Origin of the sequence: Caulobacter sp. DWR1-3-2b1 (assembly GCF_049895765.1) — a bacterium.
Taxonomy (GTDB): domain Bacteria; phylum Pseudomonadota; class Alphaproteobacteria; order Caulobacterales; family Caulobacteraceae; genus Caulobacter.
The window spans coordinates 55,218-107,778 of the sequence record NZ_JAFCSZ010000012.1 but is presented as its reverse complement, the minus strand read 5'-3'; the positions used below and the strand labels follow the sequence as shown (position 1 = coordinate 107,778).

At 65.9% G+C, this 52,561-nt stretch carries 45 protein-coding genes, 1 other RNA gene and 1 pseudogene (1 of these 47 running past the window's edge); 14 read left to right on the top strand and 33 right to left on the bottom strand.

Features of this window, described 5'->3' with window-relative positions; genetic code table 11:
* Nucleotides 1-255, top strand: a pseudogene (locus tag ACP69S_RS12865) (hypothetical protein); the annotation flags it as partial.
* Between the two features lie 127 nt (nt 256-382).
* On the opposite strand, the gene ettA reads toward ACP69S_RS12865, so the two are convergent.
* Nucleotides 383-2,050, bottom strand: coding sequence for an energy-dependent translational throttle protein EttA (gene ettA / locus ACP69S_RS12860; protein WP_425997783.1), 1,668 nt, complete (start codon nt 2,048-2,050; stop codon nt 383-385).
* Between the two features lie 261 nt (nt 2,051-2,311).
* Here ettA and ACP69S_RS12855 point away from each other — a divergent pair, with 261 nt between their 5' ends.
* From ACP69S_RS12855 to ACP69S_RS12835, 5 genes are all read left to right on the top strand, one after another.
* The gene (locus ACP69S_RS12855) at nt 2,312-4,642 is read left to right on the top strand and encodes a TonB-dependent receptor family protein (RefSeq protein ID WP_425997781.1); all 2,331 of its coding nucleotides are present in this window, start codon (nt 2,312-2,314) and stop codon (nt 4,640-4,642) included.
* Nucleotides 4,643-4,730: 88 nt separating this feature from the next.
* Nucleotides 4,731-5,843: an alkaline phosphatase D family protein gene (locus ACP69S_RS12850; RefSeq protein ID WP_425997779.1), complete on the top strand. Its 1,113-nt coding sequence runs from the start codon at nt 4,731-4,733 to the stop codon at nt 5,841-5,843.
* 182 nt (nt 5,844-6,025) lie between these two features.
* Nucleotides 6,026-8,254, top strand: a complete 2,229-nt coding sequence (locus ACP69S_RS12845) for a S9 family peptidase (protein ID WP_425997777.1) — start codon at nt 6,026-6,028, stop codon at nt 8,252-8,254.
* 134 nt (nt 8,255-8,388) lie between these two features.
* Nucleotides 8,389-8,595, top strand: coding sequence for a hypothetical protein (locus ACP69S_RS12840; RefSeq protein WP_425997776.1), 207 nt, complete (start codon nt 8,389-8,391; stop codon nt 8,593-8,595).
* A 656-nt stretch (nt 8,596-9,251) separates the two neighbouring features.
* Nucleotides 9,252-10,760 carry a spinster family MFS transporter gene (locus ACP69S_RS12835; RefSeq protein ID WP_425997774.1) on the top strand — a complete coding sequence of 503 codons (1,509 nt, stop codon included), beginning with the start codon at nt 9,252-9,254 and terminating at the stop codon, nt 10,758-10,760.
* A 168-nt stretch (nt 10,761-10,928) separates the two neighbouring features.
* On the opposite strand, the gene ACP69S_RS12830 is transcribed toward ACP69S_RS12835, so the two are convergent.
* The 13 genes from ACP69S_RS12830 to murC form a co-directional block, all read right to left on the bottom strand.
* The gene (locus tag ACP69S_RS12830; protein ID WP_425997772.1) at nt 10,929-11,303 is read right to left on the bottom strand and encodes a Rieske (2Fe-2S) protein; all 375 of its coding nucleotides are present in this window, start codon (nt 11,301-11,303) and stop codon (nt 10,929-10,931) included.
* Entirely contained in the window at nt 11,300-12,307 is a 1,008-nt protein-coding gene (locus ACP69S_RS12825) for a fumarylacetoacetate hydrolase family protein (RefSeq protein WP_425997771.1), read from the bottom strand. The genes ACP69S_RS12830 and ACP69S_RS12825 overlap by 4 nt, the downstream gene beginning before the upstream one ends.
* 31 nt (nt 12,308-12,338) lie before the next feature.
* Nucleotides 12,339-13,619 carry a homogentisate 1,2-dioxygenase gene (hmgA, locus tag ACP69S_RS12820; protein ID WP_425997770.1) on the bottom strand — a complete coding sequence of 427 codons (1,281 nt, stop codon included), beginning with the start codon at nt 13,617-13,619 and terminating at the stop codon, nt 12,339-12,341.
* A gap of 173 nt (nt 13,620-13,792) precedes the next feature.
* Nucleotides 13,793-14,863, bottom strand: a complete 1,071-nt coding sequence (hppD, locus tag ACP69S_RS12815) for a 4-hydroxyphenylpyruvate dioxygenase (protein WP_425997768.1) — start codon at nt 14,861-14,863, stop codon at nt 13,793-13,795.
* Between the two features lie 18 nt (nt 14,864-14,881).
* Complete coding sequence (gene hisC, locus ACP69S_RS12810; protein ID WP_425997766.1) at nt 14,882-16,003, bottom strand: histidinol-phosphate transaminase; 1,122 nt, start codon at nt 16,001-16,003, stop codon at nt 14,882-14,884.
* Between the two features lie 141 nt (nt 16,004-16,144).
* Nucleotides 16,145-16,615, bottom strand: a complete 471-nt coding sequence (locus ACP69S_RS12805) for an Lrp/AsnC family transcriptional regulator (protein WP_425997764.1) — start codon at nt 16,613-16,615, stop codon at nt 16,145-16,147.
* Between the two features lie 213 nt (nt 16,616-16,828).
* On the bottom strand, nt 16,829-18,367 hold the full coding sequence (gene ftsZ / locus ACP69S_RS12800; RefSeq protein ID WP_425997762.1) for a cell division protein FtsZ: 1,539 nt from the start codon (nt 18,365-18,367) through the stop codon (nt 16,829-16,831).
* A 307-nt stretch (nt 18,368-18,674) separates the two neighbouring features.
* Nucleotides 18,675-20,000 (bottom strand): cell division protein FtsA, encoded by a 1,326-nt coding sequence (gene ftsA / locus ACP69S_RS12795; protein ID WP_419252011.1) that lies wholly within the window; start codon nt 19,998-20,000, stop codon nt 18,675-18,677.
* A 27-nt stretch (nt 20,001-20,027) separates the two neighbouring features.
* The gene (gene ftsQ, locus ACP69S_RS12790; RefSeq protein WP_425997760.1) at nt 20,028-20,939 is read right to left on the bottom strand and encodes a cell division protein FtsQ; all 912 of its coding nucleotides are present in this window, start codon (nt 20,937-20,939) and stop codon (nt 20,028-20,030) included.
* Nucleotides 20,908-21,864, bottom strand: a complete 957-nt coding sequence (locus ACP69S_RS12785) for a D-alanine--D-alanine ligase (RefSeq protein WP_425997758.1) — start codon at nt 21,862-21,864, stop codon at nt 20,908-20,910. The genes ftsQ and ACP69S_RS12785 overlap by 32 nt, the downstream gene beginning before the upstream one ends.
* 224 nt (nt 21,865-22,088) lie before the next feature.
* Nucleotides 22,089-23,486, bottom strand: a complete 1,398-nt coding sequence (locus ACP69S_RS12780) for a M20/M25/M40 family metallo-hydrolase (RefSeq protein WP_425997756.1) — start codon at nt 23,484-23,486, stop codon at nt 22,089-22,091.
* A gap of 151 nt (nt 23,487-23,637) precedes the next feature.
* A complete protein-coding gene (gene murB / locus ACP69S_RS12775) occupies nt 23,638-24,546 on the bottom strand; it encodes a UDP-N-acetylmuramate dehydrogenase (protein WP_425997754.1) in 909 nt (302 codons plus the stop codon).
* An 11-nt stretch (nt 24,547-24,557) separates the two neighbouring features.
* Nucleotides 24,558-25,979, bottom strand: coding sequence for a UDP-N-acetylmuramate--L-alanine ligase (gene murC, locus ACP69S_RS12770; protein WP_425997753.1), 1,422 nt, complete (start codon nt 25,977-25,979; stop codon nt 24,558-24,560).
* Here murC and ACP69S_RS12765 point away from each other — a divergent pair.
* Complete coding sequence (locus tag ACP69S_RS12765; protein WP_425997751.1) at nt 25,978-26,487, top strand: hypothetical protein; 510 nt, start codon at nt 25,978-25,980, stop codon at nt 26,485-26,487. The genes murC and ACP69S_RS12765 overlap by 2 nt on opposite strands.
* A gap of 12 nt (nt 26,488-26,499) precedes the next feature.
* Here the strand turns inward: ACP69S_RS12765 and ACP69S_RS12760 are convergent, their stop codons facing one another.
* Nucleotides 26,500-26,835 carry a hypothetical protein gene (locus ACP69S_RS12760; protein ID WP_425997749.1) on the bottom strand — a complete coding sequence of 112 codons (336 nt, stop codon included), beginning with the start codon at nt 26,833-26,835 and terminating at the stop codon, nt 26,500-26,502.
* Nucleotides 26,836-27,534 carry a hypothetical protein gene (locus ACP69S_RS12755; protein ID WP_425997747.1) on the bottom strand — a complete coding sequence of 233 codons (699 nt, stop codon included), beginning with the start codon at nt 27,532-27,534 and terminating at the stop codon, nt 26,836-26,838.
* Between the two features lie 794 nt (nt 27,535-28,328).
* Here ACP69S_RS12755 and ACP69S_RS12750 point away from each other — a divergent pair.
* The 3 genes from ACP69S_RS12750 to ACP69S_RS12740 all read left to right on the top strand — a co-directional run bounded on the left by ACP69S_RS12750 (nt 28,329) and on the right by ACP69S_RS12740 (nt 30,949).
* Nucleotides 28,329-28,952, top strand: coding sequence for a LuxR C-terminal-related transcriptional regulator (locus tag ACP69S_RS12750; RefSeq protein ID WP_425997745.1), 624 nt, complete (start codon nt 28,329-28,331; stop codon nt 28,950-28,952).
* A gap of 289 nt (nt 28,953-29,241) precedes the next feature.
* Nucleotides 29,242-30,009, top strand: a complete 768-nt coding sequence (locus ACP69S_RS12745) for a bacteriorhodopsin-like (protein WP_425997744.1) — start codon at nt 29,242-29,244, stop codon at nt 30,007-30,009.
* Between the two features lie 70 nt (nt 30,010-30,079).
* A complete protein-coding gene (locus ACP69S_RS12740; RefSeq protein WP_425997742.1) occupies nt 30,080-30,949 on the top strand; it encodes a Brp/Blh family beta-carotene 15,15'-dioxygenase in 870 nt (289 codons plus the stop codon).
* Here the strand turns inward: ACP69S_RS12740 and ACP69S_RS12735 are convergent.
* The 3 genes from ACP69S_RS12735 to ftsW form a co-directional block, all read right to left on the bottom strand.
* Nucleotides 30,946-31,461 carry a CBS domain-containing protein gene (locus tag ACP69S_RS12735; protein ID WP_425997740.1) on the bottom strand — a complete coding sequence of 172 codons (516 nt, stop codon included), beginning with the start codon at nt 31,459-31,461 and terminating at the stop codon, nt 30,946-30,948. The genes ACP69S_RS12740 and ACP69S_RS12735 overlap by 4 nt on opposite strands.
* A 354-nt stretch (nt 31,462-31,815) precedes the next feature.
* Complete coding sequence (murG, locus tag ACP69S_RS12730; protein WP_425997738.1) at nt 31,816-32,901, bottom strand: undecaprenyldiphospho-muramoylpentapeptide beta-N-acetylglucosaminyltransferase; 1,086 nt, start codon at nt 32,899-32,901, stop codon at nt 31,816-31,818.
* Nucleotide 32,902: 1 nt separating this feature from the next.
* On the bottom strand, nt 32,903-34,075 hold the full coding sequence (gene ftsW / locus ACP69S_RS12725) for a putative lipid II flippase FtsW (protein WP_425997736.1): 1,173 nt from the start codon (nt 34,073-34,075) through the stop codon (nt 32,903-32,905).
* Between the two features lie 153 nt (nt 34,076-34,228).
* Between ftsW and ACP69S_RS12720 the strand changes: the two genes are divergently transcribed.
* The 3 genes from ACP69S_RS12720 (at nt 34,229) to ACP69S_RS12710 (ending at nt 37,298) form a co-directional block, all read left to right on the top strand.
* On the top strand, nt 34,229-34,858 hold the full coding sequence (locus ACP69S_RS12720) for a peptidylprolyl isomerase (RefSeq protein WP_425997734.1): 630 nt from the start codon (nt 34,229-34,231) through the stop codon (nt 34,856-34,858).
* 92 nt (nt 34,859-34,950) lie between these two features.
* Nucleotides 34,951-35,961 carry a hypothetical protein gene (locus ACP69S_RS12715; protein WP_425997732.1) on the top strand — a complete coding sequence of 337 codons (1,011 nt, stop codon included), beginning with the start codon at nt 34,951-34,953 and terminating at the stop codon, nt 35,959-35,961.
* Nucleotides 35,958-37,298, top strand: coding sequence for a surface lipoprotein assembly modifier (locus ACP69S_RS12710; protein ID WP_425997730.1), 1,341 nt, complete (start codon nt 35,958-35,960; stop codon nt 37,296-37,298). The genes ACP69S_RS12715 and ACP69S_RS12710 overlap by 4 nt, the downstream gene beginning before the upstream one ends.
* A 49-nt stretch (nt 37,299-37,347) precedes the next feature.
* Here ACP69S_RS12710 and murD read toward each other — a convergent pair whose 3' ends face one another.
* From murD to ACP69S_RS12645, 13 genes are all read right to left on the bottom strand, one after another.
* Nucleotides 37,348-38,763: a UDP-N-acetylmuramoyl-L-alanine--D-glutamate ligase gene (murD, locus tag ACP69S_RS12705; RefSeq protein ID WP_425997728.1), complete on the bottom strand. Its 1,416-nt coding sequence runs from the start codon at nt 38,761-38,763 to the stop codon at nt 37,348-37,350.
* 11 nt (nt 38,764-38,774) lie between these two features.
* Nucleotides 38,775-39,887 carry a phospho-N-acetylmuramoyl-pentapeptide-transferase gene (gene mraY / locus ACP69S_RS12700; RefSeq protein ID WP_425997726.1) on the bottom strand — a complete coding sequence of 371 codons (1,113 nt, stop codon included), beginning with the start codon at nt 39,885-39,887 and terminating at the stop codon, nt 38,775-38,777.
* Complete coding sequence (locus ACP69S_RS12695; protein WP_425997724.1) at nt 39,887-41,275, bottom strand: UDP-N-acetylmuramoyl-tripeptide--D-alanyl-D-alanine ligase; 1,389 nt, start codon at nt 41,273-41,275, stop codon at nt 39,887-39,889. The genes mraY and ACP69S_RS12695 overlap by 1 nt, the downstream gene beginning before the upstream one ends.
* A complete protein-coding gene (locus ACP69S_RS12690) occupies nt 41,268-42,725 on the bottom strand; it encodes a UDP-N-acetylmuramoyl-L-alanyl-D-glutamate--2,6-diaminopimelate ligase (protein WP_425997722.1) in 1,458 nt (485 codons plus the stop codon). Before ACP69S_RS12690 ends, ACP69S_RS12695 begins: the two co-directional genes overlap by 8 nt.
* A complete protein-coding gene (locus ACP69S_RS12685; RefSeq protein ID WP_425997720.1) occupies nt 42,722-44,485 on the bottom strand; it encodes a peptidoglycan D,D-transpeptidase FtsI family protein in 1,764 nt (587 codons plus the stop codon). The genes ACP69S_RS12690 and ACP69S_RS12685 overlap by 4 nt, the downstream gene beginning before the upstream one ends.
* Nucleotides 44,482-44,925, bottom strand: coding sequence for a cell division protein FtsL (ftsL, locus tag ACP69S_RS12680; RefSeq protein ID WP_425997718.1), 444 nt, complete (start codon nt 44,923-44,925; stop codon nt 44,482-44,484). The genes ACP69S_RS12685 and ftsL overlap by 4 nt, the downstream gene beginning before the upstream one ends.
* Complete coding sequence (gene rsmH, locus ACP69S_RS12675; protein ID WP_425997716.1) at nt 44,922-45,860, bottom strand: 16S rRNA (cytosine(1402)-N(4))-methyltransferase RsmH; 939 nt, start codon at nt 45,858-45,860, stop codon at nt 44,922-44,924. Before rsmH ends, ftsL begins: the two co-directional genes overlap by 4 nt.
* On the bottom strand, nt 45,857-46,321 hold the full coding sequence (locus tag ACP69S_RS12670) for a division/cell wall cluster transcriptional repressor MraZ (RefSeq protein WP_425997714.1): 465 nt from the start codon (nt 46,319-46,321) through the stop codon (nt 45,857-45,859). The genes rsmH and ACP69S_RS12670 overlap by 4 nt, the downstream gene beginning before the upstream one ends.
* A 291-nt stretch (nt 46,322-46,612) precedes the next feature.
* An RNA gene (rnpB, locus tag ACP69S_RS12665) (RNase P RNA component class A) lies at nt 46,613-46,997 on the bottom strand.
* A 406-nt stretch (nt 46,998-47,403) separates the two neighbouring features.
* Nucleotides 47,404-47,601: a hypothetical protein gene (locus ACP69S_RS12660; protein ID WP_425997712.1), complete on the bottom strand. Its 198-nt coding sequence runs from the start codon at nt 47,599-47,601 to the stop codon at nt 47,404-47,406.
* Nucleotides 47,602-48,481: 880 nt separating this feature from the next.
* Nucleotides 48,482-49,093 (bottom strand): FMN-binding negative transcriptional regulator, encoded by a 612-nt coding sequence (locus ACP69S_RS12655; RefSeq protein ID WP_425997710.1) that lies wholly within the window; start codon nt 49,091-49,093, stop codon nt 48,482-48,484.
* Nucleotides 49,093-49,818 (bottom strand): N-acetylmuramoyl-L-alanine amidase, encoded by a 726-nt coding sequence (locus ACP69S_RS12650; protein WP_425997709.1) that lies wholly within the window; start codon nt 49,816-49,818, stop codon nt 49,093-49,095. The genes ACP69S_RS12655 and ACP69S_RS12650 overlap by 1 nt, the downstream gene beginning before the upstream one ends.
* Entirely contained in the window at nt 49,815-50,708 is an 894-nt protein-coding gene (locus ACP69S_RS12645; RefSeq protein WP_425997707.1) for a DMT family transporter, read from the bottom strand. The genes ACP69S_RS12650 and ACP69S_RS12645 overlap by 4 nt, the downstream gene beginning before the upstream one ends.
* A gap of 163 nt (nt 50,709-50,871) precedes the next feature.
* On the opposite strand from ACP69S_RS12645, the gene ACP69S_RS12640 reads away from it, so the two are divergent.
* Nucleotides 50,872-52,341: a flavin-containing monooxygenase gene (locus ACP69S_RS12640; RefSeq protein WP_425997705.1), complete on the top strand. Its 1,470-nt coding sequence runs from the start codon at nt 50,872-50,874 to the stop codon at nt 52,339-52,341.
* Between the two features lie 61 nt (nt 52,342-52,402).
* On the opposite strand, the gene ACP69S_RS12635 is transcribed toward ACP69S_RS12640, so the two are convergent.
* Nucleotides 52,403-52,561: the final stretch of a DMT family transporter gene (locus ACP69S_RS12635; RefSeq protein ID WP_425997703.1), read on the bottom strand. Its footprint extends 720 nt past the window's final position; only the last 159 of its 879 coding nucleotides appear in the window; its start codon lies beyond the right edge, outside the window; its stop codon occupies nt 52,403-52,405.

Here is a 52,561-nt window from a genome sequence, read left to right as displayed (position 1 = left end):
GATCATCTCCGCCGCCACCTCGGCGACTTCATCGACGCCTACAATTTCGCGCGCCGTCTGAAGACCCTCAACGGCCTGACCCCATACGAATACATCTGCAAAATCTGGACAAAAGAGCCCGACAGATTCAACGTCGATCCAACCCATCAAAGTCCGGGACCAAACAGTTACCGGACGTGCCCACCAGCAACTCTGCCGCGCTGGTCCCAAAGAAATCAGCCACTCGACGTCTCCATACACGTGGAGCGACCATGAAACATGGCCATGACAAACTCAACCGGAATATAGCGCGACTACATCAAATCGCCCCTTGCGCGCACATGATAGCGGCCTCCGCGATTTCTCGCGGAGGCCGCTCCAGTGTCCAACGGCTCCCGGCGACCTACCGCGCGAACTTCTGGAACTTGATCCGCTTCGGGATCAGGCTGTCCGCGCCCAGGCGGCGCTTCTTGTCTTCCTCGTACATCTCGAAGTTGCCTTCGAACCATTCGACGTGGCTGTCGCCTTCAAAGGCCAGGATGTGGGTAGCGAGGCGGTCCAGGAACCAGCGATCGTGGGAGATGACCACGGCGCAGCCCGCGAATTCTTCCAGGGCCTCTTCCAGGGCCTGCAAGGTTTCGATGTCCAAGTCGTTGGTCGGCTCATCGAGCAGCAGCAGGTTGCCGCCGGTGGCCAGGGTCTTGGCCAGGTGGACGCGGTTGCGCTCACCGCCCGATAGCAGGCCGACCTTCTTCTGCTGGTCGGCGCCCTTGAAGTTGAAGCTGCCGACATAGGCCCGCGAGTTGATCTCGCGCTTGCCGACGATCATCACGTCGGTGCCGCCTGAGACTTCTTCCCAGATGGTCTTGTTGGGATCCAGGGCGTCGCGGCTCTGGTCGACGAACGACAGCTTGACGGTGTCGCCGACCTTGACCGTGCCCTGGTCGGGCTGCTCGCGGCCGGTGATCAGCTTGAACAGCGTCGACTTGCCGGCGCCGTTGGGGCCGATAACGCCGACGATGCCGTTCGGCGGCAGGCGGAAAGACAGGTCCTTGAACAGGACCTTGTCGCCATATTCCTTCTCCAGGCCTTCGACTTCCAGCACCAGGTTGCCCAGGCGCGGACCAGGCGGGATCTGGATGTGAGCTTGGGTCTGGGCGGAGCGGGCGTTTTCCTGCGCCGAGACCATTTCCTCGTAGCTCGCCAGGCGGGCCTTGGACTTGGACTGCCGGGCCTTGGGGCTGGAACGCACCCATTCCAGCTCGCGGGTCAGGGCGCGTTGGCGGCTGTCGGACTCCGACTGCTCCTGGACGACGCGCTTGGTCTTCTGCTCCAGCCAGCCTGAATAGTTGCCTTCGTACGGGATGCCCTTGCCGCGATCCAGTTCCAGCGTCCACTTGGTGACCTGATCCAGGAAGTAGCGATCGTGGGTGACCAGGATCACGCAGCCCGGAAAGTTTTCGAGGTGATGCTGCAGCCAGGCCACCGACTCGGCGTCCAGGTGGTTGGTGGGTTCGTCCAGCAGCATGATGTCGGGCTTGCTGAGCAGCAGGCGCGCCAAGGCGATGCGGCGCTTTTCACCGCCCGACAGGTCCTGAATGCTGGAGTCGTTGGGCGGGCAGCGCAGGGCGTCGATGGCCATCTCGACCTTGGAGTCGATGTCCCACAGGTCGCGGGCGTCGATGATCTCCTGGAGCTTGGTCATCTCCTCCATCAGCTCGTCGGAATAGTCCTCGCCGAGCTTGTTGGCCACTTCATTGTAGCGGTCGAAGATCAGCTTGTCCTCGCAGTCGGCGATGACATTGCCCCAGACGTCCTTGGTCGGGTCCAGCACCGGCTCCTGAGGCAGGTAGCCCCGGCGGATGCCTTCGGCGGCCTTGGCCTCGCCCGAGAACTGATCGTCCAGGCCGGCCATGATTTTCAGCAGGGTGGACTTACCCGAACCGTTGACCCCGACCACGCCGATCTTGGCGTCGGAATAGAACGACAGCCAGATGTTCTCAAAGATCTTCTTGCCGCCTGGGAAGGCCTTGGTGAGGCCTTGCATCTGGAAAATATACTGTTGCGCCATGGCTGGGCCGGATCTCGCTGGTCGGAAGTCGGGGGGACGGGCGCTGAGATAGCGGTCGGGGGCCATTTAAGCAATGTCGGCGGCCGGTCCTCGGTCCGCTTCTCGCTGTTTGGCGAGGATATTCGAAGTGGTCGAGCTTCACCGTTTCGTCGCGAGACCGTCAGCTAAGCAACATCGTTCCGTCGCTGCACCGTCGCGGAGCGCTGTTACCCGAGCCTGAGAACCGGCGCGCTCCCCGCGCGACCGGGCAGGGGATAGACCATGAAACATAATCTGATGCTGGGCGCCGCTTCGGCCGCCCTGCTGCTGCTGGCCGCCAGCCCGTCGCTGGCCGCCGAAACGCCGGCCAGCGCCGTTGACAGCGCCGCCGATGAAACCACGGTCGAAGCCATTGTCGTGCTCGGTCAAGGCCAGAGCCGCTCGGTCCAGACCCTGACGTCCGATGCCTTGTCGCTGGAAGCCGCCGGCACCAGCCCCTTGAAGGCTATCGAAAAGCTCGCCGGGGTGAACTTCCAGTCGGCCGACGCCTTCGGCGCCTACGAATGGTCGACCCGCATCTCGATCCGCGGCTTCAACCAGAACCAGCTGGGCTTCACCCTGGACGGCGTGCCGCTGGGCGACATGAGCTACGGCAATCACAACGGCCTGCACATCAGCCGCGCGATCGCGAGCGAAGATCTGGGCGAGGTGGAACTGGCGCAAGGCTCGGGCGCACTCGACACCGCCTCGACATCGAACCTGGGCGGCACACTGAAATTCAGCTCGCGCGACCCGTCGGAACAGTTTGGCATTCTGGCCGCCGTCACAGGCGGTTCGGAAAGCACCTATCGGGCCCATCTCCGCCTCGACACGGGCGTCCTGCCGAGCGGCGGGCGGGCCTATGTCAGCTACGTCAACCAGAATGGCGACAAGTGGAAGGGCGACGGTCAGCAAAAGCAGGAGCAATTTGGCTTCAAGCTGGTGCAGCCGGCCGGTCCGGCCACCCTCACCGCCTTCATCAACGGCTCCAAGCGTCGCGAGAACGACTATCAGGACCTGTCGCTGGGCATGATCAATCGCCTCGGCTACGGCTTTGACAACATCTCGGACAACTGGCCGCTCGCGGTTCGCCTGGCTGACATTGGCAACAACCGTGGCGACACGGGCACCCCGCCGACCAATCCAGCGGCCGGCTCTGTTTATCCCGCCCCGTTCACCACCATCGACGATGCCTATTTCGACGCCGCGGGCCTGCGGGACGACACCATCGGCGCGATCACCATCGATGCGCCGATCAACGAGATGATCACGCTCTCGGGCACGGTCTACGGCCACGGCAACACCGGCCAAGGCTTGTGGTTCACGCCGTACGTGCCTTCGCCTAACGCCTACACGCCCGGAGCCACCACTAACAACGCGCCGATCTCGATCCGCACCACCGAGTACGACATCAACCGGACCGGTCTGATCACCGGCGCCACCGTGACTCTGGGCGACCATCGGATCGAAGGCGGCTGGTGGTACGAGGACAACGACTTCCATCAAGCGCGTCGTTTCTACGCCCTCAACCGCGCCGCGCCGCAACGCGACAGCCTGGACTTCCAGTCCGATCCGTTCTTCACGCAATGGGCCTATCGCTTCGAAACCCTGACCAGCCAGTTCCACCTCTCGGACACCTGGTCGGTGACTGAGGCGCTCACGGTCAATGCCGGCTTCAAGTCGCTACGGGTCAAGAACGCCGCTCGGACGATCGTTGCGCCAGCCTCGGGCGCGATCGACGGTTCGATCATCTCGCGCGACAAGTTCCTGCCTCAGGTCGGAGCCAACTGGAAACTGAACGACAACAACGAGGTTTTCGGCTCGTACTCCGAAAACATCCGCGCCTTCGTCAGCGCCGCGACCGCTGGCCCGTTCTCGACCACCCAGGCCGGCTTCAACGCTATCCGCAGCACCCTAAAGCCGGAGTCCTCCAAGACCATCGAACTGGGCTGGCGCGTTCGGGGCGACGGCTTCGAGGGCGTGGTGACCGCCTATCACGTCGACTTCGAGAACCGTTTGCTGGGCACCCAGGTCGGGGCCGGCATCGTCGGCAACCCGGTCGTCCTGGCCAATGTCGGCAGCGTCGAAACCCAGGGCGTCGAAGCCGCCGGCACCTGGCGCTTCATGGCCGACTGGTCGGTGTTCGGCTCCTACGCCTATAACGACTCCAGCTACAGTGACGACGTGCGCAACGGGTCGGGCGTTCTTGTCGCCGCGACCGCTGGCAAGGAAACAGTCGATACGCCCAAGCACCTGCTCAAGACCGAGCTGGCCTACGACAACGGCGGCCTCTACGCCAAGGTCGCGGCCAACTACACCAGCGAGCGGTTCTTCACCTATACCAACGACCAGAAGGTCCCATCGCGCACCATCGTCAACCTGACCGCCGGCTATCGCTTCCAGGGCGAAGGTTTGCTGAACGGGCTGGAAGTGCAGGCCAACGTCACCAACCTGCTCGACGAGGAATATGTCTCGACGATCGGCTCGAACGGCTTTGGCAATTCGGGCGACAACCAGACCCTGCTGGCCGGCGCGCCGCGTCAGGGCTTCGTGACGATCAAGAAGCAGTTCTAGAAACCGTCAGATCCTCAAGCCTTGGGCCGGGAGGCGACTCCCGGCCCTTTGTCGTTCAAGCTTTACCAACACTCGCCGAAAGCCCGCCATGACCGATCTCTCCCGCCGTTCAGCCCTGGGTCTCTCGGCCGCCGCCTTGGCCATCGCGCCCGCCGCCCATGCCGCCATCGTGGATGCGCCGCACCCCAAGCTCGACAAGCCCGTGACCCGCATAGCCTTTGGCTCCTGCGCCAAGCAGGACAAGGACCAGCCGATCTGGGAGGCGATCTTCGCGGCTAAGCCCGACCTGTTCGTCTTCCTGGGCGACAACATCTATGCCGATACGCGCGATCCCAAGGTGATGGCCGCCAAATACGCGGCGCTGGCCGCCAAGCCGCATTTCAAGCGCCTGCGCGACACCATCCCCGTCGTCGCCATCTGGGACGACCATGACTTCGGCGAGAACGACGCCGGAGCCGACTATCCGATGAAGGCCGAGAGCCGCCGCCAGTTCTGCGATTTCTGGGGCGAGCCCGCCGACTCCGTGCGCCGCACCCGCGACGGCATCTATGCCGCCTATGTGTTCGGCCCCGCCGGCCAGCGCGTGCAGCTCATCCTTCCAGATTTGCGCTGGAACCGCACGCCCCTGGTCGAGAAGACCTTCCCGGGCGGTTACAAGGCCTGGGCCACCGCGCGCGGCCTGTCCGGCAAGGAAACGCCCGGACCTTACGACCGCATCCCCGACCTCGACGCGACCATGATCGGCGAGCCGCAATGGGCCTGGCTGGAGCAGCAACTGGCCCAGCCCGCCGACCTGCGCATCCTGGGCTCCAGCCTGCAGGTCCTGGCCGACTTCGCCGGCTGGGAGGGCTGGGTGAACTACGCCCGAGACCACCAGCGCCTGCTGGACACCGTTCGCCGCAAGAAGGCTGACCGCCTGATCTGCATCAGCGGCGACACCCACTATGCCGAGGTCTCGCGCCTGGACACCAACGTCCCCTACCCGATCTGGGACATCACCTCCTCGGGCCTTACCGAGGTCTGGCCAGTGATCCCGCCCAACGCCCTGCGCGCCTCGCCGGTTCTGCGCGAGCGCAATTTCGGCATGATCGAGATCGACTGGAGCGGCGCCGCGCCAGTGGTGACCGCGCGAGTGCATGACGAGAAGGGCGCGGTGAAGATCACGCAGGTGATCGATGCGGGGACGTTGCGGGTCGCCTGACGAAAATCCTCCCCCCAGCGGGGGAGGTGTCGGCGAAGCCGACGGAGGGGGAAGTGCTACCGGCTCATTGCGGTCTTCCCCAACCGGCCTGACGGCCGCCTCCCCCTTCAGGGGGAGGATCTGGAAACCATCAAACTTTTCCCTGCTGACAACATCGCGCCCCCGCACTAGCGTCCCGCGCCATGATCAGACCCTCGCTTACCACCCTCGCGGCGTGCCTCGCCCTGTCGTCGCCCGCTTTGGCGGAAAAGCTCTCCCCCGAACGTATCTTCGCCGATCCCAGCCTGAGCGGCCCCACGGCCAAGGGGGTGGCCCTGTCGCCAGACGGCAAGCGCGTCACCTATCTGAAGTCCAAGGCCGAGGCCGCCAACGTCCAGGACCTGTGGGCGGCTGACGTGGCCGGCGGTGAGCCCTACCGCCTGATCGACTCGGCGACCCTGTCCTCGGGCGCGAAGGAATTGTCGGAAGCCGAGAAGGCCCGCCGCGAGCGCGCCCGTGTCTCGTCGCGCGGCATCGTCGAATATAGCTGGGATAGCCAGGGCCGCTTCATCCTGGTTCCGCTGGACGGCGACCTCTATCTGGACAGCGTTTCCGACGGCAAGGTCAGCCGCCTGACGCAGACGCCAGGCGACGAGGTCGACGCCAAGGTCTCGCCGCTGGGCGGCTATGTCTCCTATGTCCGCGACCAGAACCTGTATGTGAAGCCCGTCGACGGCGGGGCCGAAAAGGCCCTGACCACCGACGGCAAGGACGCGCTGTCCTTCGGCGTCGCCGAGTTCATCGCCCAGGAAGAGCTGGATCGCTTCAGCGGCTACTGGTGGTCGCCCAGCGAAGGCCACATCGCCTATACGCGCGTCGACGAGAGCGGCGTCGACATCGTGCCCCGCGCCGACATCGGCCCCGGCGGAGCCACGGTCGTCCTGCAGCGCTATCCGCGCGCCGGCCGCCCCAATGCGGTCGTCGATCTGTTCGTACGCAACATGGCCACCGGCCAGGACGTGCAACTGGACCTGGGCACGAACAAGGACATCTATGTCGCCCGCGTCGACTGGTCGGCCAACGGCAAGACCGTCTACGTTCAGCGGCTGTCGCGCGACCAGAAGACCCTGGACCTCATCGCCTTCGACCCGACCACGGGCAAGGGCAAGACGGTCCTGACCGAAACCGACCGGCACTTCATCGAGGTCACCGAAGACTTCCGTCCCTTGAGCGATGGCACGTTCCTGTGGTCGTCGGAGAAGTCCGGCTTCAACCACCTCTATCGCCACGCCGCTGACGGCAAGCTGATCGCCCAGATCACCCGGGGCGACTGGCCCATGAGCCGGGTCGAGGGCGTCGACGAGACGCGCAAGGTCGTGATCTTCGGCGCCTCCATCGACACGCCGATCGAGCGCCGCATCTATCAGATTTCCTACACCAAGGCTCCCCAAGGCAAGAATGGCAAGCCCAAGGCCCTGACCCCGGCCGGCGGCTGGTGGACGGCCAAGGTCGCGCCCAACGGCGCCTTCGCCGGCAGTTACAGCGATCCGAATACCCCGCCCCAGACCGCCCTCTACGCCCCCGACGGCAAGCGCGTGCGTTGGATCGAGGAGAACAGGCTGGCCGAGGGGCATCCTTACTGGCCCTATGCCTCGACCTTGACCACGCCGGAATACGGAACCCTGAAGGCGGCCGACGGTGAGGCCCTGCACTACGCCCTGCTGAAGCCGGCCGATTTCGACCCGTCGAAAAAGTATCCGGCCATCGTCGCCGTCTATGGCGGCCCGCACGCCCAGAACGTCAGGAAGACCTGGCAGAGCGCGTCGGAACGGACCTATCTCGAAGCCGGCTATCTCGTCTTCCGGCTCGACAACCGTGGCACCGCCAACCGCTCGGCCAAGTTCGCGCGGGCCCTGGATCGCCGCATGGGCACGGTGGAGGTCGACGACCAGCTGGTCGGCGCCAACTATCTGAAGACCCTTCCCTATGTGGACGCCGACAAGCTGGGCGCCATGGGCTGGTCCTACGGGGGCTTCATGACCCTGATGATGCTGACCGCTGACGACAGCCCGTTCAAGGCCGGCGCCGCCGGGGCTCCGCCGACCGAGTGGGGCCTTTACGACACCGCCTATACCGAGCGCTATATGGGCAAGCCGGAAGAGAACAAGGACGGTTATGCCCGCTCCGACAGCCTCAACCTGCTCCACAAGCTAAAGCCTGGCAGCCTGCTGTTGCTGCATGGCATGGCCGACGACAACGTGATCTTCGAAAACAGCACCCGCCTGATGGCGGCTCTGCAGAAGAAGGCCATCCCGTTCGAAATGGCGCTCTATCCCGGCGAGCGTCACAGCGCGCCCGGCAGCAAGACCAAGGGCCTGAGCGTTCTGAAGACCCACCTGGAATTCTTCGGGCGCAAGCTTAAGGGCCAGTAGCCCCGCAGCCACCGTTCGCGGCGTCCGCTGCGAACGGTGGCTGCGTCAGAATGCCCGCCCTTGCTGACCATTTGTCGCGGGCCTGCGGCGCGAAGCACTCTCTACCCTCGTCTGCGCTGATGTGAGGAAGCGCTATGACGAAGATCACCGACGAAGCCGTCGAATTGCTGATCCACGCGGTCAAGGACGCGCTGGAACAGGGCCTCGCCTCCGAGTCGGATCTCGAGGAGTGGCTGCTTGCGGCGATCACGCTGGAAGAAATGGCTCTCGAAGACGAGCGCGACGCCCGGCAGGCCCGCACCATGGCGGCTTGGATGCACTCGGCGGCGACGCTGCACTAAGGCGAGCATGGCGGCTGAGTACGGGAACAGGCCGCGCTCCATCCCCGTTCTTTTCAGAACAAACCCCAGCCAGATCAGCGGCTTGCAAAATTCTTGATCGCCCCAATCCTCGGCGCTGAAACCGCCCGCATAATCGATCTCACCTGACAGCACGGGAAGGGCGTCCGGCCGGCGACCAGCGACGGCTGTCAGGGGTGATCGAGCGGGGTTTGCCGGAGTCGCGAGAGCGGGACCGGCGGACTTAATCAGAGGACAGGGGACGTAAACCTGTCCATCGGGGATCTGCCAGGGTGCCCGCCCGTCCGAAGGTTCGTTCCGGGTCCCCGGGAAGACCGTGGCTGCAGCTCAAGGGCTGGGTCCGGTTTCGAAGGGGGCAAGCCCGGATGGGGGCAAAAGGTTGAACGAGACCTGCGCGCCCCGGCCTGAGGGATAACGATCACGCGGAGCGTCTGCCTTCGTCGAAACGGTAATTCTACACCCTCACATCCGGGCGAGGCCCGGGCGCTCCGCGACCCTTCCCACCAACTCGGCGGTTTCCCGCGTGAGGTTGCGAAACTGCGCGTACACGCCCCAATTTCCCCTCTGGCGCTGAGACTTCCGTTACGTCTACAGTCCCCTCAACAATTAGAACAAATGTTTGAAGGGAGAGAGCCAGCATGGCTGACGCGATCGCGTCCAGCGGGACCAAACCGCTGTATTCCAACGGCTACAGGGCCACGGTGCTGGGGCTGCTGCTCGCAACCTACACCTTCAATTTCATCGATCGCACGATCATCGCCACCATCGGTCAGGCCATCAAGGTCGACCTGAAACTGACCGACACCCAGCTGGGCCTGCTGGGCGGGCTCTACTTCGCCCTCCTCTACACCCTGCTGGGCATTCCCATCGCGAGGCTGGCCGAGCGCTGGAACCGGGTGACGATCATCTCGGTGTCGCTGGTGATCTGGTCGGGCTTCACCGCCCTGTGCGGCAGCGCCGCCAACTTTGCCCAGCTGGCCGCCTATCGCTTCGGGGTCGGCATCGGCGAGGCGGGCTGCTCACCGCCCAGCCATTCGCTGATCAGCGACTATTACGCGCCCAAGCAGCGGGCCACGGCCCTGTCGATCTATTCGTTCGGCATCCCGCTGGGCACCATGTTCGGCGCGGTGGCCGGCGGCTGGCTAGCCCAGGAATTCAGCTGGCGCGTCGCCTTCGTGATCGTCGGCCTGCCCGGCATCATACTGGCGGTGATCGTCAAGATGGTGGTCAAGGAGCCGCCGCGCGGCCACTCCGAGATGAAGGAGCTGCCCCTCGAGGCCGAGGACGTTGTCGTTGAGCCCCCCAAGCCGGCCTTCTCGATGGGCAACGAATTCAGCGAGATGTGGGCTGTGACCAAGGTGCTGTTTGGCAAATGGCCCGTGCTGCACATGGTGCTGGGCGTGACCATCGCCTCGTTCGGCTCGTACGGCTCCGGCGCCTTCGTGCCCTCCTATTTCGTTCGCGAGTTCGGCCTGGGCTTGGCCCAGGTGGGCCTGATCACCGGCCTGATCGGCGGCTTCTCGGCCGGCATCGGCACCCTGGTCGGCGGCTTCCTCAGCGATTGGGCCGGTAAGAAGAGCGCCAAATGGTACGCCTGGACGCCAGCCATCGGCCTCATCGTCTGCACGCCGATCTATATCCTGGCCTATCTGCAGACCAGCTGGCAGGCCACGGCCATGATCCTGCTAGTGCCGGGCATCTTCCACTACGTCTATCTGGCCCCGACCTTCGGCGTCGTGCAGAACTCGGTCGATCCGCGCCGCCGGGCCACCGCTACGGCCATCCTGTTCTTCTTCCTGAACCTGATCGCTCTAGGCGGCGGACCCGTCTTCACTGGCTGGCTGATCGACCACCTGGCCCAGTACAACTTCAACACGCCTAACCCGGGCGGCCTGATCGCCTCGCTGTTCGGCTCGTTTGGCCTGCCGGAAACCGCGACCAACTTCGCGGCCGCCTGCCCCGGCGGCGTCGCGCCCAAGGGCTCGCCGATCGAACTGGCCGACCAGTGCCGCACCACCCTGGCCCTGGCCAGCCGCCAGGGGATCATCGTCTCGCTGTGCTTCTACGCCTGGGCTGGACTGCACTACGCCCTGGCGGGCATCGGCATGGTCAAGCACATGCAGGAACGGGCGGTGGCTCAGGCTTAGGGCATCCCCAAGCGCCACCTCTTCTCCGCTCTCCCCGGCGAAAGCCGGGGTCCAGATCGAACCCGGGGAGGTGGCGTCTACGGCCTTGATCGAGGGCGCGTCATCACCAGACGCTCAGGCCAGATCTGGGCCCCGGCCTTCGCCGGGGAGAGCGGGTTTTTGGAAAGTTCAGGTGGTGAAAACCCGCCCCTCGCGGACAACCACCGGCCAGGGCGACAACCTAGCCCCCTTGCAAGGACCACCGACGCAGGTCCCTTCCTCTACTGTGAACATCGCCCCATGCCAGGAACAGGCGATCAGCCCTCCATCCGGCGTCAGATACTGGTCTAACACTTGAGCCAATGGCAGGCCGGCATGCGGGCAGCGGTCGACATAGCCAAACACCGCCTCGCCCCGCCGGACCACGAAGCCGTGGAAACGGTTAGTTCCGATCTGCAGCACATAGTTCCGCGCGGCGCCGTCGGCGATCAACTCCAAAGGCCCGAGGTTCACCCCCGCCGGCGTCGTCCAGACACGGCCAGCGAGGGTAATCTCATCGCTCAAACGCGCTCGACCGTCTGCTCGATGGCCCCGAAGATCGAGTGGCCCTTGGCGTCCTTCATCTCGATCCGCACGGTGTCGCCGCCCAGCAGGAATGGCGTCCTGGCCTTGCCATGCACCAAGGTCTCGACGGTGCGCAGCTCGGCCAGGCACGAATAGCCCAGGCCGCCCTCGGCCACCGGCTTGCCCGGTCCCTCGTCGGCGCCGCGATTGCTGACCGTGCCCGAGCCGATGACGGTGCCCGCCGACAGGGCGCGGGTCTTGGCGGCGTGGGCCACCAGGGTCCCGAAGTCGAAGGTCATGTCGACACCCGCGTCGGCCTTGCCGAAGTCATCGCCGTTCAGCGACACCAGCAGCGGGCCGTGCAGCTTGCCGTTCTTCCAGGCGTCACCCAGCAGGGCCGGCGTCACGGCGACAGGCGAGAAGGCGCTGGCCGGCTTGGACTGCACGAAGCCAAAACCCTTGCCCAGCTCGTCCGGGATCAGGTTGCGAAGCGACACGTCGTTGCAGAGCATCACCAGCTTGATCGCCGCCAAGGCCTCTTGCCGGGTCGCGCCCAGCGGCACGTCGCCGACGATCACCGCTACCTCGCCTTCAAGGTCGCAACCCCAGGCCGCGTCAGCCAGCGGGATGTCGTCGCGCGGCCCCAGGAACCCGTCGGACGCGCCCTGATACATCAACGGATCAGTCCAGAAGGTCTCGGGCATCTCGGCGCCGCGCGCCCGCCGCACCAGCTGGACGTGGTTCACATAGGCGCTGCCGTCCAACCACTGGAAAGCGCGAGGCAAGGGGCTGGCGGCGTCGTGCTCGTGGAAGCGCTCCTTGGGAACGCCGCCGTGCTCAAGGCTCTCGGCCAGGCCGCGCAGCAGCGCTTCGCATCGTCCCCAGTCATCCAGCGCCGCCTGGAGGGTAGGCGCGATGGTCGCTGCATCCGTGAACCAGGCCAGGTCGTTGGAGACCACCACCAGCCGGCCGTCGCGGCCGCCTTTGAGAGACGCGAGCTTCATGGGCGCTTCCTCTTTATCGTTATCGTTATCGTTAAGGCAGGCGAGCCTTGGGGAAGCCCGACCAGCAGGCGTCATAGTCGGCCTGAAGCGACGAATGCTCCAGAGCAAATCGCGTAGGGCGTATCACCCATCGGCTTTCAAACATGAAGGCCAGGGTATTCTCAATTTTTTGCGGCTTCAGATCGGCCGCCACCGCGCCCTGCCAGCTGGCCAGATCGGGTCCGTGATCGCTCATGGCGTTGTGCAGACTGGCGCCGCCGGGCGAGAAGCCGCCGGCCTTGGCGTCATAGGCCCCGTGCACCAGGCCCATGAACTCGCTCATCACGTTGCGATGGAACCAGGGCGGGCGAAACGTGTGCTCGGCGACCATCCAGCGCGGCGGGAAGATCACGAAGTCGCAATTGGCGGTGCCGGGGATCTCGCTGGGCGAGGTCAGCACCGTGAAGATCGAAGGATCGGGATGGTCGAAGCTGACCGTGTTGATCGTGTTGAACCGGGAGAGATCGTATTTGCAGGGCGCGAGGTTGCCGTGCCAGGCGACCACGTCGAGTGGGCTATGATCCCACTGGCTGGCCCACAGGCCGCCCTGAAACTTCTGGATCACCTGGGTCGGCGCCTCGATATCCTCGAACGCTGCGACGGGTGTTTCGAAATCGCGCGGATTGGCCAGACCGTTGGAGCCGATGGGACCCAGGTCCGGCAGCTTGAACGCCGCGCCATAGTTCTCGCAGACATAGCCGCGCGAGGGTCCCTCGACCTCGACCCGGAAGCGCACGCCGCGCGGGATCAGGGCGATCTCGCCCGGCCCGGCGGTCAGGACGCCCAGTTCGGTGACGATCGTCAGCACGCCCTGATGCGGCACGATCAGCAGCTCGCCGTCGGCGTTCTGGAACACCCGGTTCCGCATCGAGGCGTTGGCGAGATACAGGTGAACACCGATCCCGGCCTGGGTCGCCACGTCGCCGTTGCCGGCCAGGGTTCTCAGGCCATCGACGAAGTCGGTCGGCACATCCGGAACCGTGATGGGATCCCAACGCAGGCGGTTCGGCGTGACCGGACCTTCAAAGGGTCCGCTGGCTAGCGTCGGCTGGGTGTAGGGCTCATAGCGACCGTGGCCGGCGCTCGGCCTCAGGCGATAGAGCCAGCTGCGGCGGTTCTCATGGCGCGGCGCGGTGAAGGCCGTGCCCGACAGCTGCTCGGCATAGAGCCCGAACGGAACCTGCTGCGGCGAGTTCTGGCCGACCGGCAGGGCGCCAGGTACGGCCTCGGTGGCGAAGTGATTGCCGAAGCCGGATTGGTAGCGGAGGTCCATGGTTGGTCCCTGGCTCGTTTCTCTAAGCACCCATAACATTCTCATCGCGGACAAGCCCGGCGAAAGCCGGGCGTAGATCCGGGACCGCCGAAAGCGCCGCGCTCAGCGTCGGTCCCGGATCTTCGCGCTACGCCCCCGGCTCAAGGCCGGGGCGGGATGACAACCGTAATGGATCAAGGCTCGACCGTGATCACGCCGCGGCGGATCTGGTCCAGCTCGATGCTTTCGAACAGGGCCTGGAAGTTGCCGTTGCCGAAGCCCTCATTGCCCTTGCGCTGGATGATCTCGAAGAAGATCGGGCCAAACAGGTTTTCGGTGAAGATCTGCAGCAGCAGGCCTTCCTCGCCGACATTGCCGTCCAGCAGGATGCGGTTCTTGCGCAGACGCTCGGTGTCTTCGCCATGGCCGGGAACGCGCGTGTCGACCAGCTCGTAATAGGTCTCGATGGTGTCCTGCAGCTTCACGCCCCTGGCGCGCAGCTTCTCGACGGTCTCGTAGATATCCGGCGTGGTCAGGGCCAGGTGCTGGATGCCCTCGCCATTGTACTGGCGGATGAACTCCTCGATCTGGCTCTGGTCGTCCTGGCTCTCGTTGAGCGGGATGCGAATGGCCTTGTCGGGCGCGATCATCGCCTGGCTGAACAGGCCGGTCGCCTGACCCTTGATGTCGAAATACTTCTGCTCCTCGAAGCCGAAGACGTCGCGGTAGAAGGTTGACCATGTGCGCATCTGGCCGCGCTTGACGTTGTGGGTCAGGTGATCGAGCAGATCCAGGCCCACATTGTTCTTGGCCTCGGCAAGAGCCGCGCCCGGAACCTGGTCCCAGCTGTCATAGATCGTGCCCAGGTCGCCGTGTCGCTCGACCAGATACAGCATCGAGCCGCCGATGCCCTCCAGCACGCGAGCGCCGGCCCCCAGCACCGTCTTGCTGGCGTCGGCGGCGACCGCGCCGCGCTTCAGCGCTTCGGCATAGGCCGTCTCGACGTTCTCGACGCGGAAGGCCATGCCGTTGGCCGACGGGCCATGGGCGGCGCGGAACTCAGCGACGTGGCCGGTCGTCTCTTCATTGATCAGCAGGTTGATGCGCCCCTGCTTGTAGCGGGTCACGGCCTTGGTCGGATGCTTGCTGGCGGGGACGAAGCCCAGCGCCTCGAACAGCGCCTTCATGGCGGCCGGATCGGGGCTGGTGAATTCAACGAACTCGAAGCCATCAAGGCCGAGCGGATTTTGGGCGGTCATAGGCATGGACATGTCTCCCAAGGCTCAGCGTGCGAGCGCGGCCGGCAAGGCGGCAATCAAGCGGTCATTGTCGACCGGACGGCCGATGGTGATGCGGACCCAGCCGCCGGCCACGGGGGTCGGGCGGATGATAAGCCCTTCCTGCAGCAAACGCGCGGTCGTCGCTTCCGGGCCGGCCGGCGAGCGCAGGAACACGAAATTGGCCTCGCTCTTGGTGTGCTCGACGCCCATGGCGTCCAGCGCCGCTTCGACGCGACCGCGTTCGGCGATAGTCAGGGCGACTGTGCGCTCCAGATGCTCAAGGTCGGCCAGGGCGGCCAGGGCCGCGGCTTGGCTGATCGAGGTTACGTTGAAGGGCGGACGCAGGCGATCCAGATAGCCGACCAGCTCGGCTGACGAGGCGACGCCATAGCCCACCCGCATGCCGGCCAGGCCATAGGCCTTGGAGAAGGTGCGCGCCGACACCCAGGGCCCGCCCCAGGCTTCCAGCAGGGCGAAGATGTTGAAGGCCTCGTGATACTCGCGATAGGCCTCATCGATAAAGACCAGGGTCGAGCGCGGCGTGACGGCCAGGATCTCGCCAATATCGACGCCGCTCATCGCATTGCCGGTCGGATTGTTGGGCGTGCACAGGACCAGCAGCTTGGGTCCCTTGGACGCCTCGACCTTGAAGGCCTCGACGTCGAGATCAAAATTGGCCAGGCGTGGCACGTCGACGATGGTCGCCTCGGCGCATTTCGCGAAGATCTCGTAGGCCGGGAATGTAGGGGTCGACAGCAGGATCGTCTCGCCCGGCGCGATCACGGCACGGAACAGGTAGTCGATCAGCGCCTCGGAGCCCGGCGAGACCACGATCCGGGCCGGGTCGACTGACAGACTGGAGCCCAGGGCGTCGCGCAGGGTCTCGCAATAGGGGTCGGGATAGATCTCGGACGAGGCTAGGGCGGCCTGGACGGCGGCGACCACCGTCGGGCTTGGGCCCAACAGGTTCTCGTTGCTGGCCAGCTTGGAGAGGTCCGTGCGACCCGCGCGGCGGCCGGCCTCGGCCAGGGTCATGCCGGCCTTGTAGGCCTGGACGGTTTCAAGGGCCGCGCGGATGGGCGACGGGACGGCCGAAGCCAAGGGCTTCTGGTCGACAACCAGCATGGAAACCGCTCCTCGAATGAACAGCGGTGAAAATAGCGGGAAGCCGAAGTCAGAACCTGTCGATCACGACCAGAAGGACCCATATCTTTGCCATATAGTGCCAATCAGATGACGAAACCTGCTTGTATCTGTTTGGCGTCGCTAGTCCAGATAGTCGAGCGGCAAGGCGGTCGAGTCCTTGATGGTGTCGAGCACGAAGCTGGAGCGGATGTCCTTCACCGCCGGCATCTTCAGCAGGCGTTTCATGGTGAAGTCGGCATAGGCGTCGAGATTGGGCACGACCACCTTCAGCAGATAGTCGTAGCCGCCGGTCATGACGTAGCAGCCCACTACCTCAGGCTCACGCAAGACGGCCTCGCGGAAAGCCTCGGCGGCGGTCTCGGTATGGCGGTCGACCTGGACTTCCACATAGGCCAGCACGTCCAGCCTGGCCTTGCGCCGGTCCAGGAGCGCGACATAGCCGGCGATCAGGCCAGTGGCCTCCAGTTGCTTGACCCGACGCAGGCAGGGACTGGGCGAAAGCCCTACCCGCTCGGCCAGGTCGACGTTCGAGATCTTGCCGTCCTCCTGGAGGATCTGGAGGATCTTGCGATCGGCGCGGGTGAGCTTCATGTGACCGGGTTCGGCAGGGGGCTGGCAGGAAATGCCAAGTCTATAGCAAGTCCTCCGCCTAGCGGGGGAGGAGATCGCAAAGCGATCGGAGGGGAGGTAGCTGCAACGTCATTGCCGACTAACCCCACCGGCCTTCGAGGGGGGGACCCAAGCAGCAAAACGCCCGGAGCTTTCACCCCGGGCGCTTCAGAATTCAAACCCTGATCGAACCGATCAGTTGGCCAGGCGACGCAGGAAGGACGGAATTTCAAGGTCCTCGCCTTCGTCGATCTGTTGGGCTTCCATCGGTTGGTGGGCCGGACGGACGCCGGACGTTGAGCGAGCTTGCGGCTGCTGTTGCGGCGCGGGCGGCTGGTAATCGCGTTGGCGACCGCCACCAAACAGGCTCATCCAACCGCCGGACTTCTGCGGCTGACGGTCGGCATAGTGCTGCTCAGTATAGAGCGGCGCATCCTCGGCTTCCTCGACCATCGGATCGACGATCCGGGTGACGGTGCGGGGAGCCGGGGTGGTGATCCGAGGCTCGGGGGTGGCCCCGGACACGACGGGTTCTTCGAAATAGAGATCGGCTTGCGGCGCCTGGGCGACGACTTCCGACTGGGGCTCACAGGCGGACTCGGGCGCGTAGGAGGTCGGCTGGGCGGCCGGACGGTCGAACGGGCGGGCTTCGTAGCGCGAGGTCGGACGACCCGGCTCGGGCTGCGGGGCCGGACGCGTGGTGTCGACGATCAGCGGCGCTGTCGTGGTGTTGCGCGTGACGGGCTTGGGCTCGATCTGGGCGATCGAGGAGCCGTCCATGCCGGTGGCGACCACCGAGACGCGGATGACGCCTTCCAGCGACGGATCGAAAGCCGCGCCGAAGATGATGTTGGCTTCCGGATCGACCTGATCCGAGATCGCGTTGGCGGCTTCGTCAACCTCAAGAAGGGTCATGTCCATGCCGCCGGTCACGTTGACCAGTACAGCCTTGGCGCCCTTCAGCGAGACTTCGTCCAGCAGCGGGTTGGCGATGGCGTTCTGGGCAGCCATCAGGGCGCGGTCTTCGCCGGTGCCCTCGCCGGTGCCCATCATTGCCTTGCCCATCTCGGTCATGACCGTGCGGACGTCGGCGAAGTCGAGGTTGATCAGGCCCGGCAGAACCATCAGGTCGGTGATCGAGCGAACGCCGGAGTGCAGGACCTGGTCGGCCATGCCGAAGGCTTCGGCGAAGGTCGTGCGCTCGTTGGCGACACGGAACAGGTTCTGGTTCGGAATGACGATCAGGGTGTCGACATAACGTTGCAGCTCGCCGATGCCAGCGTCGGCCAGACGCATGCGGTGACGACCTTCGAAGTGGAAGGGCTTGGTCACGACGCCAACGGTCAGGATGCCACGCTCGCGAGCGCACTTGGCGATGATCGGGGCCGCGCCGGTGCCGGTGCCGCCGCCCATGCCTGCGGTGATGAAGACCATGTGAGCGCCATCGAGATGCTCGCCGATCTCCGGGAAGCTCTCTTCGGCCGCGCTCATGCCCACTTCGGGGTGCGCGCCGGCGCCCAGGCCCTGCGTGACTTGCACGCCGAGCTGGATACGACGGTCGGTCTTGGCGAACTGGAGTTGTTGCGCGTCGGTATTGGCGACCACGAACTCAACACCTTCGAGGCCCGCCTCGATCATGTTGTTGACGGCGTTACCGCCAGCGCCGCCGACGCCGAACACGACGATACGCGGCTTCAGTTCAGTGGTGCGCGGCGCAGAAAGTGAAATAGCCATGGAACCCTCGCGACCTTACGCCGAAATCGTCAAACAAGACCCCGGCGGTTCAACCGTCGGGAACGCCTCGACGATCGGGTTAACAAAACAACCACCATCGTTAATCGGCGGTTAACTGCATAATATGAGTCGGGGACAGGTCGAGCGCTGCCAGAGCACAATTCGTGCTCCATCAACAGAATCTCTTGGGAGTCCAAGGGTTCCGCGCTGGTGTTGATAGTTGATGCGACCGAACGCCGCTGTCGTCTATTTCGAGAACAGACGAGAGCTTGACCACGCTCTCAAGCGTGGCCTTTGGCGACAACCGTTAAAGATTGTCGCGAAGCCAGGCGGCGGCCTTGGCCATGGGGCTGGCGTTCGGATCCATCGGACGCTTGCGCAGGGCGGCGGTCGCCAGAGCCTTGGGCGAAACCACCTCGCGCGGACCGAAGGCCGAGCGATGCAGCACGCCGGCGGCGGCGCAGAACGCCGGACCGGAGGCGGCGTCGGCCAGATGCGGCACCCGACGCGGACGGCCCAGGCGGACCGGGCGATCAAACACCCGCACCGCGACTTCACGAACGCCGGCAAGCTGGCTGGCGCCGCCGGTCAGGACGATGCCGGCGCCCGGCTCGACCGGCGCGCCTGAGGCCTTCAGGCGCTCGCGCAGCAGTTCCAGGGTCTCTTCGACGCGCGGCTGGATTATGCCCTTCAGCAAGCTGCGGGGCGCGATCACTGGACCAGCGCCCGGATCGTCGCCGCGCGGCGGGGCCTCGATCATCTCGCGGTCTTCATTGGCCGAGGCTATGGCCGAGCCGTGGAGGGTCTTGATGCGCTCGGCGCCGGCGACCGAGGTCTGCAGGCCGCGCGCGATGTCCTGGGTTACGTGGCCGCCACCGACGGCAAGGCTGTCGACGTGGCAGAGAGCGCCGTTGTTGAACACCGCCACCGAGGTCGAGCCACCGCCCATGTCGATGCAGACGGCGCCGAGGTCCATCTCGTCCTCTTCCAGGGCCGCCAGGGCCGAGGCGAAGGGCGCAGCGACCACGCCCTCGAAGGACAGGTGGGCGCGTTCGACGCAGTGGGCCAGGGTGTGGAAAACGTTCTCGTTGATCGAGACGACCAGCAGCTCCAGGCCCAGAGCCCGGCCGAACATGGCGCGCGGATCGCGGATGCCGCGCTGACCGTCGACCGACCAGGCGATGGGCAGCAGGTGGATCGGCTTGCGGCCGGGGATCTTGACCTGGGCCAAAGCCGAGGCGATGGCGCGCGACAGGTCGCCGTCAGCGATCGGTCGCGCGCCCAGCGAAACCTGGGTGTGGACGCGATTGCTGGCCAGCTGGCCACCTGCCGTGCAGACCGACACGCCCTGGACGTTGACGCCCGCGACCGTCTCGGCGCGCTCGACCGCCTGGGCGATGGCCTGGGCGGCCTCGTCCAGATTGACGATCGCCCCGCCACGCACGCCGCGTGACTGCACATAGCCGACGCCGGCCGTGGTCAGGGTGCGGTTGTCGCGATGAATGCCGTCGGCCTTCATGATGAAGCAGGTGACCTTGGACGCGCCCAGATCGACAGCCGCGACCGCAGGCTGACGAACGAGCGTCGCCTTCAAGCCGTCACGGGCCTGTTTCCGATCTTCCAGTCGCGACATCGCTATCGTCACCTCAACACCATCACGCTACGCACCGCCTGCCACGGTCTGCCCAGGCAGAGCCGCGTCGCGGGGTCTCACAGCCACCATCTCGGGATCGCGCAGGTCGATACGCGCAAACCCCAGATCGAGGATTCTTTGTCTCTGGTCCAACTGATCCAGCTGGATCAGTGCAGATTCTTCGTCGATCGCCGGTAGCTGGATCAGCGAGCCGTCCTTCAGACGCAGATCCCAGCGGCGATCGTCGACGCGCACCAGCGCTTCGAGACGGTCGCGCAGGCGAGGCCGGGCAGCCACGGCCGGCAGAATGGAACCGGCGGCCTGATCGGCCCCCTGCCCCACCACCAGCGGCAGTTGCGGGAAGCGGGAGGCGTCGGCCTCGGTGATCACTCGACCCTCGCCGTCGATGACCCGCATCCGACCGCCGCTCTGCCAGACGGCGAGCGCGGGGCGTTCCTTAACGGCGATGACCACGGTGTCGGGCAGCAGGCGCACGACCTTGGCTTCCTTGACCCAGCCCACCGTCTCCACGCGCTGGCGGATGTCGGCGAGACGCAGGCCCAGGGTGGGCTGGTCGAGATAGAGGCCCGAAGCGCGCATGATGTCGGCCTGGGCCGGCCCGGAGGCGCCCTGGATGTGCACGGTCTTGAGCTTGAAACCGGCCGTCGCGAACTCGCTGTCCACGCCCTGGCGCGCAGCCGTGACGAGGCGCTCGGCCCGATGGCCGGTCGCGAGCATCACCACAAGCCCAAGGCCAAGAGCCGCCCCTGCGACACCGAGCGCGAACGCGGGTGAAAGACCCACGCCCTTGGCGGCATGCAGCTTTGCGGCCGGCTGAGCCCCTTTGGGAGCAGCCGAACGAGCCTTATTCGGACTTGCGGGCACTTCGGCCCGAGGGCGCCTAGGCTTAGGCGATCCCCCCCGCACTACAGCGGGCATAAGCGTCCTCCACGATCCAGAGCACTAGTTGATCAAACGAAATCCCGACGTGGTCGGCTTGCTCGGGGACGAGCGAAGTCGGTGTCATGCCGGGCTGCGTATTGACCTCTAGAAGGACCAGAAGGTCGTTAATGTCGTCATAACGGAAGTCAGATCGGGTTACACCTTGGCAACCAAGAGCTGTGTGGCCAAGCTCCGCCATCCGCATGGCCCGATCCCTTACGGCGTCAGGGATTGGGGCTGGCAGGACGTGGATGGAACCGCCTTCAGAGTACTTGGCGTCATAGTCATAGAAACCTGTGGACGAGCGAATATCGGTTACCGCCAGAGCCCTGGGACCATTTGACTCACCCATCACGGCGACGGCCAGCTCAAGGCCGCGGATATAGGGCTCGACCATGACCTCTTCGCCGTAAGTCCAGGAGGGTGAAGACAATTCTTCCGGCGGGCGGTTGGCGCCTTCGAAAACCAGGAATACACCAACCGAAGATCCCTCGGCATTGGGCTTCACCACGTAGGGTGGCTGCATCACATGGTCACGTGCGACGTCGTGGCGGCTGAAAAGCCCGCCGCCGGGCACGATTACGCCAGAAGCCGCCAGCACGGCCTTGGCCTTGGCCTTGTCCATCGCCAGGGCCGAGGCCAGGACGCCCGAGTGGGTGTAGCCGATCTTCAGGGTTTCCAGCACGCCCTGGACGCAGCCGTCTTCGCCCCATTCGCCATGCAAGGCGTTAAAGACCAGGTCCGGCGCGACCTTGGTCAGCATCTGGGCGATATCCCTGACCGGATCGATGCGGGTGACCTTCGCGCCCAGCCGCTCCAGCGCGTCGGCGCACTCCCGCCCCGAGACCAGGCTGACCTCGCGCTCGGAAGACGGGCCGCCGAGCAGGACGGCGATGTGGCGACCGGAGAGAGGGAGGGTCATGGTGGGGCTCGACGAAGCGCGGATGGTGAGCGCCACTCCTAGTGAGCGACGGCGGTCCTGCCAACTGCCGAGACGCCCCCTCCGTAACGTCGCCTATCGGCGCCGCGCCACCTCCCCCGCAAGCGGGGCAGGTGGAGAGCGGCTGAACCTCCTGCCCCGTGAAACGGGGGAGGTGGCGCGCTGCGAATACGCAGCGTGGCGGAGGGGGCGTCCAGCGCTGGCCGTTAGTGACTTGCCGCCGCCGCAGCCGGCTTCAGCGCCCGGAAGTCGATGTCGCTGTCGGCTACCAGATAGAGGAAGCTCGCCCAGGCCGCGACGTTCTGCGCCAGTTCGTCCGGGCGCACCTTGTTCAGCGTATCATCGGCCGTGTGATGGTAGTCGAAGTAGCGGCTGGCGTCCTGGTTCAGGTTGATCACCGGCACGCCGGCCTCCTCGATGCCGCCGATATCGGCGCCGCCATGGGCGGCTGGCGCTCGGTTCAGATAGATCTTCAGAGGCATGAGGACGCGCGTCGCGGTCTTGATCACCGGATGATCCAGCGAACCGGCCGGAACCTGCAGGCTGTAGATGCGGTCGGCGCCGGTGTCGCTCTCGCCGGCCAGGACGATCTTGGACAGTCCATCCTTGTTGGCGGCCAGATAGGCGTCGGACGAGCCGCCGCTTTCCTCAGAGCCCCACATCACGACGCGGATGGTGCGCTTGGGATGCTTGGGCAGGTCGCCGATCAGCTTGGCGGCGGCCGTGGTGATGGCGACGCCCGTGGCGTCGTCCAGCGCGCCGGTGCCGACGTCCCAGCTGTCCAGATGGCCGCCGATGACGATCACTTCGTCAGGCTTTTCCGAGCCCCTGATGTCGCCCGAGATGTTCCAGGCCACGTCCTTGGGATCGAAGCTGGATTGCAGTTTCAGCTTGATGCGCAGCGGACCCTTGGCGGCCAGGCGTTGCAGTTGCTCGGCTTCCGGCACACCGATAGCGGCGGCAGGGATGGTGACGACGCCATCGCCATTGGCGGTGCTGCCCGTGTGGGGCACCGAGGAGTCCGAGGTCGAGATCGAGCGGATCAGCATGGCTACAGCGCCGCGCTTGGCGGCCTCCACCGGTCCGGCCCGGCGCGAAATGCCAGCGATACCGTAGCCGGCGCCGTCCTGCGCCATGACCATGGGCTGGGTGATCACGACGATCTTGCCCTTCAGCGCGCCTTCCGGCGCGGCGATCATCTCGGCGTAGGTCTTGAACAGCGCCACCTCGGCCTCGACGCCCTCGGGCGGGGTCGAGATCGTGCGGCCCAGACCCAAGACGTTGAGGTTCATGGCATAGGGCGCCATCAGCCAACCGCTCTCCTCGCCGCGCGTCCAGGACGGCTTGGCGAATTCGTCGACCTTGATGTTGGTGAAGCCCAGCGCCTTGAACTTGGCCACGCCCCAGTCCTTGGCCTTCTCCATGGCCGGCGAGCCGACGACGCGCGGGCCGATATTGGTGGTCAGGTCCTCGGTGATATCCCAGGCGAGGTGGTCGCGCAGGGCCTTGTCGCGTAGGCCCTCGGCCACCGCGGCGTCCTGAGCGAAAGCGGAACCGGCCATCAGGGCGGAAACGGCGGCGGCGGTCAGCAGGGTGCGGAACATGCGCGAGGATTCTCCGGAATTTGAGACAATCTCATAGCACCGGCGCTCGCCCGAAACAGGCAACAACCGGATGAACTATCGGTAACCTTCGGTCTGCCCGGCTTTGAGCCGCTCAGCTCAAGGCTGTCATCCCGGACAAGCGCGCAGCGCCCTATCCCGGCCGTCCGATGCGTTTTATTTCCCAATCCAGCTGGATTCCGGTCTGGGCCAGAACATCGGCGCGCACCGCATCGCCCAGCCCTTCCAGATCGGCCGCCGTGGCCTCGCCGGTGTTGATCAGGAAGTTGGAGTGCAGCGGGCTGAACATCGCCCCGCCAAACGGTTTTCCGCGCCAGCCGGCCTCGTCGACCAGCTTCCACGAGGAGTGGCCTGGCGGGTTCTTGAACGTCGAGCCGCCGGTCTTTTCGCGGATCGGCTGGGTGGTCTCGCGGCGCGAGGTGATCTGCGCCATGCGGTCGCGCACATCGGCTGGATCATCAGGCGTTCCCCGGAACATCGCCTGCACCCAGAACATGCTGTTGGCCGGCACCACCGTGTGGCGATAGGTGAAGCCGAAGTCTTCGTTGTTCCAGACCTTGATCTCGCCGCTCCGGTCATAGCCCCAGGCGCTGACCAGGATGTCCTTGGTCTCCCGGCCGTAGCAGCCAGCATTCATGGTCAGGGCGCCGCCCACCGTGCCGGGAATGCCGACGAAGAATTCCAGCCCGGTCAGGCCCGCCCTGGCCGCAGCCCGGGCGACCGAAGCGTCCAGCGCCGCCGGCCCGGCGATGATCAGGTTCTCCTCGGCGTCGACCGTAACCTCGCCAAAGGCTCGCCCGGCGCAGCGAATGACGACGCCTTCGACTCCCCCGTCGCGAATGATCACATTGGAGCCCACGCCCAGCGCCTGGACCGGGACCTCGAGCGGCAGAGCCTTGAGGAAGTCGCGCAGATCGTCGGCGTCAACCGGCAGGAACAGCACCTCAGCTGGACCGCCGACCCGGAACCAGGTGAACGGCCCTAAAGGCTCGTCGAACAGCAGCTTGCCGCGAACGGCGGGGAGGTTCGCCTTCCAGCTCACTTGCCCCTCGCTCACTGGGCCAGCGCTTCCAACTGACCCGGCAGGGCGTAGGCCCAGGTGGTGATGTCCCCGGCCCCCAGCAGCACAACGAGGTCGCCGCTGGTCGCCTCGGCGGCGACCAGGGCCGGCAGGGCTGCGGGGCCTTCCAGCGCCAAGGCCCGGCGGTGGCCGAACTTCTTGAGACCCTCGACCAGGGCGTCGCGGTCGATGCCCTCGATGGGGCTCTCGCCGGCCGTGTAGACGTCGGCGACGATCACGGTGTCGGCGTCGTTGAAGCACGAGCTGAACTCGGTCATCAGGTCGCGCAAACGGGTGAAGCGGTGCGGCTGGACCACGGCGATCACCTTGCCGTTCGGGGTCACGGCGCGGGCGGCCTTCAGCACAGCGGCAATCTCGACCGGGTGGTGGCCATAGTCGTCGACGACGCGAACGCCATGGGCCACGCCTGTGGTGGTGAAGCGCCGCTTGACCCCGCCGAAGCTGGCCAGACCGGCGCGGATGGCGTCGCCGTCGACGCCGAGCTCGCGGGCCACGGCCACGGCGGCGGTGGCGTTGAGCACATTGTGGTGCCCGGCCATCGGCATCTTCAGGCCGTCATAGCGCACCGGCTCTCCGACCAGTGGCGAGACGATGATGTCGAACACCGAGCCGTCGGGACCCATGGTGATGTTGGAGACCCGCACCTCGGCCTGGGGATTGACGCCATAGGTCACCAGCCGCCGGTTCTCGATCCGCGCGGTCAGGGCCTGGACTTCCGGATGGTCGGTGCAGACCGCCGCGAAACCGTAGAACGGGATGTTCTCGATGAAGTCCTGGAAGCCCTTCTTGACCGCGTCGAACGTGCCCCAGTGGTCAAGATGTTCGGCGTCGATATTGGTGACGATGGCCACGGTGGACTTCAGCTTCAGGAAGCTGCCGTCGCTCTCGTCAGCCTCGACGACGATCCAGTCGCCCTCGCCGACCTTGGCGTTGGTGCCATAGGCGTTGATGATCCCGCCATTGACGACGGTCGGGTCAAGAGCCCCGGCGTCGAGCAGAGCCGCGACCATCGAGGTCGTCGTGGTCTTGCCGTGGGTGCCGCCCACGGCGACTGAGAACTGAAGCCGCATCAGCTCGGCCAGCATCTCGGCGCGGCGCACCAGGGGCAGGCGCTTGTCGCGGCCGGCGGCCATCTCGACATTGTCGGCCTTGATGGCGGTCGAATAGACGATGGCCGAGGCGCCTTCCACATTGGCCGCGTCCTGGCCGATGAAGATCCGCGCGCCCAGCTTTTCCAGCCGCTCGGTATTGGCCGAGGCCTTGGCGTCGCTGCCCTGGACGGTGTAGCCGATGCGCAGCATGATCTCGGCGATGCCGGACATGCCGATGCCGCCGATGCCGATGAAGTGCACGGGGCCAAGTTCGAAGGGTACGGGGCGTCGACGCTGGATCATGAAAAGCCGATTAGACCATTTGCGCCGCTCGCGAAACGCCCTGTTGGCCGCGATGTTGTGGACGAGCCCCGCCCTGGCTCAGGCCCCCGCCCCGGCCCCACTTGAACTGCGGCTGGCCGACGTCGCCCGCTTCGCCGTCTTCGTGGACATGGGCAGCATCCAGTGGACAGGCCGCACCGCAAACTTGCGCCTGCTGCAGGCCGCCGAGAGCGGCTTCACGGCCGGCGCCGAGGCCTTCTGGGGCGGCTGGCGGCACGAGGTCATCGACTGCGACGCCCGCACCATCAGCCATGCCGGCTTTGGCAGTATCCGCGCCGGCGGCCAGGAAGGCCCGGTCACCGGCCGCCAGAACCCCGCCGCCCAGATCCCGCCCGGCAGCGCCGACGACGCGGCGGCCCGGGTGGTCTGCGACGGCTGGAAGCCCTTCGCCGGAGTTCCCGTCGCGACCAGCGTCGAGCAGGCGGTGAGCCTGGCCAGGCCGCTGATCGAGACGGGCGCTGAGCCTTGATTCAATATGGGTCTATTTGAAGAGATCGAGAGGTTCGCCCACGTCACCCGTCTCGTTCTGGTATAGGTTAAGCTCCAACGCTTGGGCCGTCTGCAACAGCAACGATCCGCACAGCGTCATCAGGCGATGGACGAGCTGAACAGGCCCCTCGCCCGAAGCGGTCACCGCGTACTCTTCGTCGTTCAGCACGAACCTGGCGCGTCCAGTTCGGCGGACAAGAACGTCGCCTTCGCCCAAGTCTACGTCCATGTCTGGACCAAATTCAAATACCATGACGACCTCAAGCTCTTCGCCTTGATCGTCGAGATAGTGAACAATGTGTTCGTCGAAAATATTATAGCCGACCATCTATCGCCTCCCTGTATAGAGTATGCTCGTTACAGCTGAAACCCCACCCTCAAGACGACATTGGTTTTGTCTCTCCATGAGCGATGTCTCGCAGATTTTCCAGATTGTAGCTTTAGCTTTTTTGGTACGACCATACATGGCGGCGAACGTCTGACACTGTATGTAGTCGTTCTTCTTGAGCTCCTCGCATTCTTCCTCGATCCGGGCCTTTTCCGCCGGATCAAGGAACCTGCGGCGATAGCGCGGAGCGCTCGTATGATCGTCCCCATCCTCCGCTGTGATCGACAACCGCAGTTTTGGCGATGGCAGCTTCAGGAACGGCGTTTTCTCCCGTCCTGTCGTCCGCTCGTCGAAATCGCCGAGCGCTCGAGCCAAGGCGACGCCCCCGGTCAATGCAGGAAGTCCCGCTGCCTGGATGATCGGCGCGGCCTCGGGATGGCTGGCCAGAAAACCGACCATGCGCGCCAAGGGCCGCGCCTTGGGCCTTGGGCCCGCCTTCAGCGGCCGACGCACCTTGCCGGCTCCGCTACCGCCCCGACCGGTATCGACCCACTGCCCTCCGTTTGAACTACCGACAGGCGCGCGCGGCTGGTTAGGATCGAACTTCGTTTCCAGATCCCGGATCGCCTGCCGCAGCACCTCGGCCGCTGCGTCGCTCCTGAATTTTCCGAGTGCGCTTTCAAAATCGTCTGAGGTCATCGTCCTCTCCGCATGGGTGCGTCGCCTTCAAGGGGCGCGCACGGGTTCGCATCACCGCCGATTTCACCGGCGGGTTGGGGAGGCGGCGGAGCGTCCGGGCCAGGCCCGGATGGATTTGTAGTGGAGTACCGTTTCGGCCGTGGCCGGAGCGCTCCGCGCGATCGTTTTCCCTCTGGCCGGGGTGCGCAGGCCTGTTCAGCCTTTTGCCCCACCCGGGCTTGTCCCCTTCGAGACCGGACCCAGCCCTGAAGCTGCAAGCCACGGTCCTCCCGGGAGCCCGGAGCGAACCTTCGGACGGGCGGGGGCTTTGGCTTTCCCCCGATGGACAGGTTTACGTCCCCTGTCCTCACTTTAAGCCGGCCGGTACGGACATTCGTCCGACCGGTGGCCCCGCACAACCGCCCTCACCGCCCGTCAGGTCGCCAGCTGGACGCCCTCCCCTTGCGATGAAGCGAGGAGAACTATGCGGGCGTTTTGCAGGGGGCTGCGTCGATTTTGGATCGTGACGCTGGGTGGCGGGGTTAGGGCGTTGAATTTGTTTGGTTGGAGGACCGGCTATACCCGTGGGAGAGCGGGGATTGGCGCGCCTCTCGCCACGGCGGAGAGCGTTTGCGAGCCGCACCTGAGACACTAACCTGGCCCTCCGCACACGAGGGAGGGCGAGCCGTCCTAATCGGGCCAGCGCGACCGACCGCAAACACCCGTGGCAAGAACAGAAAGGTCACATCAAAAGCGTCTGTAAAAACCTCGCGCGAGCGGTATGGTGCTGCGCATGGACAGAACGAAGCGCTGACATGCAAAGAGGCGTTGACGTGCTCAGTGTTGACGGTCGCCATTTGCGACTGGTGACGGATAGCCCGATCCCTTCGGTGATCAGTGACCCGCGGTTGCCCGACAATCCCATCATTGCCTGCAACGCCGCCTTTTGTGCGCTGACGGGTTATCCGCCCGAAGAAGTCGTCGGGCGAAATTGTCGCTTCCTGTCGGGGCCGGGCACGGAGCCCTGGCTGACCGAGGAAATCCGGCGCGGCGTGCGCGAACATCGCCCGGTGCTCGTTGAAATCCTGAACTACAAGCGCAACGGCCAGCCATTCCGCAATGCTGTTCTGGTGGCGCCGATCTATGACGAAGAAGACGCTCTTCTGTACTTCCTGGGGTCACAAGTCGAAATCGACGCCGACGCGTCTGCCCCTTCAAGCATGCGGCGAATTCGAGCCGCAGAAATGGTCAAGGCCCTATCCCCAAGGCAGGGCCAGGTCCTGAAACTGGTCGCCGCTGGCTTGTTGAACAAGCAAATAGCCGGCCAGCTCGGCTTGGCGGAAAAGACAGTCAAGATGCATCGCAGCATTCTGATGGATCGCCTGGGCCTTCACACAACAGCCGATCTGATCCGCCTCGCTGTTGAAGCGGGACTCTGAGACCTCAGAGCAAGCCTGTCGATAAGCGTGCTCTCCAGAACGATGGATCTCAATACGGCACAAGGTCCGTATCGCCGAAAATCTGAGGCAGGCCTAATCCGCTAAAGTCGCCAAAGCAGCATGGCTGAGCGCCACAAGTTCTCGGCGTTCGGTGGGCTAGAATTCCTACCGGCTATGACGCAGTGACGACACTTCGGGGGGCCCGGAGAGTGTCTCTCAATGATTGTGCGAACTCCGAAAACCCATTCTCGGCGCGCTCGCGCCGCGTGAAACTGCGACGGAGACTTAGATGGATACCGTTACACCCTTCCAGTATGAGCTGATCTACAACGCTTTCTCATTCACCTTTGCAGCCATGGCGGCTGCCACGTTGTTCCTGTGGCTGAGCCGTTCGCAGGTCGCCCCGGCCTATCGCACCGCCCTGACGATCTCGGGCATCGTCACGGGCATCGCGGCCTATCACTACTTCCGGATCTTCGAGAGCTGGCACCAGGCCTACATGTTCAAGGACGGTGTGGTGACGATGACCGGCGTGGCCTTCAATGACGCCTACCGCTATGTCGACTGGCTTTTGACCGTGCCGCTGCTGCTGATCGAGTTGATCTTGGTGATGCGTCTGTCACGCGCGGAAACCACCGCCAAGACCATCACGCTCGGATCCTCCGCAGCCTTGATGATCGTGCTGGGATATCCCGGCGAGATCGCCACGGACCTCGGGTCTCGCGCTCTCTGGGGCGGCCTGTCGATGATCCCCTTCATCTACATCGTCTGGCAGCTGTTCGTCGGGCTTGGCGAGTCGATCAAGCAACAGCCCGTCGCCGCCCAGGGTCTGGTGCGCACCGCGCGCCTGGTGACCTTCGCCTCCTGGGGCTTCTATCCGGTGGTGTTTGCAGCCCCGTTCTTCGGGCTGACCGGCGGATCGGTGGAGACGACGATTCAGGTCGGCTACACCATCGCCGACCTGATCGCCAAGGTCGGCCTTGGGATCCTGATTTTCCTGATCGCGGTCAGGAAGTCGGAGTCCGAGACGGCCGACGGGAAAGCCTACGCCGGCTGATCCGGTGACAGGGTTTAGTCTCGTTCAATCAGCACCCGGTTGTCACGCGCCTTCGGGCCGGGGCAACCGGGTGCGCCCTGCGTTCTGGCCTGTCGCGGCCGGGCTGCTGCTGGCCGTCGCGCTGGGCGCGCCGCTTGGGCATTCCATGGTGGCCACGCTGGCGACGGTGCTGTTCATGGTCGGCGGCCTGCCGCACGGGGCCTATGACATAGCGCTGCTGCGCAAGGCCATCGCGCCGGGACGGCGAGCCTTGGTGCTGGTCGTCGGCGGCTATGTCGCGGTGGCTTTGGCGATGGCGGCGCTGTGGCTGACATTGCCGCTTATCGCCCTGATTGTCTTCCTGTTGATCGCCGCCGTGCATTTTGGCGAGGACTGGCGGATGGTCGATGAGCCGCTCCTGCGTATCGCGGCCGGCGCCGCGGTGATCGCCGTCCCGGCCGTCAGTCATCCGGCCGAGGTGACGGCGCTGTTTGTGGCGATGAGTGATCCGCGCTCGGCCCTGCTGGTCAAGATCATCGGCGCCGCCGCTCCGGTGACCCTTCTGGTGACCGGAGTTGGCCTCGCCCAGGCCTGGCGTGGGGGCGCCCGGACTTGGGCAACGGCCATGGCGCTGTGCTTGATCGTGCTGTTTGTCGCCCCGCCGGTTGTCGGCTTTGCGTTGTTCTTTGTCTTCCTTCACGCGCCGCTGCACCTTGACCGAGCACGGACAGTGCTGAGCGACATGCCGCGATCACGCTGGCTGGCGACGGGGGCTCTATTATCAGGCGCGACGATCATCGGGTGGCTGGCGCTGAGGCTACTGGCGCCCGCGCGGATCGACGAGACGCTGGCCTCGCAGGCCTTCCAGCTACTGGCGGCCGTCGCCGTGCCGCATCTGGTCCTGTCGCACTGGCTGGAGCAGCGACAGGACCTTGGCGGCCAGATACGAGGCGCTGTTTAGCGGAACTGGGTGAAGATCGTCACGGCCCAGGCCGCGAAAATGGCGATGCAGGCGATGATCATGACTAGCGAAGGGCTGACGTCGAAGGTCGCCTTGGCCTGTTCCCGCAGCCGCCCCAACAGCTCTGGCCAAGTGTAGCTGACAAAGTCGCCCTGGCTCATCATGCTGATGATCACGCCCTGGTCATCAACGACCGGAAGGTGGCGAAATCTCTCGTTCGACATGATGCGCAGCCAGTCGAGAAGATCGTCCTCGGCCTTGGCCATCTTCAGGTCGGTCGTCATGATCTGGGACAGTGTCGTCTCGTCCGGGTTCAGCCGCTTGTTGAGAAGTCGGCGCATGAAATCGCGCTCCGTGACGATCCCGAGGGGCTTGCGGTCAGCACTCACGACGACCGCCGCGCCGTAGTTCCTTTCGCTCATCACCGAAACAGCTTCAGCCACGAGTACGTCGGGACCAAAGGCCAGTACGGAGGCCTTGCTCTTGAACTCAGGCCTGTCCTTGATCTTCACGGAAAGCTCCTAACTGGCGGCACGGGCGCCGAATGATCGGGGGGCCTGCATGCATGGGTACGATCGGGTTCACCCGACGCCTCCAACAGTTCCAAGAACCTGGAGGCCGCATAGTCTAAGCGCGGAAAAGGCGGAGCACTAGCTGCCCCAAGGTCTGTATATCGCGCGGCATGAATCTATGGGCGCGACCTGCGCCAGGGCGCATTTGGGCCAGCAGGCCGCGCCAATTTCAGGGAGCCGGGATTGTGAATCCGAAGGCCGAGCGCGTTGACTCCAGCGAGGGCTCCATCCCGATCGGGGAATAATCCTGCCTGCGGGCTCATGCCGCGCAGGGTCAGGCCACAGGCTTAAGGCCTACCCCGCCGTACGCTCCACCAGATCAGCCAGCTCCTCGGCCGCGTCCGGCTTGGCCACGCTCCGCGCGCCATCCGACATCCGCGCCAACCGCTCCGGGTTCTTCAGCAGAGCGTTGAGCGCCCCGGCCATGGCGTCCACCGTCAGTTCGTCCTCGAAGCACACGGCCGCGCCGCCGGCCTCTTCCAGCAGGCGGGCGTTGAAGCGCTGGTGGTCGTCGGCGGCGATCTTCAGGGGGACCAGGATCGAGGGGCGGCCGGCGACGGCCAGTTCGGTGCAGGTCGAGGCGCCCGAGCGGCCGATCACCAGGTGCGACTGGCGCAGATAACCGGCCATGTCGCGGAAGAACGGCGCGACCTCGCACTCGACCATGGCGTTGCGATAGACCTTGCGGGCGTGTTCCAGGCTCTCGGCGCGGGCCTGCTGGAAGACCTTCAGGCGGCCGCGCATCTCTTCGGGCAGCTTGGCGATGGCCTCGGGGATCAGTTCCGACAGCAGGCGCGCGCCCTGGCTGCCGCCGGTGACCAGGATGCGCAACTGCACCTCGGGCGGCAGATAGGGCACGTCGAACAGGGCGCGCACGGGCGGTCGCACGGGGTTGCCGACGACGTGGGCGCGGGCCTTCACAGCGGGCGGGGCCTTCTCCAGGATCGGGAAGGCGCAGGCCACTTCGTTGACGCGGGAGGCCAGGAAGCGGTTGACGCGGCCCAGCACCGCGTTCTGCTCGTGGATCACCGTGGGGCGGCCTTGCGTCAGGGCGCCCAGCAGGGCGGGCAGAGCGGGATAGCCGCCAAAGCCCACCACCACGGCCGGGTCCAGGCGCTTGAAAGCGGCCCGGGCTTGCAGCATGCCTTGGGCGACGACGAAGCCGGCCTTGATCATGCCGATCGGGTCGCCGGCCTTGGCGGTGGCGGCCGAGAGGGCCAGGCGCTCTTCGGCGGGGAACTTGTCGGCGTACATCGCGCCGCGATCGTCGGTGGCCAGCACCACGCGCCAGCCTCGGGCGGCGAGCGCTTCGGCCAAAGCCTGGGCGGGGAACATGTGGCCGCCGGTTCCTCCGGCGGCGACGACTGCGAGCTTGCTCATCTTACTGGAACGCGCCGCCCTGCATGAACTCGCTGGAGGGTCCGTAGGCGCCGGGGCGCTTGCGCAGCAGGGCCAGGGCCAGGCCGATTGTCAGTCCCATGGCGAGCATCGAAGATCCCCCGTAGCTGATGAACGGAAGCGTCATGCCCTTGGTCGGGATCATGTTCAAGTTCACCGCGATATTGATCATGGCCTGCTGGCCCACCAGCACGAACAAACCGGCGGCGGCGACCTGCTCGAAGGTGTCGTTCAGCTTCATGGCCTTCATCATGCCGCGCACCACCACGAAGGCGAACAGGCTGATCAGGGCCAGGGAGAACACCAGGCCATATTCCTCGGCCGCGACCGAATAGATGAAGTCGGTGTGCAGGTCGGGGACGTGGCGCTTCATGACGCCCTCGCCCGGCCCGCGTCCGAACAGGCCGCCGGCGTGGATGGCCTCGGCGGCGCGGGTGATCTGGTGGGTGTCGGCCTGGTCGGGGCTGAGGAACTTCTGCACCCGGGCATGGACGTGGTCGAACAGGAAATAGGTCGACATCAGCCCGCCCACGGCCACGGCGCCCAGGCCCATGATCCATGAGATCGGCACACCCGCCATCCAGAACGCCGCCCCGAAGGCGACGGTGATCAGCACGGTCTGGCCGACGTCGGGCTGGATCAGCAGCAGGCCCACGGCGATGGCGTAGAGCAGGAAGGCGATGGAGACGCCCGGCACCCCCTCGCCCTTCTGGCCCTCGGCGAACATCCACGAGACCAGCACGATCAGGGCGGGCTTCATGAACTCGGAGGGTTGCAGGGTGAAGCCGGCGAACTGCATCCAGCGGGTGGCGCCCTTGGCGTTGTGGCCGATGAACGGCAGGGCGATCATTACGGCGATGGCCGCCACATAGATGAAGAAGGCCGCGCGCCGCACGCCCTTGGGCGACAGCATCGAGGTTCCCAGCAGCAGCACCGCCGCGACCGAGGCGAACACGCACTGGCGCAGGGCGAAGTGGAACTGGTCTTCGATGCCGATCCGCTGGGCCGCCGCCGGGCTGGAGGCGAACGACAGCAGCATGCCCAGGGTGACCAGGATGGCGGTTGCGCCCAGCAGCCAGCGGTCGGTCGTCCACCACCAGATGCCGATCGCGGTGCGGTCGGTTCTGGCGAAGGCGTGAGTGGTCTGGGTGGACATGGGCGGAGAGTCGGCTCGCAGGGTTAATGGAACATTGCTGCCACGCTTGTCGGCGGGGGATATGCGGCGAAAGGTTGCGATGTTTTCGGGTGTGGCTGGCGAGGCGCCGGCGCCTTATGGGTGAAGCCGCTGTTTTGCTTCCCGAGGACGACCATGAACGACGCCTGGATCGCACGCCGCAGCCTGCTGGGCGGGGCCGGACTGCTGCTGGCCGGCCCGCTTGGCGCTCACGCTCAAACCGCCAAGCCCCGGGTGGCGATCCAGACCTCGCACGGGGTGATCGTGGTGGAGCTGGAGGACAAAAAGGCGCCGATCACCAGCGCCAACTTCCTGCGCTATGTCGACAAGAAGAAGTTCGACGGCGGGACCTTCTATCGCGCCTCGCGGGCCAAGGGCGCGCCGGGCAACGGTTCGATCCAGGCCGGCCCGTCGATCCGCACCCGCCGCTTCGCGCCCATCGCCCACGAGAGCACGAAGCTGACCGGGATCCGGCACAAGGTCGGAACCATCTCGATGGCCCGCAACGAGCCGGGCAGCGCCACGGCCGACTTCTTCATCTGCGCCAGCCCGATGGCCTATCTCGACGCCAAGCCCGGCGCGGCCTCCTCCAGCAAGATGGGCGACAACCAAGGCTTCGCGGCCTTCGGTACCGTGGTCAAGGGCATGGACGTGGTGAGGAAGATCCTGGCCTCGAAAACGGACGGCGTTCCGCAGAACCCGAGCATGCAGGGGCAAATGATCAATCCGCCGGTGGCGATCGTGGGGGTCAGGCGGGTGGCTTAGGGCATTGCGATCCTGAGGTGTTAACTCCGGCGACGCCGTCTAGGGTTGCGGTGACCATGCTGCCTTGCTAGGACCCTTTCCGGGGGTCGCGTATGTTTCTCAAGCGTTCAATCATCCTGACGGCCGCGATGCTGGCGCTGTCTGCCTGCGCCGGTGGCGGCGGTGGCGGAGCGACCGGCCCGACGACGCCGGTCACGCCCGTTCCGCCCGTCCCGCCAAAGCCGCCCGCACCGCCGACCCAGTCCTATGCGTCCAGTTGCACGGCGTCGCCGAACGCCTTGACCTGTTCGGGGGGCTCCACTGGGACCGGGGCCTTCGGGCTGCAAGAAAGGCAACTCGAAGGCGGTACTCCGGCGTTTGAGTTCATCGCGTTCGACAATCGCAAGACCACGCGCACCGACGACGACCAATATGTGCTCGGCAACTTCCGGGGAGCGGGCGCCCTGTACACCTACTACGATACGCCCGTGTCCAAGACCGACGGGCTGGGCCTCATTCGGGTCGGCGCGAACTATGGGCGAGACGGCATCACCGGCGCGCGGCTGCCGGGCGACGGCAGCACACTCACCCTGTACGACATCACCAACGTGCTGCAGGGCGGCCTGGACTATGTCCAACTGGGCAGCCTCACCCTGGCCAATACGACCGGCGCACCGTCCTACTTCGCCGTCGGCGCGGGCTTGATGCAGCCGCTGCTGCCGACCACGGGCTCGGCCAAGTTCGATGGCGGCGCGCGCGGCGCCTATGTCACAGGCGCGGGCGCTGTCTACAACACCTCCAGCGATATTACCCTCACCGCCGATTTCGCCAAGGCGTCGGTGACAGGATCAGCGTCGAACTTCTACGTCACGGACGCAGCCGGCGCGGCGGCCTTCGCGCCCCGAGACCTGAACTTCAGCTTCTCCGGAACGATCGCAACGAGCGGGGTCTTTGGGCCGCGTTTCGCGGGCGCCGCCACCGGTGTGAGCCTTTCCGGGACCGTGAACGGCGCCTTCTACGGTGAAACCGGCAAGTCGCCGGCCGAGGTCGGCATGAACTACAAGCTGACCGATCCCAGCGGCGGCACGCTGGTTGGCGTCGGTGGGCTCAAGCTCAACCCGTGACGCCTCGGCCTGGGCGGGTCGCTCTGCCGCTGATCACGACCCTGGTCCTGGCGGCGTTGGCGACATCGCCCGCCCAGGCCCGGCAGGCCGAACCGCCTCTCGCCATTGGCGAGGCTAACCGCGACTTCGCCGACGCTCTGATGCGCGACTTGCGGGTTCAGGACCACGCGGCCGCCCTGACCCTGATCGAGACCCGCGCCGACATCGCCGCCACGGCCGCCGGCGTGCGCCTGCGCGCCGAGCTTCTGGCCAAACTGGGCCGCTCGTCCGAGGCGATCGCCCTGCTGGAGGCCCATCTCACCCAGGACGACAACGACGCCCTGGCCCGTTACCAACTGGGCGAGATTCATTTCGCCGCTCGGCGCGACCGCTCGGCCACCCTGGCCTATCGGCTGGCCCTGGCCGGCCAGCTCGATCCTCAACGCCGAGCGATCGCCGCCGCGCGCCTGACCGCCATCGAGGCGCGGCGCGGCCTGACGCTGTCGTTCTCGGCCTCGATCGCCCCCGACAGCAACATCAACGGCGCGACCGACGCCACGTCCGTGTCGCTCTTTGGCCTGCCGTTCACCCTGTCAGACGACGCACGCCGCCAAAGCGGAGTCGCGGCGAGCCTGGGCATGTCAGCGGAACGCCGCTGGCGCCTGTCGGAAAGCCTGGCGGTGAAGGTCGGCGGCACGATCCTGGCCGTCGATACGCCTGGGCGGAGCGTCGATCAGTCCCAATGGGCACTCTATGCCGGCCCAACGCTGCGCTTGAACGACCGTGCTCAGCTGGACCTGGCCGCCACCTATCGCGACATCCGCTTCGGCGGCGCCGCGCTGGAGAGCTGGCAAGGCGCTCAGGCGAGCGCCGAGATCTACGTCCGTCAGGATTTGCGCTGGGATGGTCTGGTCCATCTGGACCGCATCGACAGTCGGCGCGGCGCGGCCTTTGACGGCTGGAGCTATGGCCTGCGCGCCGGGCGAACGCGCTTTCTGGGCCCCAGCGCGTTGTGGCGAGCCAGCGCCGTCGTCGATGTTCGCGACCTGGTCGAGCCCCAGGCGAGCTACGGCGAGGCGCGTCTGGCGACGGGCCGCCTGTTTGCCCTGCCGTTCACAATCCTGGCCTATGTCGAACCCTACGCCCAGGCGCGCCGCTTCGCCCAGCGCTCGTCCCTGTTCGGCGTGCGCCGCCTTGATCGCGAGGTGGGCGTCACCGCCCGACTGTCCCGCCGCGACCTGTACGTGCTGGGCGCCTTCCCGTTCATCCAGGTCACCGCCTCGCGAGCCGTCTCCAATGTCCCCCTTGGGCGCTATGCTCGCCAGCGCATGGAATTTGGCTTCACGCGGGATTTTTAAGGTCAAGATTGGGTTAGAGCGCCGTTGCCGAGAAGACGCAGCTCAGCCCCTAACCCAGCGCCGCCTTGGCCCCGATCTTCCCCAGCCCTTCGACCGCCGCACGGAACGCCTCACCGCGGGCTTCGAAGTCCGCGAACTGGTCGAACGAGGCGCAGGCCGGCGACAGCAGGACGATGGCGTCCTCGCCGCTGTCCATGGCGTCGGAATAGGCCGCAGCGGTGGCGACTTCGATCGAACCACACATCCGCACCGCAGCCTTGCCCTCCAGCGTCGCGGCGAAGTCCTCAGCGGCGTCGCCGATCAGATAGGCCTTCTCGACGCGCGGGAAGAGGTCGGTCAGTTCGCTGATGCCGCCAGCCTTGGGTACGCCGCCGGCGATCCAGTAGAATTTGGGGTAGCTGCTCATCGCCTGGCGGGCGGCGTCGGCGTTGGTGGCCTTGCTGTCGTTGACGAAGCGCACGCGGCCGATCTTGCCGACGGTCTCCATCCGGTGGGCCAGGCCCGGGAAGGTCATCAGGCCGTCGACCGCGTCATGGTGCGGGATGCCGATGGCGATGGCGGCGGCATAGGCGGCGCAGGCGTTCTGCCAGTTGTGGCGGCCCGGCAGGCTGCGGGCGCGCAGCAGGTCGGCCATCTCGGTGACCCGGTCGCCGGTGGCGTCGTAGAGCACGCCCTGCAGGGCATAGACGCCCCGGCCCATGGCCTTGCCGGCGCTGATCGGCCAGATGGTGCGGCGGTTGGCGGCGGTGATCTCGGTGCAGATCTGCTGGCACCAGGCGTCGTCAACGCCGATGATGGCAGTGTCGCCCTTGCCCTGGTTGAGGAAGATCCGGCGCTTGGCGGCGATATAGCCTTCCATGCCGCCGTGACGGTCCAGGTGGTCGGGCGAGATGTTCAGCAGCACCGTGGCGTCGGCCTTGAGGCTGCTGGTCAGGTCCAGCTGGTAGGACGACAGCTCGAGCACGTAGACCGCGCCGCCGTGCATGTCTTCCAGGCCCAGCACGCCCGCGCCGATATTGCCGCCGACGCGGGTGTCGCGACCGGCCGAAGCGCACAGGTGGCCGATCAGGGCCGTGGTGGTGGATTTGCCGTTGGTGCCGGTGATGGCGATGATCTTGGGGCGCTTGTGAGCCGGGGCGGCGTTGACAGTGCGGGCGAAAAGCTCGATGTCGCCCAGAATCTCGACCCCAGCGTCGCGCGCCATCTTCACCGTCCAGTGCGGCTGGGGATGGGTCAGGGGCACGCCGGGCGACAGCATCAGGGCGTCGAACAGGTTCCAGTCGGCCGAGCGCAGGTCGACGACCTTGAAGCCCTCGGCCATGGCCGCGTCCTGGCTGGCGGGGCTCTCGTCCCACAGCGCCACATTGGCGCCGCCGGCCACGAGGGCGCGCGCAGCCGTCAGGCCGGTGCGGCCCAGGCCGAACACCGCGACGGTCTTGCCCTCGAAACCACGGACGGGGATCATGGCCTGGCTCCCTACCGCAGCTTCAGGGTGGCGAGGCCGACGAACGACAGCATCATCGCCACGATCCAGAAACGGATCACGACGGTGGATTCAGCCCAGCCCAGCTTCTCGAAATGGTGGTGGATCGGCGCCATCAGGAAGACCCGCTTGCCGGTCTTCTTGAAGTAGCCGACCTGGATGATGACGCTGAGCGCCTCGACCACGAACAGGCCGCCGACGATGCCCAAAACCAGCTCGTGCTTGGAGCAGACGGCGATGGCGCCCAGGGCGCCGCCGAGGGCCAAGGATCCGGTGTCGCCCATGAAGATCTTGGCCGGCGGGGCGTTGTACCAGAGAAAGCCCATGCCCCCGCCGATGATCGCGCCGCACAGCACCGCCAGCTCGCCGACGCCGGGCGCGAAGTGCAGGTTCAGATAGTCGGCGAACTTGTAGTTGCCGACCAAGTAGGTGATCAGGCCGAAGGTCGCGGCGGCGATCATCACCGGCACGATGGCCAGGCCGTCCAGGCCGTCGGTCAGGTTCACGGCGTTGGAGAAGCCCGCGATGGTGACGGCGGCGAAGGCCACGTAGAACCAGCCCAGATTGATCACCAACGTCTTGAAGAACGGGAAGACCACGCTGGTCTCCATGCCCGCCGTCATCGGCGACTTGGGCGCGAACAGGATCAGCAGCACGGTGGCGGCAATGGCCACGACGAACTGGGCGATCAGCTTCTGAACGCTGGAGAGCCCCGCCGTGGTCTGCTTGGTGACCTTGGCGTAGTCGTCCATGAACCCCAGCACGCCATAGCTGCCGGTGATCAGCAGCACGACCCAGACGTGGATGTTGCGCAGGTCAGCCCACAGCAGGGCGCCGACGAACAGGCCGGCCAGGATCATGAAGCCGCCCATGGTGGGCGTGCCGGCTTTCTCGGTGACGTGGCGGGCGATGCCGTCGGTGCGGATCGGCTGGCCCTTGCCCTGCTTGCTCTTCATCCAGCGGATGAAGCGCGAGCCCATGGCGACGGCGACGATATAGGCGGTCAGCATCGACATGCCGGTCCTGAAGGTCAGGTACTTCAGCAGGTTCAACAGCGGCACGTGCTCCTGGGAGCGCGCCAGCCATTCATAGAGAAAATACAGCATCAGCCCCGTCCCCCAAGGTCGAGCGCCGCCAGGGCCCTGGCGAGAACGCCGGCCCTGGAGCCATTCGACCCCTTCACCATCACCACGTCGCCCGGCCGGATCGCGGCCGTCAGCTCCATCGTTAACCTTTCGGTAACTTCGGCGTAGCCGCCCTGCCGAGTCGGCGGAAGCGCCTCCCACAGCGATTTCATGTGGACGCCTGCAAGAAAGACACTGTCGACCTTGGCCGCCTCGAGCGGGGTCGCAAGTTCAGCGTGAAACCGGGCGCTGCCCTCGCCCAGTTCGAGCATGTCGGTCAGCACGGCGATGCGCCGGCCTTCGACCTTGCGCGCGCCGAGCGTCTTCAGCGCCGCCTGCATCGACACGGGATTGGCGTTGTAGCTTTCGTCGACCAGCGTAAAGGCGCCGCCTTCGATCTTGACCACCGTCTCGGCGCCGCGGCCTTCGATGGGCTCGAAATTGGCCAAGGCCTGCAAGGCGATCTCGCGCGAGACGCCCAGCGCCTCCAGCATCAGCAGCACGCACAGACTGTTGGGGCCCCAGTGGACGCCGGTCTGCAGGATCGGAAAGCTGATCGCCTCGCCGCGCAGGTTCACCGACACGGTCGCGCCGCCGACGTGGACGTCGAAGCCGGTCAGCTGGGCGGTGACGCCCTCGTGCGAGCCGAAGCTCCAGATGCTGGCCCCGGCCTTGGCGGCTTCTTTGCTCAGCAGCTCGAACCAGGGATTGTCGGCGTTGAGGATGGCGACACCCTCGGGCTCCAGGCCGGCGAAGATCTCGGCCTTGGCGCGGGCGACACCCTCCTCGCCGTCGGCGAAGTTCTCCAGATGCACCGGACCGACGGTGGTGATCGCCACGGCGTGCGGACGGATCATCCGCGACAGCGGAACAATCTCGTCCGCGTGATTCATGCCCACCTCGAACACGGCGCGCTCGGTGTCGCGCGGCATGCGGGCCAGGGTCAGGGGAACGCCGATGTGGTTGTTGTACGATTTGACCGAGGCATGGGCCTTGCCGGCCAGACGCAGGCCTGCCTCGACCGCGCGGGTGACGCTGGTCTTGCCGACCGAACCGGTCACCGCCCCGCGACGGGCCTGAGGGGCGCGCATCCGGGCCGCCTCGCCCAGGCGTTCCAGCCCCCGGAACGCGTCCTCGACCAGCACCGCCGGGACGGGCACGGGCTTGGAGACCAGAGCCCCCGCCGCGCCCTTGTCGTTGGTTTGGACCACGAACTCATGGCCGTCTCGCGCGCCTGTCAGGGCCACGAACAGGTCGCCGGCCTCGATGCTGCGGCTGTCGATGGAGACGCCGGTCGCCGAAAAGTCCTGAGTGACCTTGCCGTCGGTGGCGGCGGCGATTTCCTGCGCGGTCCAGAGGGGCTCAGACATGGGCCATCTCCAGCGCTGCCAGCGTCTCGGTGACATCATCGAACGGGTGGTTCACGCCAGCCACCAGCTGACCCTGCTCGTGACCCTTGCCGGCCACCACCAGCACGTCGCCCTCGACCATATGGGCGGCGGCGGCGCGGATCGCGGCGCGGCGGTCGCCGATTTCGGTCGCGCCGGGGGCGGCTTCCAGGATGGCGGCGCGGATCGAAGCCGGATCTTCCGAACGCGGATTATCGTCGGTGACGATGGCGACGTCGGCCAAACGGGCGGCGATCTCGCCCATCAGCGGACGCTTGCCCCGGTCGCGATCCCCGCCCGCGCCAAACACCACGATCAGCTTGCCGGCCGTGTGCGGCCGCAGGGCTTCCAAGACGGTCTCAAGACCATCCGGCGTGTGGGCATAGTCGACATAGGCCTCGCCGCCCCTGGCGCCGCGACTCACGCGTTGCAGCCGGCCTGCCGCGCCTTCGAGGCTCTCCAGCGCCTTGAGCACTGCCGCTGTGTCCTCGCCGGTGGAGATGCATAGGCCCGCCGCGACCAGCACGTTCGACGCCTGGAACCCGCCGGCCAGCGGCAGCTCGACGGTGTAGGTCTGGCCAGCAGCCTCGACCGTCAGGGTCTGGCCGTGAGGGGTCAGGGCGCGCGAGACCAGCTTCAGCCCCTGACCCTCGTCGCCGACCGAGAATACGCTCTGGCCGGACGTAACCGCCGTGGCGGCGAAGACCCCGAAGGCGTCGCTGTCGCTGTTCAGCACCGCCGTCGCGCCCATGGGCAGCAGGGCGTCGAACAGGCGCAGCTTGGCGTCGCGATAGCTCTCCATCGAGCCGTGATAGTCGAGGTGATCCTGGGTGAAGTTGGTGAAGCCGGCGGCCTTCAGGGTCACGCCATCCAGCCGGCGCTGGTCCACGCCATGTGACGAAGCCTCGACCGCCAGATGGGTGACGCCCATGCCGGCCAGTTTGGCCATCATCTCCACGACATCGGCGGCGTCGGGGGTGGTGAGTCCAGGAGGGGTCAGTTGCTGGTCCGCGAGCCCAGGACCACTGACCACAACGCCAAGGGTTCCCATGCTGGCGGCCTTGTGACCGAGTCGCGCGAAGATCTGGCGACAGAAGCCGGCCACCGAGGTCTTGCCGTTGGTGCCGGTCACCGCGATGCAGGTCGCCGGCTGGGCGCCCCAGAAGGCCGCCGAGGCCAGGGCGTAGACGCGGCGCGGATCCTCGACCTTCACGGTCGGGACCGAGAAACTTTGCATGCCGACCGGACCCAGCACGGCGACGGCCCCTGCGGTAATGGCGCCGGGCGCAAAGCTCGCGCCGTCGACCTTGGTCCCCGGCAGGGCGGCGAACAGGGTTCCGGGGCCGACCTTGCGGCTGTCGGCCGTCACCCCGGTGATCACCGGGTTGGCGGGCAGGTCGCGTTTCAGAAGGTCGGAAAGCGTCTTGGTCACAGGCCCGTCCCCGGGTTGGTGGTCGAGTTGGCGACGGTCACGATCTGAGTCTTGCGCTTGACGCCCAGGAACGGGGCGATGCGCTCGATCACCTTGCCGGCCGCCGGCGCGGCGACCCAGCCGCCGGTCGAGAAGCCAAAGGTGCGGGCGTTGCCCTTGGGCTCGTCCAGCAGGATCAGCACGAAATAGCGGTCGGCCTCGATCGGCCCCTCGGTCGGGAACACCGCCGCAAAGGACGAGACCTGACGCTGGTGGTTATAGGCCTTGATGGCCGGATCGTACTTCTCGCCCGTGCCGGTCTTGCCGCCGACAGACAGGCCGGCCACGTCGGCCTTGCCGCCGCTACCGCCTTCGCCGGGAATGACATTGGCGCGCATGATCCGCAGCATCTGTTGCGAGGTCTCTTCGGCCAGCACGCGCGGACCTTCGGGGCGCACGCCCGGCGCCAGCTTGCGGATGGTCAGGGGCGGACGGGTGCCACCGTTCAGCAGCGGACCCATGGCCTCCGCGAGCGCCAGCGGCGTGACATTCATGCCGTGGCCAAACGAGGTGGAGGCCACCGCGTCTTCGTCCCACTTGCGAGGGGTCAAGGGACGGGCCGATTCCAGCAGCTCGACCTTGGCCGGCTTGGTGAGCCCAAGGTTGGTGAAATACTGGCTCAAGCGCTGCGCGCCGACGCCGACGGCCAGCTTGGCGGTGCCGATGTTGGACGAGTGCTTGAACACCTCGATTAGGTTCAGGACCGCCTTGGCAGCGTGATAGTCATGAATGGTGCGATAGCCCAGCTTGTAGGGCTCGCGGGCGTCGAAGGTCGAGGTCGGGGTGGCGACGCCGGTGTCGAGGCCGATGGCGACGGTAAAGGCCTTGAAGGTCGAGCCCATCTCATAGACCGCGCCGGCCGCCCGGTTCAGCTTCTGGTCGTCGGTGGCAGTCCCGGCCTTGTTGGGATCGAAGTCAGGATAGCTGGCCATCCCCAGAATCTCGCCAGTGTGAACATTAGTGACCACGCCCACCGCGCCGCGCGGCTGGAACTCCAGAGCGGCCTTGCGGACCTCGTCCTCAAGCGCGGCCTGCACGCGGATGTCGATCGACAGAGCCGTCGCCACACCACCTTCGCCGGCCGCCGAGCGGATTGGCTTGTCCAGTGCGCGCTCGGCGCCGGCCAGACCCTTGCCACCGCTGTCGACAAAGCCGACCAGGTGGGCGGCGGTCTCGCCCAGGGGATAGACCCGGCGGCCCTGCGGTTCGAACGAGATACCCGCCAGACCCAGGTTGAAAACGGCGTCCTTCTGCTCGGGCGTCAGGCCGCCCAGCAGGAAGGTGCGGCGATCGCCGAACACCACCTTGTCCAGCCGCTTGGCCGGCACTTCGGGCAGGGCCTTGCCAAGGACGCGGCGCGCCTCCTGCTTGTCCCAGACTTCCTTGGGATCGACATAGAGAGCGTAGTGGGTCAGGTCGACGGCCAGCAGCCGGCCGTCACGGTCGACCAGATCGCCGCGCGCGCCCTCGGTCGAGGCCAGGTAGCCTGGGCCCTTACCGGCGCCGGAAAACAGCGCCGAGGCGCTGGCGCCCAGGGCCAGCACCACAAAGCACAGGCCAAAGAAGGCCATGACGAAGAAGATGCGGATGCGGGTGTCGTCTTCTGGCTTGGCGGCGGCGCGCGAGCGCTCGAAGGCGTGCTCCAGACGCCAGACGCGCTCGATCAACCAGCGCCACGCGCCAGGCTGGAAGCCGGACGGACCAAGGTTGGCGAGGCTCATCGCGGAGCCTCCGGTTGTGGCGCGCGCGGCGGGACATCGGCCGGAGTCGGCTCGGGCCCGTCGGCGGCCAGGGCCTCGGGCGCGACCGGCGCCGGCTGCAGCTCGACCGGCGTCGGCGGGGCGCGGTTGCGGGCCACATCGATCAGGGCGTCCTCGGTGGTCTCGCGGGCGGCCGCGATCGGCTGAAGGCCCATGGCCACGGCGAGAGCCTCGATGCGGCGCGGCTGTTCCAGATGGGCGACCTCGGCCTCAAGCAGGCGCTTGCGAGCCTTCTCGTCCTCGATCTCGCGCACGATGCGGGCGATCTCGTTGCGCTCGCGGCCGGCGACGGTCTTGGCCAGATAGACGCCGGTGACCAGGGTCAGCAGCATGCCCATGCCGACAACCTCGACCACCCGAAAACCGCGAACCCGGCGATTGAACATGCCGGCGAGACTCACGACGCTGCCTCCCAGATCGGGGCGGTCGTGCGGACGGCGGCGCGCAGCTTGGACGAGCGCGCGCGCGGGTTGACGGCTAACTCGGCTTCGCCCGGCGCGATGGCCTTGTTGGCGATCAGCTGGAAACTGGCCGGCGCGCCGGCTGGCGCCTGCGGCAGGTGACGTGAGCCGCCCGGCGTGCGCCCGGCCCGTTCGGCCAGGTAGTTCTTGACGATGCGGTCTTCCAGCGAGTGGAAGGTCACCACCGCCAGCCGGCCGCCGGGCTTAAGGATGACTTCGGCAGCGGCGAGGCCCGCCTCCAGCTCGGCCAGCTCTTCATTGACCGCGATGCGTAAGCCTTGGAACGAGCGGGTGGCCGGATGGACCTTGGCGCCCTTGCGGCCGCCCAGAGCGCGCTCGATCACATGGGCCAGGTCCAGGGTGCGCTCGAACTTCCGCTCCTCGCGACGGCGCACGATGAAGCTGGCGATGCGGCGCGAGGCGTGTTCCTCGCCATACACATAGAGGATGCGGGCAAGTTCGGTGTGATCCAGCTCGTTGACGAGGTCAGCGGCGGTCGGACCGGTGTCGCTCATCCGCATGTCCAGCGGACCGTCGCGCATGAAGGAAAAGCCACGCTCGGCCTCGTCCAGTTGCATGGACGACACGCCGATATCCAGCACCACGCCATCGACCGACTGCGGCTCGAAATGCTCGGCCATTTGCGAGAAGCGGTCCTGGATCAGCCGAAAGCGTTCGGCCGGCAAACCTTCGGTGAAGCGCTGGACGGTCGGGTCGCGGTCGAAGCCGACGACGCTCGCGCCGGTCGCCAGGATGGCGCGGGTATAGCCGCCCGCTCCGAAGGTGCCGTCGATGATCGTTTCGCCCGGCTTGGCCGCGAGGGCGTCAACGATCTCGTTTAGCAGAACGGAGATGTGGGGAGCAGCGTCGGTCATGCGCCGCCCAACCTTGCGGTGCGCTGCTGCACCCGCATAGCCGCAAGACCCTCGCGGGCCAGCTCGCGCTGCGCGGCGCGATGGGCCTGGAAGGCCTCGCGCGACCAAATCTGAAAACGCTCGCCCATACCGACGACAGTCACCCAATCACCAAGACCGAACATCTCGCACAGGTGATCGGGCAGCGTAATGCGACCAGCTGTATCAAAGGAGAGCTTGGCCATGCCGCCCAGCACGCTGGTTTCCAGCGCGGTGCGGACCGGATCGCCAAACGGCATCTCCTCGATCACGCCCAAGTAACGGTCGAACAAGGCTTTTCCGCCACCTTCCAGGCAATCGGCCTCGATGGAGGGGAAGCAGAACACGCCGTCGAAGGGGCCCGAGATCGCCGCGCGGAAGTCCTGCGGCACAACGATGCGCCGCTTGCTGTCCACCTGCTTCTCGAACGTCGAGAGGAACACCTCGCCCTACCCCTGCCAGACCCAGGCCGAGCGCGAAATCAGATCGCGGCCGACCCAACTGGGTTAACATGGGATGAATTGGGAAACAATGACACCGACCGGCAATTTGCCGCGAAATCAAAGATGTCGCGCTGGGTCGTAACTTGTGATCACAAGCCATCAACAGAACATACACAGAACTGTTAAGTGTTGAGGGCGCGCAAAGGCTTGTCCCGCAAGGGGCCAAATCGTCCGATGACGGGAGATTGGGGATGCCCGCCACCTCCCCGCCACAATCAAGACGGGGAGAGACGGACCAGACGGTCTATAAGCCGGGTTCTGTGCCACCCCCGAAGGGATGCGACGATCATTCCTCTGGACCGCCCATTGCTGGACGGTTCTCGCGACCTACCCGGACCCTTCTCAGCCAGTGACGGCCTATCCGACGCGAGGTCGGCGCGGGGTCCCTATTCGGTCTTGCTCCAGGCGGGGCTTGCCATGCCGTCCCTGTCGCCAGGTCCGCGGTGGGCTCTTACCCCACCCTTTCACCCTTCCCGCCCTCGAAAGGGAGGAGGTTTGCTTTCTGTGGCGCTATCCCTGGGATCGCTCCCGGCGGGCGTTACCCGCCGCCTTGTCACCGTGGAGCCCGGACTTTCCTCGGCCCTCTTGCGAAGACCGCGACCGCCCGACCGTCTGGTCCGGGACGGTGTTTGACGGGGGATGGGGCGGAGGTCAACTTTTCATCCGCTCTGCCGGGCGAAGGTCGGGGAACGGCGGAGGGTGGGAATGTCGGCTTTGGGTGGAGGCTGTGTGAAAACGTCGGGCAGGGCCCGCTCACGAAAGAAAACTTTCGCGTCCTGATCGGCCGCCATGCGCGACAAAGCGCCAGATCAGCCATTTCGTGACCCCGGTCAACGGGCGCATCCAGGTCCGAAACGCGTTTTCACACAGCCTCGGTGGAAAACGGTCATTTGCCTTCGCCCCAAGAGCGGACATTACCATGCCGACGAGGCTGGGCGCCCAGGCGGCATCGGCCATCAGGTTGCGCTGACAGAGCCCCCGGTCGAGTTGCAGTAGGACGGGCTTTCAGCAGCCTCGCTCCATCAGGCTCCGCGCAGCAGGACGCCGGCGGTCAGGATCGCGAAGGCCACGGCGAGGGTGCTGAACACGTGCTTGCTGATGAACGGGATGTCGATGCCGCCGTACTGGACCAACATGGCCAGAACAGCCAGCACCACCGCGATGGCGAACAGGGGTACGGAGGGAGCGGTGAGGGGCAGACCGACGCGACGAACAGCCATGGGAGAATATCCTTAGGCCCCACCCGGCGAAGGCCGGCTACGAGCTTGACCTTAACGCGGGCCGAGCGTGGCGGTTGCTGTGGAGGCTGGTGACGCGGGACGGGCGGATTCCGTTGAGTGTTCGGTCCTCCCAGCCGCCGAGCCTCAGCCATCGTCTCTGACGGTGATCAACGTCTGCGGCGGGGCATCGTCAGGTGACCCAGGTCAAGTCCGAGCTTGAACGTCTAGCTCCTGATCGGTTTGCAAACCGATCAAACGTCGGCTTTGGGTCGGGAGCGGAATTAGGTCACCGCCCAGAACCGGATCATCCCAACGTCAGCTAGGGGTGGAGGCTGTGTGAAAACGTCGGGCAGGACCCGCTCACGAAAGAAAACTTTCGCGTCCTGATCGGCCGCCATGCGCGACAAAGCGCCAGATCAGCCATTTCGTGACCCCGGTCAACGGGCGCATCCAGGTCCGAAACGCGTTTTCACACAGCCTCGGTGGAAGGCAGACGTTAGGCTCCGCTCAGGAAAAATATTGCGCCCACCGGGAGCAACAACTGCGTGATCCGAGTGGAGAGAACGAGCCGCGTGAGCTTCGGATCATCCGCCTCTCGGTACCGCCCGCTCCAGAGGTAACCTAGAGCGGCGGTCCCCAGAAAGAGGCTGAACATGTTGGGGAGCGCGGTTGGCCTCGCCGATTGCCGCAGGTGCGAAGCGCGCGCCCAAAGCATCAGGTAGCTGGTCCAGTAAGCGACAAAGAAGGCAAAGCCGAAAACAATTTTCCCCATTGGTGTCCCCGCCGGTTATGTCCGCTAAGGGTCGGGACCGGACCTTGCCGTCTTCGCCCAGAGCAGACCAGCAGAATGGCTGACGAGGGTCGAAAGCCGACCCAAGCCTCAGCGTCCTGTCTCAATCTCCCGCGTCATCGCCGCCAACGAACGCTCCCCCAGCCCCTTGGCCGCCCCCAGCCGATCCGCCTCGCCCTTGTTCTGCGACAGCTTGAAGTTCCCCTCCAGCCGGTCCACGAACAGCCGCCCGCCGATGATGCCGCGCAGCATCGCCTCGAACTTGCCGGGGGCCATCTTGTGGCGGGTCCACAGCGGCTTGGGCGCCAAACGCGCTTCCTCCTGCTCCGACAGACTGTCTAGCTGGGCGATCATCTCGGCTTCATCGAGCGGGGCGACCGAACCTTCGGCCTCGACGGACAGGTAGTTCCAGGTCGGCACCTGGTCGGCGCTCTCGTACCAGTCGGGGCTGACATCGGCGTCCGGGCCGATCGCCAGCATCACGGCGCGGAAGCCCTGGACCAGATGCGGCGCCAGGATGTTGCCGCGTGACAGGTGGAAGTCGATGACCAGCTCGTCGTGCATCTCGCGCACCACGACCGGCGTCTGGGCGATCATCGGACGGCCGCCGACGCTGGCGGCGATGGTCACGAACGGATGCTGGCGCAGGAAGGAGAGCAGCGCCTCGCGATCCTCGACCTTGAATCTCTTGGCCGGGTGCATCAGTCGCCGGCCCGCAGCAAACCCACGAGCCGGGCGCGGGTCTCGCCGTCGGCTATGCCGTCGAAGCGGGTCTGCAGCCAGTGGCGCTGGAAGGCCGAGACGATGGTGGTGGTCCAAGCGTCGTACTTGCCGGTTGGTGGGCAGTCGTATCCCAAGCGGGTCAGGCCGGCCTGAAGCGCGAAGACGCCCGTGCCCTCCTCGCCCTCGCCCAGCGGCGCGCCGGGCGACGGGGGCGGCTCGATCCACAGGCCATGACCGCTCTCGGCCAGGCGCTTCCACGGGAAGAGCTCGCCCGGGTCGATCTTGCGGGCCGGGGCGATGTCGGAATGACCGAGGATCCGCGAGTCCGAGATCATCCAGCGCGAGCGCACGTCGGCCAGCAGGTTGATCACCGAGGCGACCTGGGCGTCGGGAAAGGCGCGATAGCCGAACTCGTGGCCGGGATTGACGATCTCGACGCCGATCGAGGCCGAGTTGATGTCCTTGACGCCCTTCCAGAAGGCAGCGCCCGCGTGCCAGGCGCGGCGCTCCTCGGCCACCAGGCGAAAGATGCGGCCGTCTTCCTCAACCACATAGTGGGCCGAGACCTTGGCCTCCGGGTCGCGCAGGCGCTCGATGGCGGCCTCGCCGGTTTCCATGCCCGTGTAATGCAGGATCACGCAGTCGGGCACGGCCTTGCGGGCGTCGAAATTGGGCGACGGGGCCTCGATGAGGGGCAGGGTCATTGCGAGCGGTTCCTCATCAACAGCAACAGCGGCATCACCTGGTTCTTGCGCAGGGCGATAATCAGCACGCCCAGCAGCGCAAGAGCCGCGCCGATCCCCATGCGCATGTCGAAATGGTCGTGAGTGATCAGCACACCCAGGGCGATGGTCATCAGCGGCGTCATCAGGGTCAAGGGCGCGATCAGATTGGCTTCATAGCGCTGGATCAGGCCGTAATAGGCGGTGTGGCCGACCACCGAGACCACCAGGGCCGAGAACACCACTGCCGCCACGAACGGCCAGCCCGCGTTGAGCGCCGCCGGGATCGAGCCGGGTTCGGTCACGGCGCTGATCAGGGCCAGAGGCAGGAACGACGAGAATCCGACCCAGGCCTGGAACTGCAGGGGTTTGACGCCTTCCATCTGCTTCATCATCACCGCGCCCAACGAGCCGGTGAAGGCCGCCGCCGCGATCAGCCACAGGCCGGCCGACAGCTCCAGCCCATGCGGGCTCCACATCACCACCACCGCCCCGGCCAGGGTCAGGGCGATGCCCAGACCGCGCTTCCAGCGGATGCGCTCGCCCAGCATGATCACTGACAGGATCGTCGTGAACGGCACACCCAGCTGGATGATCACCGAGGCGGCCGAGGGTGAAGCGGTCTTGAACCCCATGAATAGCAGGGCGAAGTTGCCAGCGCCCATCAGCAGGGCCACCAGGATCAGCCGCCACATCGGGCGCGGCGCAGGAAGCAGCCACGGCAGGGTGACCAGCGCCACCAGCGCGAACCGCACCGACGCATAGGCCAGCGGTGGCACGCCCCAGTGGGCGACCACGATCTTGGAGATGATGTTGTTGCCGGCCCAGACCAGACAGATCAGGACCAGCACGCCGAAGTCGCGCAGGGACATGGCCCTCGCATACGCGTCCGAGCGGAGGGTGCGCAATGAAAACCAACACCGCGCCGTCGCGCCGCAGTTGACGCTACGTCGAAACGGTCGTTTGTTAGTGAACACTGATCAGATACCAAAGTGTCCGGGACAGCCGGACCGATCCATCAGGGTGGGAAACGGCATGACGACCGAGCATTTCGACGTTTTGATCGTGGGAGCTGGGCTCTCCGGCATCGGCGCTGGCTATCACCTGCAGACCCATTGCCCGGGCAAGACCTACGCCATCCTCGAAGGTCGCGACGCCATCGGCGGCACCTGGGACCTGTTCCGCTATCCCGGCATCCGCTCCGACAGCGACATGTACACGCTGGGCTATTCGTTCAAGCCGTGGCGGCAGGCCAAGGCCATAGCCGACGGCCCATCGATCCTGAACTATGTCCGCGAAACCGCCGCCGAACATGGGGTCGACCGCAAGATCCGCTACGGCCACCACGTCAAGCGCGCCAGCTGGTCGTCGGACACCGCCACATGGACGGTCGAGGCTGAGCATGTGGGCCAAATCGTCAGCGTCAGCTGCAACTTCCTCTATATGTGCGCCGGCTATTACGACTACGCCGCCGGCTATACACCCGACTTCGCCGGGATCGAAAGCTTCGGCGGCCGCGTCGTGCATCCGCAGTTCTGGCCCGAAGACATCGACTATGCCGGCAAGAAGGTCGTGGTGATCGGCAGCGGCGCCACCGCCGTCACCCTGGTGCCGGAAATGGCCAAAACGGCCAGCCACGTCACCATGCTGCAGCGCTCGCCGACCTATGTGGTCTCGCGCCCGGCCGAGGATCCCGTCGCCAACTGGCTGCGGGCCAAGCTGCCGGCCATGACTGCCTATGGCATCACGCGCTGGAAGAACGTGCTGATGCAAATGCTGTTCTTCAATGTGGCCCGCAAGAAGCCCGAGAAGACCAAGGCCCAGCTGATCGAGTTGGTGCGCAGCCACCTGGGCCCCGACTACGACGTCGCCACCCACTTTACGCCCCGCTACAATCCCTGGGATCAGCGCCTGTGCCTGGTGCCGGACGCCGACCTGTTCGACGCCCTCAAGGCGGGCTCGGCCTCGGTGGTCACCGACCATATCGAGACCTTCACCCCCACCGGCCTGAAGCTGAAATCGGGCAAGACTCTCGATGCCGATATCGTCGTGACCGCCACGGGCCTACAGATGCAGCTGCTGAGCGGCATGGAGGTGGTGGTCGACGGCAAGGTCGCCGATCTGTCCAAGTCGATGAGCTACAAGGGCATGATGTTCAGCGACGTGCCCAACCTCGCCTCGGCGTTCGGCTACACCAACGCCTCGTGGACGCTGAAGGCCGATCTGACCTCCGAATATGTCTGCAAGCTGCTCAACCACATGGACCGTAAAGGCTTGGCGTACTGCGTGCCGCGCCTAGACGAGACCGGCATGGACGTCGAGCCCTGGCTGGACTTCAGTTCCGGCTACGTCCAGCGGGCGATGGAAAAGTTCCCCAAGCAGGGGGTCAAGAAGCCCTGGAAGGCCTACCAGAACTACGCTCTGGACCTGATGGCCCTGAAGCTGGGAAAGGTCGAGGACGGCACGATGCGGTTCGAAAAGCAGAAGGTCAAAACGCCGGCTTGAGGCCGCTGCATGACAGACCAAACCGTCGTCATCCCGGGAACAAGTCCCGGGATGACGGGTGTTATGTAGGTTCCTGAGCGGCCTCGGCCGCCTTCCCCTCCCCCATCACGACCGCGAAGCTGCCGGCGACGATCAGCAGGCCGCCGGCGCACAGCGCCAAGGTCAGGTGATCGCCAAACAGCATCACGCCAATGGCCGCGCCCATCAGCGGCTCGATATT

Excerpts from the sequence above, each read along its gene's own strand:
- ACP69S_RS12685 (WP_425997720.1), bottom strand. The coding sequence starts at position 44,485 with ATGAGCCTCGCCAACCTTGGTCCGTCCGGCTTCCAGCCTGGCGCGTGG.
- ACP69S_RS12825 (WP_425997771.1), bottom strand. The coding sequence starts at position 12,307 with ATGAAGCTCGCGTCTCTCAAAGGCGGCCGCGACGGCCGGCTGGTGGTG.
- ACP69S_RS12695 (WP_425997724.1), bottom strand. The coding sequence starts at position 41,275 with ATGTCTGAGCCCCTCTGGACCGCGCAGGAAATCGCCGCCGCCACCGAC.
- ftsW (WP_425997736.1), bottom strand. The coding sequence starts at position 34,075 with ATGTCCACCCAGACCACTCACGCCTTCGCCAGAACCGACCGCACCGCG.
- mraY (WP_425997726.1), bottom strand. The coding sequence starts at position 39,887 with ATGCTGTATTTTCTCTATGAATGGCTGGCGCGCTCCCAGGAGCACGTG.
- ettA (WP_425997783.1), bottom strand. The coding sequence starts at position 2,050 with ATGGCGCAACAGTATATTTTCCAGATGCAAGGCCTCACCAAGGCCTTC.
- ACP69S_RS12660 (WP_425997712.1), bottom strand. The coding sequence starts at position 47,601 with ATGGCTGTTCGTCGCGTCGGTCTGCCCCTCACCGCTCCCTCCGTACCC.
- ACP69S_RS12785 (WP_425997758.1), bottom strand. The coding sequence starts at position 21,864 with ATGACCCTCCCTCTCTCCGGTCGCCACATCGCCGTCCTGCTCGGCGGC.
- ACP69S_RS12715 (WP_425997732.1), top strand. The coding sequence starts at position 34,951 with ATGTTTCTCAAGCGTTCAATCATCCTGACGGCCGCGATGCTGGCGCTG.
- ACP69S_RS12760 (WP_425997749.1), bottom strand. The coding sequence starts at position 26,835 with ATGGTCGGCTATAATATTTTCGACGAACACATTGTTCACTATCTCGAC.
- ACP69S_RS12850 (WP_425997779.1), top strand. The coding sequence starts at position 4,731 with ATGACCGATCTCTCCCGCCGTTCAGCCCTGGGTCTCTCGGCCGCCGCC.
- hmgA (WP_425997770.1), bottom strand. The coding sequence starts at position 13,619 with ATGGACCTCCGCTACCAATCCGGCTTCGGCAATCACTTCGCCACCGAG.
- ACP69S_RS12720 (WP_425997734.1), top strand. The coding sequence starts at position 34,229 with ATGAACGACGCCTGGATCGCACGCCGCAGCCTGCTGGGCGGGGCCGGA.
- ACP69S_RS12780 (WP_425997756.1), bottom strand. The coding sequence starts at position 23,486 with ATGTTCCGCACCCTGCTGACCGCCGCCGCCGTTTCCGCCCTGATGGCC.
- ACP69S_RS12750 (WP_425997745.1), top strand. The coding sequence starts at position 28,329 with ATGCAAAGAGGCGTTGACGTGCTCAGTGTTGACGGTCGCCATTTGCGA.
- hppD (WP_425997768.1), bottom strand. The coding sequence starts at position 14,863 with ATGCCTATGACCGCCCAAAATCCGCTCGGCCTTGATGGCTTCGAGTTC.
- murG (WP_425997738.1), bottom strand. The coding sequence starts at position 32,901 with ATGAGCAAGCTCGCAGTCGTCGCCGCCGGAGGAACCGGCGGCCACATG.
- ACP69S_RS12645 (WP_425997707.1), bottom strand. The coding sequence starts at position 50,708 with ATGTCCCTGCGCGACTTCGGCGTGCTGGTCCTGATCTGTCTGGTCTGG.
- ACP69S_RS12755 (WP_425997747.1), bottom strand. The coding sequence starts at position 27,534 with ATGACCTCAGACGATTTTGAAAGCGCACTCGGAAAATTCAGGAGCGAC.
- ftsA (WP_419252011.1), bottom strand. The coding sequence starts at position 20,000 with ATGTCGCGACTGGAAGATCGGAAACAGGCCCGTGACGGCTTGAAGGCG.
- ACP69S_RS12745 (WP_425997744.1), top strand. The coding sequence starts at position 29,242 with ATGGATACCGTTACACCCTTCCAGTATGAGCTGATCTACAACGCTTTC.
- rsmH (WP_425997716.1), bottom strand. The coding sequence starts at position 45,860 with ATGACCGACGCTGCTCCCCACATCTCCGTTCTGCTAAACGAGATCGTT.
- ACP69S_RS12650 (WP_425997709.1), bottom strand. The coding sequence starts at position 49,818 with ATGACCCTGCCCCTCATCGAGGCCCCGTCGCCCAATTTCGACGCCCGC.
- murC (WP_425997753.1), bottom strand. The coding sequence starts at position 25,979 with ATGATCCAGCGTCGACGCCCCGTACCCTTCGAACTTGGCCCCGTGCAC.
- ACP69S_RS12765 (WP_425997751.1), top strand. The coding sequence starts at position 25,978 with ATGAAAAGCCGATTAGACCATTTGCGCCGCTCGCGAAACGCCCTGTTG.
- ftsQ (WP_425997760.1), bottom strand. The coding sequence starts at position 20,939 with ATGCCCGCTGTAGTGCGGGGGGGATCGCCTAAGCCTAGGCGCCCTCGG.
- ftsZ (WP_425997762.1), bottom strand. The coding sequence starts at position 18,367 with ATGGCTATTTCACTTTCTGCGCCGCGCACCACTGAACTGAAGCCGCGT.
- hisC (WP_425997766.1), bottom strand. The coding sequence starts at position 16,003 with ATGCTGGTTGTCGACCAGAAGCCCTTGGCTTCGGCCGTCCCGTCGCCC.
- ACP69S_RS12640 (WP_425997705.1), top strand. The coding sequence starts at position 50,872 with ATGACGACCGAGCATTTCGACGTTTTGATCGTGGGAGCTGGGCTCTCC.
- murD (WP_425997728.1), bottom strand. The coding sequence starts at position 38,763 with ATGATCCCCGTCCGTGGTTTCGAGGGCAAGACCGTCGCGGTGTTCGGC.
- ACP69S_RS12840 (WP_425997776.1), top strand. The coding sequence starts at position 8,389 with ATGACGAAGATCACCGACGAAGCCGTCGAATTGCTGATCCACGCGGTC.
- ACP69S_RS12845 (WP_425997777.1), top strand. The coding sequence starts at position 6,026 with ATGATCAGACCCTCGCTTACCACCCTCGCGGCGTGCCTCGCCCTGTCG.
- ACP69S_RS12805 (WP_425997764.1), bottom strand. The coding sequence starts at position 16,615 with ATGAAGCTCACCCGCGCCGATCGCAAGATCCTCCAGATCCTCCAGGAG.
- ACP69S_RS12855 (WP_425997781.1), top strand. The coding sequence starts at position 2,312 with ATGAAACATAATCTGATGCTGGGCGCCGCTTCGGCCGCCCTGCTGCTG.
- ACP69S_RS12835 (WP_425997774.1), top strand. The coding sequence starts at position 9,252 with ATGGCTGACGCGATCGCGTCCAGCGGGACCAAACCGCTGTATTCCAAC.
- ACP69S_RS12655 (WP_425997710.1), bottom strand. The coding sequence starts at position 49,093 with ATGCACCCGGCCAAGAGATTCAAGGTCGAGGATCGCGAGGCGCTGCTC.